Raw genomic sequence first — 57,671 nt, 5'->3', positions numbered from 1 at the left:
AGCCAAAACGTTGACTCGCATTATAATCCACAATCGCATTGGCATTCAGTTTTTGCGCAGCATTGCCTAATTTTGGATAGAGTTCTTCAACACTTCCATAGGTGCCTTTTGCAACTTTTACACGTTTAACGACCACATATTGCTGTGATGGAACACCACTAATAAGGCATACCCCGAAATGATTCTTCGCTTTTTCATTTGCTGTTACCTCATTTGCATGGGTGGTGTTGCAAAGAGCAAGTAAAGACAAAGTACAAAGAACAAGTTTTTTCATTGTTTGTTTCTCTTTGGTTGTAAAAAAATAAAATTTATCAGTATATTAAAGATTATTTGCCGATATTGCTTAGCATATTGCACATAATAAAACAGGCCATTTAAATGGCCTGTTTTATGATCCGATTAAATGATTTAGTGGTTTTTAACCGCATTTAATAACGCTTCTTGGCGTTCTTTTAATGCTTGTGGTAAACGATCACCAAGTTTGTTAAACAATTCTGTGTGACTTTCGATTTCAGTAATCCACTGATCTTTGTCTTGTGCAGTGATCAGATCAAATTCTTCTTTAGAAAAATCTGTACCTGCCCAGTTAAGATCGTCATAAGTTGGAACATAACCAATTGGTGTTTCAACTGCATTGGCACGACCTTCAACACGGTCAATCATCCACTCAAGCACACGCATGTTTTGACCAAAACCAGGCCATACAAAGTTACCTTCAGCATCACGACGGAACCAGTTGACGTTGAAGATTTTTGGTAATTTATTGCCCGCAGCTTCAGCTTTTTCACCGACTTGCTGACCCACTTCTAACCAGTGTTGGAAGTAGTCCGCCATGTTGTAACCAGTAAATGGCAACATAGCAAATGGGTCACGACGTACTACGCCTTGTTGACCAACAGCCGCCGCAGTAGTTTCAGAACCCATGGTTGCTGCTTTATAAACACCATCAACCCAGTCAAATGCTTCAGAAACTAAAGGAACCGTATCGGCACGACGACCACCGAAGATAAATGCAGAAATTGGAACACCTGCTGGATTTTCCCAGTCAGCATCAATAGAAGGGCATTGGCCTGCTGAAACAGTAAAACGCGCATTTGGATGTGCTGCTTTTTCACCATTTACATGAGGTTGACCTTTCCAGTTGGTCAAGTTTGCTGGAACTTCTTTAGATAGACCTTCCCACCATACTTCACCATTATCAGTCACAGCAACGTTAGTATAAATCACGTCTTTGTGTAGGGTTGCCATACAGTTCGGGTTGGTTTTGGTGTTTGTACCAGGCGCAACACCGAAGAAACCAGCTTCAGGGTTGATTGCATACAGACGACCATCTTCACCTGGTTTGATCCAAGCGATATCATCACCAACAGTTTCAATTTTCCAGCCTTCATAACCTACTGGTGGAATCAACATTGCAAAGTTGGTTTTACCACAAGCAGATGGGAATGCTGCTGCGATGTAGTGCTTTTCACCTTGAGGGTTAGTGACACCTAAGATCAGCATGTGTTCAGCGAGCCAGCCTTGTTCACGGCCCATTGCAGACGCGATACGAAGTGCTAAACATTTTTTACCGAGCAATGCGTTGCCGCCATAACCTGAACCGTAAGACCAGATTTCACGCGTTTCTGGGTAGTGAACAATATATTTTTCAGGATTGCATGGCCATGCAACATCTTTTTCGCCTTCAGCAAGAGGCGCGCCAACCGTGTGAACACAGGGTACAAATTCGCCATCAGTGCCAAGAACGTCATAAACCGCTTTGCCCATGCGTGCCATTTTACGCATGCTGACAGCAACGTATGGAGAATCAGTTAATTCGATACCAATCTGTGCAATGTGGCTGCCCAAAGGACCCATTGAGAATGGAACCACATACATGGTACGACCTTGCATTGCGCCATCAAACAAACCGTTGAGTTTTGCGCGCATCGCTGCTGGCGCTTCCCAGTTGTTTGTCGCACCCGCATCTTCCTGTTTTTCAGAACAGATGAACGTACGATCTTCAACACGCGCAACGTCAGAAGGGTCAGAGTTTGCAAGATAAGAACCTGGATGTTTTTCTTGGTTGAGTGTTTGCATTGTGCCGTTGGCGATCATCAAGTCAATTAGACGTTGATATTCTTCTTCGCTACCGTCACACCACTCGATTTTTGCAGGTTTGGTTAATTTTGCAATTTCTTCAACCCATGCAATAAGCTTAGGATGACGAACGAATTCTGGTGCGTTCACTTGGGTCATGGTGAGGCCTATTTAAAAAACGTACTAAAGTACAAATCTAGATGCTGAGATACAGCAAGTAGATGAAGTAAAAAAAAGTGGCGCTATTAAAGCATAAAATGACAAAAAAAATAAGACTAAAGACTAAATTAGAGTAGTAGGTCCAAAAATAGTTTAACTCTATATAAATCATTAATTTAATATAATTATGAAGCACTAAATATATGTATTAAGATATGTAATATATGTTATTTTTTAATTAAATGTTTATAAAAAACAAAGTCTTGATTCTAAAATAAATTTGAGAACAATTATCGATTAAATAAATGATCATCATTTAAATTTTACATAAAGCGTATTTTATTTGTCTAATTCTTGGACAAAAATAGGATAAATCATCAGCTTAGAACGATAAATATGCCAACACTTCGACCTTTATCCCTTATTTATAATGAAAAATCTGGATTCCATGCATCCAATAAAGAAGGCGTATATGAGCAAATCATGACGATTTTTACCCAGCATGATTTTGAGATTCAGGTCTTTGAATTGAGTGTTGAGGATAATTTCGACGATTTTATGCAGCAAGTTCTTGTGCGTCATCATGGCGATGATCATGGTGTGGTGGTTGCAGCAGGTGGGGATGGGACATTAAATGCAGTGGCTTCTAAGCTCAAATACACAGATATTCCGATGGGGATTTTGCCCTTAGGCACGTTTAACTATGTGGCGCGTGTTTTAAATATCCCTCAAGATTTGCTTCAAGCGGCTGAGGTGATTGCAACGGGAACACCTAAAAATGTTCACTTGGGAACGATCAACGACAGAATTTATTTAAATAATGCCAGCTTGGGTCTCTATCCTTTATTTATTCAAAAACGTGAGCAATATAATCAACGTTTGGGTCGACATACTTTAAATGCATATACATCTGGGCTTGATGTCTTAATTCGTGATCATAAAGAATTAAAACTTTCATTAACTGTTGATGGGCAAGTTTATCCTGTTAAAACATCGCTGGTCTTTTTTGGCAATAATAAATTGCAATTACAAGAAATGAATCTGAATATTGCTGAATGTGCTGAAGAAGGTCATGTTGCAGGCATTGTGGTCGCCAAAAGTGATAAATTGAGTTTATTTCGCATGTTATTTCAATTGATCAAAGGGGATCTCGAACATGCCAAAGATGTCTATAGTTTTGCTGCCGATCAGGTAGTGGTCGATTCAAAAAGTAAAACTTTAACGGTTGCTGTAGATGGCGAAATCGAAGAATTGAAGACGCCTTTGACACTTGCTGTGGCAAAAAATGCATTAAGTATCATGGTGCCTGTCGATGCTACTTCATCTGTCTGATTTGCATTTTGGTACGGAAAAGCCAGAATGTCTAATTGCAATCGAAAAATTTTGTCAGGAGCATCGTCCAGAACTCATTGTGGTGAGTGGGGACTTAACACAACGTGCAAAATTTATTCAGTTTTATAATTGTCGGCAGTTTTTGGATTCTCTTAAAATTCCCTATATTGTGGTGCCAGGGAATCATGATATTTCTTTGTATAATTTATGGAATCGTTTTTTTTCTCCATTTGCGCGTTATCAATTCTTTTTTGGTGAATTAGAGCCAACTTTACAAACTGAACATTTTTTTATTGTTGGGGTGAATAGTATTCGTCGGCGTTACCATACGCGGGGATATATTTCACTTGAGCAAATTCAGAGAACCAATGAAACCTTAAAACACGCGCCTGATGATAAGTTAAAACTGGTGGTATTACATCAACCTTTTTACACTTCTCCAGATGATCCACATGGAATAAAAGATTGTCCAGTGCTAGGGAGAATGGCACTTGAGAACTGGAGTCGAAGTGGTCTATTTGGGGTATTACATGGGCATTTACATAAAACTGCGGTGTATAACTTAACTCAAATTTATGATTTGAAAATTGATCATCCTGTTTATGATATTCATGCGGGTACAGCAACCTCTTATCGTTTACATAAAGGCTTGCCGAATAGTTTTAATACAATTTCAAATGATGGACTGATTCAGCACTTTTGGTTCGATGAAAGGACAAAATCCTTTGTTTTGCACAATTAATCTGAAGCTAAAAACAAGCAAAGTGTTTGAGTGTTTAAAAAAAACACAAAAAATAGCATTTTTTTTGATTTTTCCCCTTGAAGCGTTTTTTTCCATCCCCACAAAAGTGTCATCAAATTCATTTTGGTGCTTGCTAAAGCAATAATCATGGTAAGCATCATTTATCAAATCATAGACTTAGTCTGATGGAGTTATTTATGAGCAACATTCGTCCATTACATGACCGTGTAGTAATTCGTCGTGTTGAAGAAGAAACAAAAACGGCTGGCGGAATTTTATTGCCAGGTTCTGCTGCTGAAAAGCCTGCTCAAGGTGAAGTAATTGCAGTAGGTAATGGTCAAATCACTGACAACGGCGTTCGTGCATTAGACGTTAAAGTGGGTGATAAAGTGTTATTTGGTACTTATGCAGGCACTACTGTCAAAGTAAATGGTGATGAATTCTTAATCATGAAAGAATCTGACATTTTAGCTGTACTTGAAGGCTAAATTTTTACTTAACTCATTGATAAATCAGATCAAGCATATATAAAATTTGGAGTAAATAATGTCAGCTAAAGACGTTAAATTCGGTGATTCAGCGCGTTCAAAAATGATCGCAGGTGTCAATGTTCTTGCAGATGCAGTGAAAGTGACTTTAGGCCCTAAAGGTCGTAATGTCGTGATAGATCGTTCTTTTGGTGCACCGCATATCACTAAAGATGGTGTGACGGTTGCTAAAGAAATCACGCTAAAAGATAAGTTTGAAAACATGGGTGCGCAGCTTGTACGTGAAGTATCAAGCAAAACCAATGATATTGCGGGTGACGGTACAACCACTGCGACTGTACTGGCTCAAGCGATCCTTAACGAAGGGATCAAATCAGTGACTGCTGGTATGAACCCAATGGATCTTAAACGTGGTATCGATATCGCGGTGAAAGCAGTTGTAGAAAATATTCGTGCAACAGCGAAACCTGCTGATGACTTTAAAGCGATTGAACAAGTTGGTTCAATTTCTGCAAACTCTGACGAAACTGTGGGTAAATTGATCGCTCAAGCAATGGAACGCGTGGGTAAAGAAGGCGTGATTACCGTTGAAGAGGGTTCAGGCTTTGAAGATGCGCTTGATGTTGTAGAAGGTATGCAGTTTGACCGCGGTTATATCTCACCATATTTCGCAAACAAGCAAGATACTTTAACTGCTGAACTTGAAAATCCGTTCATTCTTCTTGTTGATAAAAAAATCAGCAATATCCGTGAATTGATTACAGTTTTAGAAGCGGTTGCAAAAACTGGTAAGCCACTTCTTATTATTGCTGAAGATGTTGAAGGTGAAGCGCTTGCTACACTTGTTGTGAACAACATGCGCGGTATCATCAAAGTATGTGCAGTTAAAGCACCTGGTTTTGGTGATCGTCGTAAAGCAATGCTTCAAGACATCGCGATCTTGACTGGTGCGACAGTGATTTCAGAAGAAGTGGGCATGTCGCTTGAACAAGCTTCTCTTCAAGATTTAGGTACAGCGCATAAAATCACAGTTTCTAAAGAAAATACTGTGATTGTAGATGGTGCAGGTGATGCCAATGCGATTGCTGAGCGTGTTCAACAGATCCGTGCTCAAATTGAAGAGTCAACTTCTGAATACGACAAAGAAAAACTTCAAGAGCGCGTTGCTAAATTAGCAGGCGGTGTTGCAGTCATCAAAATTGGTGCAGCAACTGAAGTTGAAATGAAAGAGAAGAAAGACCGTGTTGACGATGCGCTTCATGCAACGCGTGCTGCGGTTGAAGAAGGCGTTGTTGCTGGTGGTGGTGTTGCACTGGTTCGTGCTGTAAATGCACTTGACGGTTTAACAGGCGCCAATGATGACCAAACTGTGGGTATCAATATTTTACGCCGTGCAATCGAAGCACCACTTCGTCAAATCGTATCGAACGCAGGTGATGAACCTTCAGTCGTGATCAATGCTGTGAAAGCGGGCGAAGGTAACTATGGTTACAACGCTGCGACAGGTGTATATGGCGACATGCTTGAAATGGGTATTCTTGATCCAGCGAAAGTAACACGTTCTGCGCTTGAGCATGCAGCTTCTGTTGCAGGTTTAATGTTGACCACTGAAGCGATGATTACTGATATCCCAGAAGACAAACCAGCTATGCCAGATATGGGCGGCATGGGTGGTATGGGTGGTATGATGTAAGCTGCTCAACCGTAATTTAAACTTACTCAAATTTGAGTTTGTTAAAAAAGGTCACAAATTTTGTTTGTGACCTTTTTAATTTTATAGACCTACTAGATCTCTTAAAAACTAAAGTCATCATATTAGATAAGAATTTAACGATTGGATGAATGAAAATATTGAAAAAATACGCCTGAGAAAAATCAGGCGTTTTTGATTTAGAACAACAGCTATTTCATTCTGAGGTAAGAATGGAGTTTTCCTCATGAATAATACAGGAAAGGACATAGCTATTAAGCCAATAATTTTTACGTCCATCTTTGATTGGTCTTGCCACGCGACCAGTTTTAATTGCAAAATATCTATCAACCTGACCACTCATGCTCTTTTGATCTGACCAGCCAAAATCTTTTTAACCTGACCATTTTTACATACATAAAATAAAGGAGACATTTTCAGCCTTTCTAAAAATTAGTTTGTATTTTTACCTTGTCTTTTCCTCATAGATTCTCCCTGTAACTCTATAAGATGAGCTTTGTGTACGATTCGATCTAAAACTGCATCTCCTAGCGTGGGATCCTCAAATCGACTATGCCATACGGATGTGGGATATTGACTTGTTAAAAGTAATGATCCATTAACTGCCTGTAGGTCAATGATATCCAGAAATATAGATGCTAAATGCGAATCTATGCTTCCCAAGCCAAAGTCATCAATAATTAATAGATTAGTATTAATCAACTTACGTCTTAACTGCGGTAGCGTTCGATCTGCTACAGCAAGAGCTAGTGCTTCAAACAGAGTATTAGTATTGAAATACAAAACGATATAATGATGGCGACAAGCATGTGTTGCAAAGGCACAACCTAACCAACTTTTTCCTGTTCCAGTTGCACCAAGAATAATTAAATTTTGACGATGCTGAATCCATTTATTATCAAATAATGTTGAAACTTGGCGTCTATGAATACCTCTTTCTGCGTGATAGTCAATATTATCTATTGATACTCGCGGGTACCTCAGACTTGCATTTTTTAACAGTCGACTAATTTTTCTATTGGCACGATCTGAAATTTCAGCATCGGCAATATGAGTGAGTTGTTGCTCAAACGTTAATTCTAAGAATTTTGGGTCAACCAAATGTAAATCTAAGACTTTGACCATAGCTGATAATCTGAGTTGAACCAATTTATTGCTTAAATCAGGTGATAACATCATTTATCTCCTAATTTATTGATATAAAAATAATCGGCACCTCGGATATTGTGATGCAAAGTGAGTTTAGTAGTAGGAGTCTCTCTTGGGCTACCATATACTTATTTTTGGATAATGGATTTTATTCTGTCAAAAGTTAAAGCATTAATTTTTATTGCATATTGAAAAGCAGACTCTAAATCTTCATTTGTGTATCCTGATTGATTAGACCATTGCTTTAATCGTTGTACTGTACGGATACCGTTCGCAAAATCACGTCTCTCCGAAATTTTCTTTTGAACAAATTCAGTCGTATATGGGTCTGTTTTTCTGCCCATTCGATAAGATAAGGTAAAGTTAATTCTTTATAAGCTCGTTGTGTCTCAGTCATATGCTCGGATGAAATCGTATGGCCACCAGTTTGATCATTTAATAAATGTTGAGCAATAAATTGACGCTGATGTGTAATTTCAATCATCTGTTGTGTCACTTTAAGATCAACTAGGCAATGTACATGTTGATGAGGTACTGAATAAAAATGCTTATTCCACTCAATCAGACCAAATTCATTAACACGTACATTATACTTATGTTCACATATCTCAAATGGCAGTTCTGGTAATGGTGATAGTGCAACCTTGTCAGTGTGTAAAAGTAGCTGTGTCTTCCCCATAGGAAAGGTCTTAGTTTATTTTCATTGATTTTTTGGTTATGTATATAAAGTTCTTTATTCAATTCAGTCAATGAATAAAAACGCTGATTTCTTAGTCTAGCGAGAATCTGAGTTTGAATGATTTGAACACCTTTCTCAGCTAATGCTTTATCTTGTGGTTCTCGTGAGCGAGCAGGATAAACAATGAAATTATAATGTTCAGCGAACTCATTAAAATCCTTTTGGATAATAATTTCAGAACGAGTATGTTTTATGACAGCAGCTTTTAAGTTGTCTGGCATAATATATTGCGGAACACCTCCTAATTGCTTAAATGCTTCAATATGGCATTCAATCCAAGATTTAATCTTTTGATCTGGAACTGCATGTATAACGTTATAAGAATAGTTACACATCACACCAACGAAAATTTGTGCTTTAAATTTTTCCATATTCGTTTTGGCATCATAAATTGGAATGGTTTGTCCACAAAAGTCCACAAATAAAAATTCACCAGCATTATAAAATTGCTTCATGCTCTTTTTTTGAACTTTACACCATTGATTGAATAATTTAACAAACCACGAGTACGAATAACCATTAAAGCCGAATTCTTCTCTGTATTCTTGCCAAAGAAGTTCTAAAGTCATATTTTTACGTGATAGTTCCTGTGGTAATCCCCCCTAAAAATAATAGGAACTAAAAGTAGAATTTTCTCTTAAGATACAAGCAGGAGATTCCGCATGAAAACATCTAAATTTACTGACAGTCAGATCATGTTCATTTTGAAACAGGCGGAATCTGGTACACCTGTAACTACTCTTTGCCGTGAACATGGCATGAGCAATACTACATTCTATAAATGGCGTGCTAAATATGGCGGTAGTGCTGGAATCACAAGCGGGTTTACCGCATTTACTGTGAGTTGGCACTGAATCTGCGTATTAAACCGAGAAGAAGACTAAAACGGCATGCACCTGAACCACTGAAAGAACCAATCCGAGAAAATCAATTTTGGTCACTGGATTTTATGCACGATCAGCTTTCCGATGGTCGCAAGTTTCGATTATTGAATGTAATTGATGATTACCGCCGCGAAGGCTTAGCCATTGAAGTGGGGTTTTCATTAGCTGCAATACGAGTTATTCGAGCACTCAATCAGTTGTTAGAATATCGAGAAAAGCCTTTAGTGATTAGATGCGACAATGGACCTGAGTTTATCAGTCATGAATTCGTACGCTGGGCAACTGAACACGGTATTCGTATTGAATATATTCAACCAGGTAAACCACAGCAAAATGCATATATTGAACGTTATAATCGAACCATACGTTATAGTTGCCTGAGCAAACATTTATTTGATACTTTGGATGAAGTACAAGATTATACAACAAACTGGCTGTGGCATTACAATCATGAAAGACCGCACCAAGCCAACAAAGAAAGGCGGCTGCTTAACCTCTACTTTTAACTTCGGTTATTTATGGGAGGATTCCCATATAGCTGCGATTCGCATAAAGTTTTGCTTCTAAACCATCAACTAAATGCTCATCTATTTTTATGTCAGCCACGTGTCCATTAGATAGGGCTAAACAAACGATTTCGACAAGTTGAGTCATCGCAACATGTAATTTACAGCCATAGAACCAGCCCATTTAGCGTTTACCGCGAGACGAGATTTTAGCTAATGATTTATGGTGTCGAATCTGTTGATTTTTACAGACAGGTAAAGTGGTAGAATCGATCCATAAATATTGGCTATTTTGACCTTTCGTTGGAGCTACATATAAAGCATGTAATGCCAATTAGTGTATATTGATGAGATGGATCATTCGTTGGTAACAGGGCAAGCGTTTGAATAAATATCTTTTATCTTGCTTCAACCATGTGAAAAATGCTTTGAAATTGTTGAAATGAGAGCATTTATACCAAATGGAAATAAAAGTAATTTCTGAAATACTCAAGTGTGCTGTTGGGATTCTTGAGAAACGATGGCTTTGCTTAAGGCTTAAGGAATTGCCAATAAGTTGCTTCAAATTTAAGAAAGAAATCATCAATTATGCAAAATAATTCGGTACTATCGAACATCAGGACTAGAGTTGCGAGTTTGGTGTGGTAACACAACTGATGGCTCTAGTCCTCTTATTTTTCAAGTCAATTTCTTATCCGCGATTCGGGTTAATTAAGTTAGTTTAGTATAGCAATATTTTAAATTAATAGTAACGAGAATTTTATGCCAGCAAATGGTTGTATTTATATTCAAAGAGATGAAGTGGATTTACGAGAAGTTTTTGATCATGTAGAACGTGATAAAGACCTAGGAGAAAATGCTTCTTATTATGATGTTGTATTGGGTAAGGATACTGTACGTTTTTATGTAATGCCTTCTCAAGAAATTCCAAATCATTTACAATGTTTTCAGCGTTATATAGCTTCTCTAGATCAAGATCAAAAACGCAAGGATGATACTTCTTACGTAATTAGTCATACAAAGGTAGTATTAGGACTTGTTACTGATAAAGAATTTGATGAGAACCCTGCTATTTGGCAAAGTTTATTTGAGATAGCAGATAAATATGATGGCCTTATTTTTACATATGATAGTGTTTTACTCCCAAGTGGTACAATTCTTGTTGGTTCGCTATTAAATAATAAATAAAATAGCTATTTAAGTATCATAAAACATTTTCCATAACTAATAAAAAAAGCCTGGCATCCAGTCGAGTTTTTTTTCGTATTTCGTTACTAGGTATAACTCCTTGTCGTACCTTACATCCTGATGCTTAAACTTATTATTGTTGTTTTATGTTCTGGAATATTCTGTTCCTGTATAAGTTTATTTTAAGAAAATGACTAAGATATCTAATTCGCTAAATCCCTAAAATTTACAAGGAAAAACCCTACACATTTCATACTTCACCTTTCCGCCACCACCACTCGTCAGAAAGGTCAATAAATAATCAAAACTATCACGCTATAGTATATGAACCATTTCTAAAATCTATGGAGAGCAAAAATGGTTACTGCTGGCGAAAAACCTGGAACAGGCTTCTATTTTTGTATTCAATGCGGACATCGCGTTTATTTAGAAATTGGTACTGATCGTTTACCTCCGTGTACCAAATGCCTTGGCAAGCAATTTAACAGTAAGCTTGCTTAAGCTGCACACATCAAACAGTTATCCGCTGTTTTGAATGAAAGCCCTGTCCATCGACAGGGCTTTTTATTATTCTCGCTTATAAAAATAGGTGGGTAAAATTTAAGTCTCAATATCTCGACTAAATTTCCAACATACAACAGCGCCGAAACTCACTAAACACGTTCCAATCCAAAACGTCCCTTCTGGAACTGTTCGTAGCAATACACTGGCAAATATACTTGATAGAACAGGGGTAAAATAAGTCGCCATTAATAACAATTGAATCTGTCCAAACTGTAAACTTTGATTCCAGTTTTTATAGGCAATCCCAATTAAGGTTCCCATGACAATGATCACAAGCCACAGTTTTAAAGAAGGCATTTGCCACGACTGATGTGTCATAAAAAACAAAATCCACAGTGCGATAGCCGTAAAACAAAAAAATAAAGGAACGCCATTATGACCTTGTGCCAATTTTCGAGTCAGCACACAATATAACGACCATAAAATTGCCGCCACAAAAGCCAATAAATAGGCGACAGGATTTTTAGAAATAGTATCTAAAAATAAAGACAAATGAAAAAGTTGAGGGTTAATGACAATCCCTAACCCTACGACAGAAATAGCAATGCCTAAAAATGCAGGGAGTTGAAAAGAAAGCTGTCGATAGAGATAAGCAAACAATAAAGTCAAACTTGGCCATAAATAGTTAATCATCGCCAAGATCAAAGCTTCTTCACGTGTATGAGATAGACCAATTGAAGTTAAAAACAAAATTTCATAAAGAACAAAAAAGCTGCCGCAATAGACTAAATATTTTGGTGGTAAGGCTATTTTTAAGGCTTTGGGGTTGGATAACACAATACTGAATGCACTGACGCTATAAAGTAGTGCAATACCAAGCATAGGGGTTAATTGCTCGGTCACCAGTTTGACGCCACCCACGATACTCGCCCAAATCAAAATGGAAGAAAATCCAAGAAAATTGGCAATCATGGGTTTCATCTAACATTACCAGTGCAAACAATTTGTCCATTTTAAACAAAATAAGAATAATGAGGATATTTTAATTTCAAAGTTATGCACCGCATTAAGACAAAAAAATGAAAACGCACCAATATGGTTCATAAATTTAACAGTTAAATTGCGCTAAAATGAAAATGTTTGAATATGGTGCAATTAAAATTGCAAGCAGTATAATAGCAATGGGATAAACAGGTCTTTTTTAATATTCTGCTAAAGAATTCAATAAATTAGAATAGTCTCAAAAAGTTGGTATGGGAATTGCTTTATAATAGCCAACGACTAACACGCACTTCACAAGTGCAATAATACTTCATTGGAGCATACAGAGCATGGCGAACAAGGTCCTCGAACTCATCAAAGAAAGTGGCGCTAAATGGGTCGATTTTCGCTTTACGGATACTAAAGGTAAAGAGCAACACGTTACTTATCCAGCAGATTCAATTGATGAAGATACATTTGAAGACGGTAAAATGTTCGACGGTTCTTCAATTGCAGGTTGGAAAGGCATTGAAGCTTCTGACATGATTTTACGTCCGGATGCAGAAACTGGTTTTATCGACCCGTTCTTTGCTGAACCTACAGTGGTTGTAACTTGTGACGTTATTGAACCTTCAACTGGTCAAGGCTATGAACGTGACCCACGCTCGATCGCTCGTCGTGCAGAAGAATATTTAAAATCAACTGGTATTGGTGATACGGCATTCTTTGGTCCAGAGCCAGAATTCTTTGTATTTGACGAAGTAAAATGGGACATCGATATGTCTGGCGCTCGTCATACATTGATCGCTGAAGAAGCTGCATGGTCGACTGGTAAAGACTATGAATCTGGTAACTCTGGTCACCGTCCACGTGTTAAAGGTGGTTATTTCCCAGTTCCACCAGTGGATTCTTCACAAGATATGCGTGCAGAAATGTGTGCAAAAATTGAAGATATCATGGGTCCAGGTCGTGTAGAAGTACATCACCATGAAGTTGCATCTTGCCAGTTAGAAATTGGTGTGAGCTTCAATACACTTGTTCGTAAAGCTGATGAAGTACAACAATTCAAATATGCAGTGTGGAACGTTGCGCATCAATATGCAAAAACAGCAACCTTTATGCCTAAACCAATGGTAGGTGATAATGGTTCTGGTATGCACGTTCACATGTCGATCTCTAAAGATGGCAAGAACTTGTTTGCTGGTGATGAATATGCTGGTTTGTCAGAAATGGCACTTTACTTCATCGGTGGTGTCATCAAGCACGCTCGTGCATTGAATGCAATCACAAACCCGTCTACAAACTCTTATAAGCGTTTGGTTCCTCACTTCGAAGCACCAATTATGCTTGCTTACTCTGCACGTAACCGTTCAGCGTCTATCCGTATTCCTTACGTGTCTAGCCCGAAAGGCAAGCGTATCGAAGCTCGTTTCCCAGATCCAATGATGAACCCGTACTTGGGCTTTGCAGCATTGTTAATGGCGGGGATTGATGGGATTCAAAACAAAATCCATCCGGGCGAAGCGGCTGACAAAAACTTGTATGATCTTCCTCCTGAAGAAGAAGCAAAAATCCCAACAGTGGCTCACAGCCTAGATATGGCGCTTGAAGCACTTCAAAATGACCACGAATTCCTTCTTAAAGGTGGTGTGTTCACGAAAGAAATGTTGGATGCTTATATCGAACTTAAAACTGAAGATGTACGTCGTTTAAATACAACGACTCATCCAGTTGAATTTGATATGTACTACAGCTTGTAATCCATATCGATTTAAGAAAGCTCGCTTAATGCGGGCTTTTTTTATACTTTAAATTTTATGCTATATTGATGGAATCAAGAAAATAGAATAATAGTGAAGACTTAAATCATAAATTTCAGGCATAAAAAAACCCGCTTTAATGCTGCGGGCTTTTTTGTATTTGGCTCTCCCACCTGGGCTCGAACCAGGGACCTGCGGATTAACAGTCCGTCGCTCTACCGACTGAGCTATGGGAGAATCTGAAAGCGATTATAAGGGGATTTTAAATACGGTCAAGTCCAATCTGTCATGTTTCTTTCATTTTCCGTGTGTATGATGTTTATTTGAACAAATACTATATCTGACATAAAAATACTTGTGCTTTGAGTTGTAGATTGCTATGTTTGACAGCGTAAGAGTGTTTGAATGGACATTCAAACTGTGTGGATTTAACCCAACTTGCCAGCACTAAATGGCTAAATCGGAGGGCAGTATTATGCCAATTCTTCATATTCAAGATATCTTCTCTCAATTTAAATTTTATCAAGCTCAATATCTGGATATTGTGCGTGATCCCGTTTTGTATTATCAGCCTGTTGAAGATGCTCACATTCATTTTTCTATCGTGAGTGAAGAAAAAATCTATCTAGGTGATTTGTTACAATTATGGTTTGGGGATAAATGGACTGAGCATCAGGTAAAAGTTCTAAATGATGTCAATCATGGACTATGGACGCAATTGAGCGAATGCTGGTACAACTCTCTATTTCTTTTTGCAATTGAGCGTAAAGGTTTATTTGCCAAAACTTCTGCGCTGGCTTGGAGTACAGAAGAACAGCAGATTAAAGAAATTACCCTAGATCAAACCTTGCCTTATTATTGTCATTATTTAAGTCTGGAACGACCTAAACGTTATAGTTAATTTTAATCAATTGAACGAGTTTCCTTACTTATAAAATAAAAAAATCTATCCGAAGATAGATTTTTTTATTTGCAAAAGTGGATTAAGCTTTTTTCTCAGCTTCAATAGAGGCAATCGCAGCATCGATGCCATCAATAGATTCAGCTGCTTTTTTGATACGCGCTAAAGCATCGACTAAAACTTCATCTGCTGTCGCATAAGAAATACGCATAAAGCCACCCAGACCAAAAGCATCACCCGGTACAACAGCAACACCTGTTTCTTCAAGTAACCATTCAGAAAACTCGGTGCAAGATTTTAAACCTTTGGCACGAATGAGTGGACGAATATTGGCATAAGCGTAGAAAGCGCCATCGGCTGGTAAGCAACTAATACCATGAATTTCGTTTAAGCCATTTACAACTAAATCATGACGGCGTTTAAATGCCTCAATCATTGGCTCAAGTACATCTTGTGGGCCATTCAATGCAGCTTCAGCAGCAACTTGTGAAATCGAAGTTGGGTTTGAAGTGGATTGAGACTGAATTTTTTTCATCGCGCCGATGAGCTTTGCTGGACCTGCTGCATAACCAATACGCCAGCCTGTCATGGCATAGGCTTTAGATACACCATTTAAAACAATAGTGCGGTCATACAAATCTGGAGCAACAGTCGCGATATTGTAGAACTCATCTTCCCAACGAATCGGTTCATACATATCGTCAGAAGCGATATAAACCTGTGGGTGTTTGCGTAAAACTTCAGCCAATGCTTCAAGTTCAGCTTTGGTATAAATCATGCCTGTTGGGTTAGAAGGGCTATTTAGTACCAATAAACGAGTATTTGGTGTAATCGCTGCTTCTAATTGTGCTGGCGTAATTTTAAAACGTTGGTCTTCACCACATTTTACAATCACAGGTGTCCCTTCAGCGATAATCACCATATCTGGATAACTTACCCAGTAAGGTGCAGGGATAATGACTTCGTCACCTTTATTTAACAATGCCAATGCAAGGTTAAAAAATGATTGTTTACCGCCACACGATACCAAAATCTGGTTCGCTTGATAATCAAGATTATTGTCGCGTTTAAATTTTGCAATGATTGCTTTTTTTAGGCCTGGCGTACCATCAACCGCTGTATATTTAGTAAAACCATTATTAATGGCTTCAATAGCAGCATCTTTGATGTGTTGCGGGGTATCAAAATCTGGTTCACCTGCGCCCAAACCAATCACATTTTTACCTGCTGCTTTAAGTTCAGCAGCTTTGTTGGTAACAGCAAGAGTAGGGGACGGTTTGATGGCATTCACACGATCAGACAGACGTACGTCCACGGCAGCATTCCTTCTTATGGGATTAAAAAAATAAAAGCATACTATCTTAGCCCAAAATTGTTGAGACGTGTTTTATTATCAAAACAAATTTATAAAAAACATGACACGAGTGTAATTCAAATAAACGAATAGACATTTACTTTGTTATTTTTAGCGGCATCTTAGGTGAAAATCATTTAAAATAACCAAAGGTCACCCAAAATTTAAGTGAACATCATGAGTGAACAAAAGCCCAAAGCGAAAAAGGCTTTAGTGAAATTACCTTTTCCAATGCCTCAAGCGGCAGATTGCGATGACGAAGATGCTGTGCATAATCAGGTTCGCCCAAAACCTGAACAATATGCAGATCGTACTTGGATGCCGCCACGTGGTACGCGTAGATCAATGGGAAAACGCTAATTTTAAGCTATTTTCTTTACGCTAAATCAAAAGCCTTTCATGTAACCATGAAAGGCTTTTTTACGACTATAAACATTGTGACTTGACGCAAGATGATGTTTTAGATTAATGTTATATTATAACATATCTATTATTGGGTCTTATATATGCAAGTTCTATCATCTCTTAAAAGTGCAAAAAAGCGTTCGCCAGATTGTCAAATTGTTCGTCGTCGTGGCAAGCTGTATGTGATTTGCAAATCCAATCCACGTTTTAAGGCACGTCAAGGATAAAAACAGGACTTTGCCTGTTTTTTTAACTCGCCTCTTTATCCTGATAAAAATGCTTTTTGCGCTGATACATTTGTTGATCGGCGCGTTTAAGCATGGCTTCAATACTTTCATTTTCAAGTGTGGTCGCAGACCCAAATGACATACTAATCGGCTGGCTTGAATAGTATTGATTGTCAATATTAAACAGTTCCTGAATGGTTTGTAGCATCACCAAAACTGCGGTTTCATCTGTTCCTGGCATCAGGATGACAAATTCATCTCCCCCAATACGTGACGCTGTATAGGTTGTATTTTGAATTGCTTGAGTTAAGACACTGCCAACACGACGTAATAGACCATCGCCCACGTCATGCCCTAGTTGATCATTGACTTCTTTTAAGCCATTCATATCCAGAAAAATACAGGAAACAGGTCGCAAGATACTACGTTCCAGACGATTAAGTTCTTCCGTAAAGAACGAGCGATTATATAGTTTGGTCAGCACATCATGTTTGCCCAAATATTCCAGATAATTTTCTGCTTTTTTCCGTGCAGTGATGTCGGTTAAAGCAACTTGAACCAGCCCCCAATCCTTTTCATAGCCCGGAAAAACAGTAAACTGCAACAACACATTACGAATACTGCCATCTAGTGCATAATTCACCGCTTCGCGTTGATGATGAATATTACCTTTCCATAACTCAATCAGTTGCTCGCGGAAGGTGCCTAGCATCTCATTTGAAAAAACTTTATGGATATTTTTGAGCAGGATTTGTTTATCAGGGGCTTGAAATAAATCGAGTGTCGCCTGATTGACATCGAGGATTAAAATATCCTCAATACATTGATTAACAAACTCAGGATGTACATCTAAAAAAGTTCGAAAATCATCAATTCCAATCTGTTTTAATTGATCAATTCGAACTTTGACCCGACTGAAATCTTCAACCCAAAGAGAAGCAGGTGAATATACAAATCTTGCTTCAGCCAATCTGCGATTTTTTTCTTCTAATCTACGTGCGTTTTGATAAGAAGTCACATCTTCAGTAGTAATGAGTAACCGTTCAAAAGATTGTTCGTATCCAGGAAGGATTGACCCACGTAGTTGAATGTCCAGACGTTTTCCAGACAGAGTGTAATTGACTGCTACACTCGAAAAATGAGTTTTACCATTCCATAAATCAATTAATTCATAAATATGAGATTTGAACATATCTTCCTGAAAGATACGATCTAGATTGCTACATAAATGTTCCTGTGAATTTGCTTCAAATAAATCCAGTGTTTGTTGATTGACCGAGATGATTTTTATTTTATGAGCGCATTGGCGTACCCGATCAAGATCTTCGCTTAAAAATGCGTGTAAATCTTCGACCCCCTGAGCGCGCCATGCATCAAACTGGATTTTTATATCGCTATAATCCTCCAGCCACATTGGAATCGGTGCAAGGTCAAAAATAGATGAATCTAAAGTCTGCATTCAGGAAATTCCAATGAATTATTTATTTTTCATGGAGTATAAAACCAACAGTTACACTTGGAAATAGTAAGGTGTAAAAAATAGACAATTTATGTGAAGTAGGTGAGCAAAAGTATCCATAGTTTTGCTGTGAAAGAGTCAGCATAAGATTTCTTTCATCACGTATTCAATTTTATTTATTCTTCTTTGCAAGGCAGAGATAAAAAAAGACGGAATAAGAGAAATCTATAAAGCTCTTTTATAAAGGAATAAAAGAGCAGGGAATACAATATCTTATGATTTTATTCGATTAATGGGATGTTGAATGGTGATGTCACCACGCCAGAGTTTAATGAAGTCTTGTTCATCGATATCATAAAGTTCCATCAATGCCACAATCACCCCGACAAAAATCATCGCACCTTCGCGATTATCATGAAAATTAAAAATCTTGCCATTGAGTTTGCTTAAAATATCTTCAAGCTCACTTTCGCGGCCACGGCCATAGCGGTCGCGCGGGTAGATATCTTCATTTAAAACAATGAGTGCAATCGATTTTTCAGCATCACTCAAATCAGTTTTATCTAAGGCTTCTTCAAAAGAGTCGCTACCATGATCAAAATAAAAAATCACATCGTCGTTAATAAAGGACTGTACGGTATGCGAAGTCAAATCTGGAAATTGTGAAATGGCATTTTCATCAATATAGGGTTTAAACGACTCAGGCAAGATTACATTATTGTGAATACCTTTAAATAAAGGTGCAATCTCAGAGACTTTATAACCTGCAATGCCACAACCCAAAGCGGTGATGAAATATTTCATTTTGGGATGATGTTGGGCATAGACTTTAAAATCATCTATATAGTGTTCAATTTGCGATAATGGCATCCGCTGCAAATGTTCATTTAAAGTGGGAATGGCAAAGCTTTGACCTGCCCAACCACGACCAACATGATTCACCGCACCAAAATGCTGTGCAGCGACACGTGCTGCACCATGTGTGTGTTGTCCAGCCATATTACTGCCAAAGACAAAAACCGTATCTTCAGGAAGTTCTGTGATGATGCTTTCGTCGTGATAATGGTATGCCATGTTGTTTCAATTCTGATCCTGATATGTTCCATGTTGCAGACGAAACGCAGATGGGTCAAGTACAAAATATAGAAATTAAATTTACAGGAAAAGCCTTTAAATTGAGGGTGAATTACCCCATAAAGGGCTTAGTGAAATGAAATTTTGAAAAGAAGAGAGCAGCCGAGTGAGCGATATGCAACCCTTTGAATTAGTCACCAGTTACCAACCCGCAGGTGATCAGCCTCAAGCGATTGAAAAACTGGTGCATGGTGTTGAAAGTGGCTATCGCAATCAGTTGCTATTGGGGGTTACGGGGTCGGGTAAAACCTATACCATGGCTAATGTCATTGCTCAGACTCAACGCCCCACGATTGTCATGGCGCATAATAAAACCTTAGCAGCGCAGCTTTATGGTGAGTTTAAGGCTTTTTTCCCTAATAACGCGGTGGAATATTTCGTTAGTTACTACGATTACTATCAGCCAGAAGCCTACGTACCCTCGTCAGATACTTTTATTGAAAAAGATGCCGCGATTAATGATCATATTGATCAGATGCGTCTTTCGGCGACACGAGCTTTATTAGAACGTCGTGATGCAATTATTGTGGCCTCGGTTTCTGCTATTTATGGTTTGGGTGATCCTGAAGCCTATATGAAAATGTTGCTGCATGTGGTCGAAGGTGATCGTGTCAATCGTGATGATTTGATTCGCCGTCTGGTTGAAATGCAATATACCCGTAATGAACTGGAATTTTTACGGGGTACTTACCGTATTCGGGGTGAAATTTTAGATGTATTTCCTGCCGAATCGGATCAAAATGCGATCCGTATCGAGTTGTTTGATGACGAAGTTGAATCAATTCGCTGGTTTGATCCTTTAACAGGTAAAATGTTGCGTCAAGTGCCGCGTGTAACCATTTATCCGAAAAGCCATTATGTGACGCCAAAAGACAATTTATCGCGCGCGATTGATACTATTAAAGTTGAATTACAGGATCAGCTTAAATTTTTCCGTGAACATGACAAATTGATCGAAGCACAGCGCATCGAGCAACGGACGCGTTACGATCTGGAAATGATGCAGCAATTAGGCTACACCAATGGCATCGAAAACTATTCACGTCATTTATCAGGTCGTCCATCGGGTGAAGCACCACCGACTTTATTTGATTATATACCTGATGATGCATTACTGATTATCGATGAATCGCATGTCACTGTTCCACAAATTGGCGCAATGTATAAGGGTGACCGTTCACGCAAAGAAAATCTGGTGAATTATGGTTTTCGTTTGCCAAGTGCACTGGACAATCGCCCGATGAAATTTGAAGAATGGGAGCGTATTGTTCCGACTACAATTTATGTCAGTGCAACACCTGCCAAGTACGAATTAGAACGATCAGATCAGATTGTAGAGCAAGTGGTACGTCCGACAGGTCTAGTCGATCCTGAAATTGAAATTCGTCCAGTGTTGACACAAGTTGACGATGTATTGTCTGAAATTAATCTGCGCAAAGATCTGGATGAACGGGTTTTGGTGACGACATTAACCAAACGTATGGCAGAAGATTTGACCTCTTATTTAAAAGAATATGGGGTGAAAGTCGCCTATTTGCATTCTGATATCGATACGGTTGAACGGGTCAAAATTATTCATGAACTCCGCACAGGCGTTTATGATGTGCTAGTGGGTATTAACTTGCTCCGTGAGGGATTGGATATGCCAGAAGTGTCTTTGGTTGCGATTTTGGATGCAGACAAAGAAGGCTTTTTACGTTCCGAACGTTCATTGATTCAAACGATTGGTCGTGCTGCACGTAACCTGAAAGGTAAAGCGATTTTGTATGCAGATCGTGTAACCGATTCCATGCAGAAAGCCATCGATGAAACAGATCGTCGTCGTAATAAGCAAATTGAGTTTAATCAGGAACATGGGATTACCCCGCGTAGTGCAGTACGTCAGAAAATTAAAGAAATTAATACTGGCGAAGTCTTTAATGATGACGAGATTGATGCCAAAATTTCTGATCAGGCGAAGGCGCTTTCAGCAGACGAACGACATATTCTGGCTGATCCAAAACTCTTTACCAAGCATATTGGTAAATTAGAGAAGGAAATGATCAAGGCATCGAAAGAGTTGCAATTTGAGCAAGCAGCGCGTTTACGCGATGAAATTGTGCGTTTAAAAGCGCAGATGTTGCAATAAATCTGGACACCATTCTCTGTGTAAATTGCTACATATTTATACATTATTTGCATATAAAACAAGCTAATGTGAGTAATCTTGAATAAATCGATGCCGATTAAATCAGGCAATGAGCAGGGGAATACAAATGTCATTAAAACAGAATCTCCCAAAAGCCAGTTGGACACTGACTAAAATTGCAGTGGGCGGGATTGTATTAACAGGTTTAGCGGTTGCAACGGTTGCTTATGCGCAAAGTAAGCCCTTGCCAACGGTAGAGCGGGTTGAGTTAGACAAATACTTGGGTGTTTGGTATGAAATTGCACGTAAACCAATGTATTTTGAGAAACAATGTGCCAAGGACATTACCGCAACTTACACCTTGAATGAAAATGGCAACGTGACTGTTGATAATCGTTGTTACAGCAAAGATGGTGTGCTTAAACAATCGGTTGGTGAGGCTTTTGTCGAAAATCCTCCTTTTAATACCAAATTAAAAGTGAGCTTTTTGCCTGAAGCAATACGTTGGGTTCCTGTTGCGCGGGGAGATTATTGGATTCTTAAACTTGATGAAAATTATCAAACTGTATTGGTCGGAGAACCTTCCCGTAAATACTTATGGGTACTGTCTAGAACGCCTGAACTGTCTGAAGATGTATTGAATGAGTATTTGAGTTATGCAAAATCTTTAGGTTATGACCTGAATGATATTATTCGCCCTCAACATACTCTAAAATAATGGTTATGATGATAAGATCAAGCCATGCGAATGCATGGTTTTTTTATTTTTTAATCGGTTGATATTTTAGATATTTTTCGCGTGTTAATATAAGAGGTCAGGATGTTTAAGGGCATAATATTGTCGGTTATCGCATCGGTGACCTTTGGTGTATTGTATTTTTATACCCAGTTATTAACAGGTTTGGACAGTGAACAAACTTTTGGTTGGCGCATGTTGGCAACCTTGCCTTTTTTAACGCTGCTGATGTGGTTGTTGGGGGATTTGCCGCATATTAAAAGCATTTATCAACGCGTGCTTGCAAACCCAGCTTTCCTTTTATTAATGATTCTATCTTCGTTACTGACTTCAGTTCAGCTTTGGTTATTTTTATGGGGACCCATGAATGGACGAGGTTTACAGGTTTCACTGGGGTATTTTTTATTGCCGTTGGTTCTGGTGTTGAGCGGTAGCTTATTTTATGGCGAAAAACTGTCTAAATTTCAAATCGCTGCTGTGATTCTTGCGGTTATAGGCGTTAGTCACGAAATTTTTCGTTTAGGGTCTATTGCTTGGGAAACGGCACTGGTTGCTTTTGGTTACTCGGCTTATTTTTTATTGCGTAAAAAAATGGGGACGGATAATCTCGGTGGTTTTTGGTGGGATATTGTCATTATCTTACCTATTGCTGTGTATTTTATTCAAAGTGGGGCGGGAGGTCTGGCGATATTACAACAGCAACCTTTCATGTGGTTGGTTGTGCTTGGACTAGGTTTATTAAGCGCAGTGGGTTTGGGGAGTTATATTTTAGCAAGCCGTTTTTTACCGATGATTTTATTTGGTCTGCTTAGCTATTTAGAGCCTATTTTATTAGCATTGGCATCTTTGGCATTAGGTGAAAAAATTAGTCCTCAAGAATGGTACACTTACATTCCCATTTGGTGTGCGGTGTCATTGTTGGTGGTTGAGGGCAGTTGGCATCTTTATCAACAACATAAAAATAAACGGGCACTTGAGCGAAATGTTGCGCATTATCAAAAACGCTTAAACGAGGAAATCTGAGATAATTTTAATCAAATTTCAACACTTTAGACTTGAGTAACATTTGATATGATCAAAAAAAATACGACGAAATTTAAATTTCGACTCGCTTTTAAAAAAATAATGTAAAAATTAAAATAAAAAATTATAAGTATTTTATAAATTTATAGTGAATATCACTGAAAATATCATCGACATTCACAGCTTTTGATTCAATCTTGATGATAATTCCTTTACAATTATGGGGTTTTGAAATTCACGCCTAAAATTATTCATTAGAGGACGTATTTGTGAGCAAAGACACTATCATCGCCCTACACGCGGAACACCAAGGTCGCTGGGAAAACCGCGAAGAAATTGCGGAACATATGATCGCGTTAATCGGTCAGTTATACCGTGAAAAAAATATTGTCGTTTCTGTTTACGGTCGTTCTTTAATTAACCGCTCTGTGATTCAGATTTTAAAAACGCATCGTCGTACTCGCGTGGTTGATGTTGAGCTTTCTGTTGTTAATACTTTCCCAATTTTAGAAGCATTGGCTAAAATTGAGAATATCGGTTCTGCTGAAGTGGATATTGGTAAACTTGCTGTTGAATATAAAGAAAAAGGCGGCGATATCGATGCTTTTGTTGCTCAAGCTGTTGAGTCAATTAAAGGTAATGCAACTTCTGAACAACCTAAAGATGTCGTGTTGTACGGTTTTGGTCGTATCGGTCGTATCTTGGCGCGTTTAATCATCAGTCAATCTGGCTTGGGTCGCGGTTTAAGCCTTAAAGCAATCGTAGTACGCAAATCTTCTGATGGTGATTTGGCAAAACGTGCGTCTTTGTTACGTCGTGACTCAATTCACGGTACTTTCGCAGGAACCATTGCTGTTGATGAGGAAAACGAAGCGATCATCGCAAACGGTAACTACATCAAAGTCATCTATGCATCTAGTCCAAGTGAAGTGGATTATACCCAGTATGGTATTAACAATGCGCTTCTGATTGATAATACGGGTAAATGGCGCGATGCTGAAGGTCTAAGCCAACACTTGAAATGTGCGGGTATTGCACGTGTCGTGTTGACGGCACCAAGTAAAGGCGAAATGAAAAACGTCGTATACGGTGTAAATAACGCAGATATCTTGGATGAAGACAAGATCATTTCTGCTGCAAGCTGTACTACCAATGCAATTACACCAATCCTAAAAGTATTGGATGAGAAATATCACGTGTTAAATGGTCACGTTGAAACTGTTCATTCATTTACCAATGACCAAAACTTGATTGATAACTATCATAAAGCGGATCGTCGTGGTCGTGCGGCAACTTTGAACATGGTCATTACTGAAACTGGTGCAGCGAAAGCAGTTGCGAAAGCATTGCCACAGCTTAAAGGTAAATTAACAGGTAACTCGGTTCGTGTACCAACACCAAACGTTTCACTTGCGATCTTGAATTTGACATTAGATAAAGAAGTAGATCGTGACGAAGTGAATGAATATATTCGTCAGATTTCAATTAACTCGAATCTACAAGGTCAAATTGGTTATACCAATTCAACTGAAGTGGTTTCAAGTGACTTTATTGGTTCACGTACTGCGGGCGTATTTGATGCTCAGGCAACGATTACTTCGGGTAATCGCTTAACTGCTTATGTTTGGTATGACAATGAAGTCGGTTATAGCTGTCAGGTATTACGTATCGCTGAGCAAATGTGCGGCGTAAGCTATCCAAAAGTTCCTGCTGGAACCGATGCTTAAGCGTTTTTCTGATCAAGATTTCCAAAAGCTCAGTTTCGACTGAGCTTTTTTACATAAGATACAAAACCAAAGCTGAATATTTTACAAATTATGTGAACACTATTCACGAAGGAAAAAACAGATTAAGGATAGATCGTTGCAATTCAGACAAGCGTTGGGTGCATTGGCATTTATTGTATTGGCAGCTTTGATTGGTGTTGCTATTGCTATATGGGTATTTAAAAACTTTAATATTTATATCCCATTGAAAAATCAAGCTGTTGATATTGATTTACAAGAACCTTTACAGGCCAAAGTTAAAATTCAGGATGCTTTGGATGTGGATGTGACGGGGAGAGTCAATGCCTCTATTCCCATTCGTGAAGATCTGAATATCCCTTTAACTCAGACATTGACCCCACGTGTTTATTTCGATAACCAGGTTCCAATTAAAACTTCGATTCCAGTCAAAGAAACCTTAAAAGTGAATCAGGATTTACCCATCGACACTAAAGTTCAGGTCAAAGTCTTGGGTAAAGATATTACTTTACCTTTGAAAGGAACGATTCCAATCAAACTGGATGTACCGATTGATATACAAGTTCCGCTTGAACAAAGTGTGCATCTTAAGTTTGATGCGCCTGTACGCACAGTGTTAAAAGAAAATTTAAATATTCCACTGGATACGACGCTTAAAACCAATATTCCAATTAATGGACATTTGAATGTCCCGATTGAAACAGCTTTAGCTGCTTCGGTAGATGTGCAAAATACTTTGCCGATTAAAATCAGACAGGGCGAGTTAAAAATTCCATTATCGAGTATCCGGATTCAAAAGGCTGGCGATTTACAGCCTGCGCCACAGAACAAGGACTCTGTTGCTGTACAGCATAAGGAGCGGTAATCGATGTGGATTTTTGCTTCTGTTAAACGGAGTTTATTGATTTTTATTAGTATCGTGATGTTGGTCGCGATTTTATTCTGGTTGTATTTGAATATTCAGACCTCTGTTTCAGTTTCTTCTCATCATGCCCAGATTCATTTACCAGAATCACTTCCGACTAAAATCCATGTCGGAAATTATCTACAAACTCGATCGGTAGGTAAACTAGATACGACGATTGATATCAATCGTCAGTTAGATTTACCGTTACGTGGTAAATATTTGGCCGATTTAAGTTTTGAAGTAGAAACGCCAATCACAGTCAATATCGATTATTCTACGATGCTGAAAGTTGATGAAACGATGCCACTTGAAACCACAACAGATCTGATCTATCAAAATAAATTATTACCCAAGTTTCCTTTAAAGTTAGATATTCCGATTCAACTGGATGTACCTTTTCAGCTCAAACGCAGTTATACCTTGCCTGTTAAAATTTCATTTAGTGGACCTGTCTATTTTGAGTTTAATGAACCAGTACATTTAAATGTACAACATCAGTTCAAACCGACTTTGAATATTAATGATCCAATGACCCTGCGTAAGATTGCGACTTTTAATGCCATTATGTATAACTCCGTACAAACGACTCAGGCGAATCTGGATATGCAGATGCAGTTACCATTGAAGAATATAAGACCATAAAATTTTATTGTGAATAGAGAAGTTTTTAGTTGTTTTTAAAGTTGTATGCTGCTGATTATTCAATGTAATTAAAGTGAGGTAATAAGAATGAAATTATTTTTTTGGACTTTGTTACTCGGCATTGTTGTTGTTCCTAGTTATGCAAAAGCAGTAGTGTATGATCTCAAGCAAGTTATGCAGGATCGCTATGAAAAAGATTGTACCATTCGGGATGGTTATGATTTATATGAATTTCCAGACATTGATAAAGTGCTTAAAGCACATGTGATTAAAAATAAATTTGTAGAGGAACAAGTTTACGTAAGTAATATATTCTTTTTAAAAAATGTTGAATATGAAGGTGTTCCAATTCAGAAAATTGAGTTTTCATATGGAAATATTGCGAAGCAAATGAATCAAACACTTTACTTTGATTTATCCACGTCCAAAGCGAGGGAAAGCTTTGCCAAAATTAAATTCAATTTCAATCAACCTAAGAAATATGCTGGGCTTAATGTTGAAAAAAAAGGAAAATTAGCATTAGTACAATGCTACTGGTCCGATGTTGACTTTATAACAAATGAGTAATAAACCAAAAAAATCAGTTTGTTGATTTTTCTATTCGAGAAATCTATTAAAATATGGCAGAATAGGCGGTTTTTAGAGATTTCAGAGGATTGGCACATGCGCTTTGTTGATGAAGCAGTCATTACCGTAGAGGCTGGCGACGGTGGCAATGGCGTAGCCAGTTTTCGCCGTGAAAAATTTGTACCGTTTGGTGGGCCAGATGGCGGCGACGGTGGTCGTGGTGGTAGTGTATATATCCAAGCGGATGATGATACCAGTACACTAGTGGACTATCGTTATACGCGTAAATTCCGCGCAGAACGTGGAAAAAATGGTTCAGGTGCGAACTGCTCAGGTCGTGGCGGTGAAGATGTTATTTTAAAAGTTCCTGTGGGAACAACTATTGTTGATACTGACTCAGGCGATATTATTGGCGATTTGGTCAAAGACGGTCAGCGTGTTTTGGTTGCTCATGGTGGCGATGGTGGTTTGGGAAATACTCATTTTAAATCATCAACCAACCGTGCACCGCGCAAATTTACTTCTGGAGTCAAAGGCGAATTTCGTGAAATTCGTTTAGAGCTCAAAGTATTAGCAGATGTTGGTTTGCTCGGTATGCCAAATGCGGGTAAATCTACTTTTATTCGTGCAGTCAGTGCGGCGAAACCGAAAGTTGCAGATTATCCATTTACCACGATGGTGCCAAATCTGGGTGTGGTCGATGCCGATCGTCATCGCTCATTTGTGATGGCGGATATTCCAGGGTTGATTGAAGGTGCAGCAGAAGGTGCAGGGCTTGGGATTCGCTTCCTGAAACATTTGGCGCGGACTCGTATTTTATTACATATCGTGGATGTGCAACCGATTGATGGTTCAGATCCTGCGCATAATGCTAGAGCGATTGTGGCGGAACTGGAAAAATTCTCTCCGACCTTGGCGAAACTGCCGATTGTATTGGTTTTAAATAAACTTGATCAGTTGGATGAAGACAGCCGTGATGAATGGTGTCAACACATCATTGATGAATTGCAATGGACAGGACCAGTGTTTAAGACTTCTGGTTTGTTAGAGGAAGGCACTAAACCTGTGGTGTATTACCTCATGGATCAGATTGAACAACAACGCGAACGTGAAGTTGAAGATCCAGAATACGCAGCAGAAGTGAAAGCATTCCGTGAGCAGCTTGAAGCTGAAACGCGAGAACAAACCATCGCAGCCAAAGAAGCATATCGTGCTATGCGCCGCGCACAACGTCTGGAAGGCTTACTGGCTGGGGAAGATGATGATGACTTCGATGACGAAGATGATGATAACGATGTCGAAAGTATTTATGTACGTGACTAGAGTTCGCAATTTGGCTTTTTAAAAAACCTTTAATTCTCCCTGAGAAGCACTCGTCTCTGTTTCGCAAGGGGAAAATAATTTGAGGAAAACATGATAGAAGTGGTGGATGGGCAACGTCAGCTCAATGCGTGTAAACGAATCGTTGTTAAAATCGGATCATCGCTACTCACAGCAAACGGGCAAGGTTTAGATTTAGATGCAATCTCGCATTGGGCAATGCAAATTGCCGATCTACACACTGCTGGACACGAAATTATTTTGGTTTCGTCTGGTGCTGTAGCTGAAGGGATGGTACGCATGAAACTGACCAGCCGACCCACCGATCTACCCAGCCTGCAAGCCTGTGCGGCTATTGGTCAAATGGGCTTGATCCATACTTGGTCAAGTGTACTTGAAAAGCATCATATTCAGACTGCGCAAGTGCTTTTGACACATGATGATCTGGCGGATCGTCGTCGTTACTTGAACTCTTGTGATGCCTTGCAAAACTTGATTGACTGGCGCGTGATTCCTGTCATTAATGAAAATGATACGGTATCTACCGACGAAATTCGTTTTGGTGATAACGATACCTTGGCGGCGATGGTGGCAGGGCAAGTGCATGCAGATTTATTAATCATTCTGACCGATCAACAAGGCATGTTTGACTCAGACCCTCGTAGCAATCCAGATGCCAAACTTTTGACTGAAGTCCGTGCTTTAGATGACAGTTTGTTTGAAATGGCGGGTGGTGGTGGTGTACTTGGACGTGGTGGTATGGTCACTAAAGTCCGTGCAGCTCGTTTAGCCGCAAAATCAGGCTGTCCAACGCTAATCGCCAGTGGTGAAAGTGATCGAGTATTATCGCGATTAATGTCTGGTGAAATGCTCGGGACTTTATTTAGTACCGATAAAGACCGTATGACCGCGCATCAGCAATGGTTAGCTGCACATTTACAAACTGCAGGTCGTTTAATTATTGATGATGGTGCGGTGGAAGCGATTAAGGAGCGTCATCGAAGTTTGTTACCTGTGGGTGTGAAAGCGGTCGAAGGACATTTTGATCGCGGTGATGTGGTGGAATGTGTAGACAAATCGGGTAAACGTATTGCTGTTGGACGGGTCAACTTTAGCTCACAATCTGCTGATATTATTAAAGGATTGGCTTCGGACAAAGTCTATCAAGTGCTAGGTGAAGCGCGTTCACTGGAAATGATCCATCGTAACCACATGGCGATTTACTAAATTTTAAAAATAAAACAACTCGCTTAGGCGAGTTTTTTTATATCTGCCAGTTTGGGAAGGTGTTGATCTTCTCCGACCATATAACAACTATCTGCTAGACTAAACATCTGTAAATCTTCATAGCTATTGCCATACGCATAAACATGCGCGTAATCATTGAGATGATAAGCCTCATGAACCCGAATCTTTTTCTGCTCAGAACTACAGTCGGGTGTAGAATATTGACCTGTAATGAATCCATTATGGATTTCAACTTGTGTACAGATCAGATCGATATTGAGGAGTTCACACACTGGTTTCAGATACAAATCGATTGAAGCAGAAACCAGTACCACTTTATCGCCTTGCGCCTGATGTTGTAATAGGCGTTGAAATAGCTGAGTGTCCAGATTTTTCACTAAAGTTTGCGCGTATTCTTGACCCAGTTGCTGTAGTTGTTTTGCTGAATTTCCTTTAAACATCGTACTAAAAAGCTTGGCGCGCATAGCATCAGCGGGATAAAGTTTTAAATAATAAGCCTGAATCCATGGAAGAATTCTCAGGCCTTTACGCATGATATGTCTTTTAGACAAAGTATAAAAAATAAAGCCAGTGAAACTATCTTTCGTACAGAGTGTTCCGTCAAAATCAAACAGGGCGAGATTTATAGTCTTATTCTTTTCGCTCGTTGCATACATGTTTCATATCTTCCATTGACGCGGGAGGCAAACCAGTTGGTATTGTAATCTCGGCTTAATTTAGGCCCAGAAATAATGACTTGTGGCATGATGGCATAAATAGGTTCTTTGCCTGTCTTTGTTTTGTATAGTTTTTTCACTGCAATATAGGTTTGAGTATCTTCAAAAGATTTCTCTTTCTCTTTTTTTAGATCTGAACGAATTTGACGTGGTGTCACCAGTACATTATTTTGCGCAAAGACAGAGATAAGTTCTTTCTCAGATTGGCTAAGAACCGCACGAGGACTGCCATCTTTATTATAAAGCAATAAATCACCATCCAGATCCAGTTCTTTCGGTGTTAAATCATTGAGCATACTTTGAAAAGCCGCGTTACGACTTGAATACATGCCTGAATTATAATCAGCAAATCGATAAATCGATTTATTATAATCGGCAGGATACATCATTAAACGATGTATTCCATAATACAAGCCACCATATTGTGTATATAAATCGTCACGTAATTCATTGGTATTCATGCGTGAACGCTTATGATCCTGAGCATAAGTAATCAGCACCTGCATGGAACCCAGCGTAGTAATCGGATTCATCTTTTCGCCAATATCCTGACCCACCAGTTTGGCTGCACCTGTTAGGGCACTGACATGGTAATGACTCGCCATAAAATCAAAAATCTGGCGATAAAGTAAATCCAGATCGCGTTCTGTACGGACTTTACGCATTTGGCTCATATAATTATTATCTGGAGAGGGTTGGTTTTTGAGTACGTCCTCAAAATAACCCGCAACTTGACCACCAATCGTAGTCCCTAGCTTTTCTTCAAATTTTTCATTTAAACGTGTATTAACTTCTTTAACCGCTTTCGCACCCAAGCCAGGTACCACGGGATCAGCCACAAAATTAGATTCTTGATCGACCACGGCGACAATACTGCATACATTTTCTTTGGTTTTTGGAATGCCTAATTTTTCCATAATGTCGTCAATATCATTGGCCCAAGATTCACGACCATTTACGCGTGTCGGAATCACACGTTTAATCTGTTCTGCTTTAAATTCTGGCTCATCTTTTTGAGACCACCAATTACCATCACCGCATCCAACTAATGCAAGACTCAACGTAATTGTGCTCAATGATTTTAAATAAAAACCAGATTTAATTGGGCTATTCATGCAAGCAGGGCACCTTGATAAAAAGATGAGCAAAAAAGACAGATGCAGTATACTATGTTGATCAAAAAAAGCATGAATATTATGTATATTGGCTCCTATCAACTGTCAAATAATTTAATCGTTGCCCCAATGGCCGGAGTCACTGACCGTCCATTTCGTTCGCTATGCAAATATTTTGGAGCAGGGCATGCGGTCAGTGAAATGATGACCGCCGACAAAACACTGCGTATGACGAAAAAAAGTTTATATCGTGCTAATTTTGATGGTGAGCTTGCGCCTATTTCGGCACAAATTGCAGGTTCTGACCCTGAGCAACTGGCTGAAGCGGCACGTTATCAAGTCGAAAATGGTGCCCAAATCGTGGACATTAATATGGGTTGTCCTGCTAAAAAAGTCTGCAATAAGCTGGCAGGCTCAGCCTTGTTACAGGATGAAGATCTGGTGGCACGTATTTTAGATAGCGTGGTTGCTGCAGTGGATGTTCCTGTGACCTTAAAAACTCGACTAGGTTTTTTAAATGGTCATGAAAATATTCTACGAGTTGCGCAACGTGCCGAACAAGCAGGCATAGCAGCATTGGCCTTACATGGTCGAACTCGTGAAGATATGTATTTAAATACCGCGCGTTATGATTTGATTAAGGAAGTAAAGCAACTTCTAAATATTCCTGTAATTGCTAATGGCGATATTGATGGTCCAGAAAAGGCTAAATTTGTGCTGGATTATACGGGTGCTGATGCGATCATGATTGGGCGTGCAGCGCAGGGCCGTCCGTGGATTTTTCGGGAAATTGCCCATTATTTGAAAACAGGTGAACATTTGGCTGCACCCAGTATCGCTGAAGTGAAACAGGTGTTGCTGGGGCATCTGGATGAGCTGTATCAGTTTTATGGCGAATATTCAGGCTGTCGCATCGCACGTAAACATATTGCTTGGTACACCAAAGGCTTACGTTCAAGTAATGAGTTTCGCCAAAATATGTATCAAGTTGAAACGACCCATCAACAGGCTCAAGTCGTGGAAGCTTATTTTAATCAATTATTGGATCAAGGACATATCATGAGTGATGTCCAAGTGGAACAGGTCGATTTATTGGTGATCAATTAAGGATAAGCAGCCATGACGGATATTTATAAAATCAGTAAGGAAAGTCTACTGCTTTTAGCTGAATATAATGTCTGGGCAACGCAGCGATTATTGAATAGCTTGAAGCCATTATCTGATGATGAACTGCATTGTGATGCCGGTTTATTTTTTAGCAGCATTTTGGGAACATTGAATCATCTTTTGGTCGGTGAACATTTACTTTGGTACGCGCGGTTTGCCCAGTCTATTTCTCCCAAAATGACACTGAATGCTATTGTTGAACAGGATCCTGTGCAATTATTTATAGAATTAGAGTCAAGAGCTAAAAACTGGATCACTTTTCTTGAGCAGTTAGATCAAGAAAATTTGAACAGTCAGTTCAGTTATCAAACGGCAAGTGGTGAAGCAAAGTGTTTACCTTATGCAGCGACGTTATTACATGTGTTTAAACATGCGACCCAGCATCGAGGGCAGATTACCGCAGCCTTAACGGGATTGGGTTATGAGTGTCCTGAGCTTGATTTGGTCTATATGCTGGTAGAAAAGCATGCATCATTTTTAGATACTGAATAGATGTCTTTTATCGCTTTTCTTTCATCATTGTTTAGCTCCTCTTTATTTTTCTCCTGAAGTGAGAAGTAAAAAAATTATAAAAGAAATCTGCATCTATTCAGCTTATTCACTCATTTCTAAAATCAATTGATTGATTAAATCTCGTGCTTCCATTTCACGAATTTGTGCGACATTACTGCCTGCCCAAAACGCACCATAGCCAGAATCACCTGCCTGAGTTGCGATAGCATGTAGTTGTTTAGCCAGATCATAAGCATAAGGGTAAGCCGCTACAGTTGGGCGTTGTGGATGGTCAACCTGAGTATGCCAGTGATTAATAATGCCGCGCGCAGGTCGACCAGAAATACTGGATGTGATTTGGGTAAGGGGCTGATTTAAAAGTGCCTGACGATAAGCTGCATTGGCATTTGAAGTTTTACATTGCACAAAAGCGGTGCCGAGTTGAACGGCTTGTGCACCTAAGCTGATGATTTTTTTGGCTTGACGACCATTCATAATCCCGCCTGCCGCAATCACAGGTGTATCACAATGCTGAGTCATCAGTTGTACCAGATCCGCTGTTTTTACAGCACCATCTAGATCGGCATTGAATATTCCACGATGCCCACCCGCTTCGATACCTTGTGCAATAATGATATCAATTCCAGCTGCCTCAATCGCTTTAGCTTCAGCCAGATTAGTTGCAGAAACCAATGTGATGATTCCTGCTTGTTTTAAAGCCTGTATTTGATGAGGATGTGGAATTCCAAAATGAAAACTGACCGCTTTGGGTTGTGTTTCCAATATCAAATTTAAAAAGTCATCATGGTCCAAAAAGCTTGGGTAAATACATTGCAAGGTTCGCGGCGGTTGTACATGAAAACGTTCAAATTCTGGGGTTAAATACTCGATCCAACGTTGAGCTTCCTGCTCATTTAAAATTTGAGGTTGATGGCAAAAGAAATTCACTTGAAATGGCGCATCTGTAAGGGCTTGGGTTTTAAGTATTTGTTCTCTAGCCGAACTGACATTATTTGCTCCAAGACCCAAAGAACCTAAGCCACCACTGTTGGAGACTTCGGCTGCTAGTTCAGGTGTTGATACACCTGCCATCGGAGCTAACAGAATCGGGTGTTTAATTCCAAGCTGCTGTAATATTGACATATTCTTATGATCCAGATGTTTTACTCACCATAGCCTGAATTGTTCAAAAGAAGCAAATCATGTTCAGTATTTTTTTATTAAATGATGAGCTTGATGAATTGCTTCTGATTTTTGTGGATCTAGCCCATATTTTAATGGTGAACTTTGTCACTTTACATGCCTTAGACGTTTAAATTCCAAATATCTGGTATGAATTATGCTTGTTTCTTCTCATAAAAATGAAAAATGAGAGAAAGCTCATGTCAGAAACCAAATCCATTGCAAGTGATATTGCTTCGTCTCAAGATGAACATAAAAGCCATCATGAATATTTTGCCCAAAGGCAGCTAAAACAAGGCGCAGTTGGCTGGATACTTCTGGTTGGACTCGGTGTGGCTTATGTCATTTCTGGGGATTTTGCGGGTTGGAATTTTGGTCTCGCGCAAGGTGGCTGGGGAGGTATGTTTATTGCCACTGTGGTCGTCGCCATCATGTATTTATGTATGTGTCTTGCCATGTCGGAAATGTCAACCATGCTACCTACGGCGGGAGGCGGTTATAGTTTTGCCCGCACAGCCTTTGGGCCATTGGGAGGTTATCTGACAGGGACGGCCATTTTGATTGAATATGCGATTGCACCCGCTGCGATTGCTGTATTTATCGGTGCATATTGCCAGTCCTTATTTGGTATTGGCGGATGGATCGTTTATTTAGTTTGTTATCTGATTTTTATGGGGATTCATTTAAAAGGTGCAGGTGAAGCCCTAAAAATCATGTTTGTCATTACCGCCGTTGCTTGTGTTGCATTGTTTGTCTTTATTATTGCGATGATTCCACATTTTAATAGCGCCAATTTATTTAATATTGCGGTCACAGATCATGCGGGAGCAAGTAATTTTTTACCCATGGGCTATATCGGGATCTGGGCGGCGGTGCCATATGCTATCTGGTTCTTTTTGGCCGTTGAAGGAGTGCCTTTAGCAGCAGAAGAGGCCAAAGATCCAGCGAAATCCTTACCACGCGGTTTGATTGGTTCCATGTTGATTTTAGCTGCTTTTGCCTTGCTTATTTTATTTTTAGGGGCGGGTGCAGCAGGTGCGGATCAATTAAAAGCCTCTGGTGCGCCATTGGTGGATGCGTTGGTAGCTGTTTATGGCAAAAATACATGGTTGGCCAGTTTTGTAAATTTTGTTGGTTTAGCTGGACTCATTGCAAGTTTCTTTTCAATTATTTATGCCTATTCACGACAAATCTTCGCATTGTCTCGTGCAGGTTATTTACCTAAAAAGTTATCGCTGACCAATAAAAATAAAACTCCACATTGGGCGATTATTATTCCTGGCATTATTGGCTTTTTATTATCGTTATCTGGGGAGGGGGATTTACTTATTTTAATGGCTGTTTTTGGTGCAACGCTCTCTTATGTGTTGATGATGTTGTCTTATATCAAACTCAAAATTTCACGTCCAAATTTGCCTCGTCCTTATAAAGCTCCGGGTGGCATTGTGACTGCTTCGATTGCACTAATTTTATCGGCGATTGCAGTCGTGGCAGGCTTTTTAGTGGATCCTAAAGTCTGGTTGATGGCAGCAGCGATTTATGTGGCGTTTATTTTATATTTTATGTTTTATAGTCGGCATCATTTAGTGACAGGTACGCCTGAAGAGGAATTTGCCAATATTAAATCGGCTGAAGAAGATTTGCGCTAGGGGAATTGTCATGTCATTTGAAATCATCGTTGCCCAACAGCGATATGTGTTTAAGGACTTAAAAACATTATTGGCAAAAGCAACACCTGAACGCTCGGGAGATCAACTGGCTGGTGTGGCGGCAAAGGATGCAACGGAACGTGTCGCAGCACAAATGGCTTTAGCCGATTTACCGCTCAAACATTTTTTGAATGAAACGGTGACAGCCTATGAACAGGATGAAATCACGCGTTTAATTATTGATGAACATGATGCTTTGGCATTTTATCCAATTTCGCATTTTACCGTAGGTGATTTTCGAAATTGGTTACTTTCTGCGGATGCCACCACTGAAAAACTGACTGAATTGGCAACTGGACTCACGCCTGAAATGGTCGCTGCGGTGAGTAAGATCATGCGTAACCAAGATTTGATTTTGGTTGCGAAAAAATGTCAGGTCATTACCCAATTTCGAAATACCATCGGTCTGGAGGGACATTTATCCACTCGTTTACAACCGAATCATCCCACCGATGATCTGCTTGGAATCTCGGCCAGTATTCTGGATGGTTTAATGTATGGTAATGGCGATGCGGTGATTGGGATTAACCCTGCCACCGATAATTTACAGAATTTATCTGAGCTGTTGAAATTACTGGATCATGTGATTCAGCATTATGAAATTCCAACACAGTCTTGTGTTTTAACTCATGTCACTTCGGGGATTGAACTGGCAAATCGAGGTGTGCCGATTGATTTAATGTTTCAGTCCATTGCAGGAACGCAACAGGCCAATGATGCCTTTGGTATTTCTCTGTCTGTTTTACAGGAAGGTTATGAGGCGGCATTAAGTTTAAAACGTGGAACTTTGGGGCAAAATGTCATGTACTTTGAAACAGGTCAGGGCAGTGCTTTATCCAGTAATGCCCATTTTGGGGTCGATCAGCAGACCATTGAAGCCCGTGCTTATGCCGTTGCCCGAAAGTATAAGCCGCTACTGGTCAATACTGTAGTTGGCTTCATTGGGCCTGAATACCTTTACAATGGCAAGCAAATTATCCGAGCAGGTTTGGAAGATCATTTTTGTGGCAAATTATTGGGTGTGCCGATGGGCTGTGATATTTGCTATACCAATCATGCCGATGCTGATCAGGACGATATGGATATTTTACTGACCTTATTAGGTAATGCAGGAATTAATTTTATTATGGGAATTCCTGGTTCAGATGATGTGATGTTGAATTATCAGACCACGTCATTTCATGATGCGCTGTATGTACGTCAATTATTAGGGCTAGAGCCCGCACCTGAGTTTGCGGCATGGCTGGAGCAACAAGGCATTTTCAAACAATCGCAGCATCATATTCACTGGGCAGAACAAATGCCTGAAAAATTTTCACGTTTGCTGATGTCTTAAATGGAGGTTGTCGTGAACTTGATGAAAGATACTCAATACCCACAGTCATTACATGAAGATGTCTGGAGCAAGCTTAAAAATTTTACTGATGCACGAATAGCACTGGGACGTGTAGGTTGTAGTGTGCCAACCAAGCCATTACTTGAGTTCCAACTGGCACATGCGCAAGCCAAAGATGCTGTTTTACAGGCATTAGATATCGAATTATTTAAAAGAAAGTTATCACATTTAAATCATCAATTACTGCTGATTCAGAGTTGTGCTGTAGATAAAGAAACTTATCTTAAACGTCCAGATTTGGGGCGAAGTTTAAGTGAAAATTCACGTCAGGAATTACAACACTATCAAGCCCAAAATCCCAATAAATATGATGTTGTCATCGTCATTGGAGATGGTTTATCTGCAAGAGCCATCGATGAGAATGCGCCCATTTTGATTGAACATCTAATAGCTGAGTTTAAAGCACTGAAATGGTCAGTTGCGCCTTTGATCATCGCACAGGGCAGTCGCGTTGCATTAGGCGATGAAGTCGCCCAGATTTTGAATGCTAAAATGTTAGTGATGCTGATTGGAGAGCGTCCGGGTCTCAGTTCGCCCGATAGTCTAGGGATCTATTATACTTATAATGCCCATTTAGGTTGTCATGATGCAATGCGCAATTGCATTTCAAATGTACGTCCAGCGGGACTTCCCATATTGATTGCAACACAGCGCTTAATTGCTTTAATGAAAAAATCCCTACAACTGGATTTTTCGGGTGTCAATCTAAAAGATGAACACGAAATGACTGTTGAACATCAGCAGCATGAGACACATTTATTATTTTGATATTGAATGATTAAGACTTATCCGTTACATTTTAAGCGACATCTCATGTCGTTTAAAATGAATACAAATCCCCTGATCAGCGTTGATTTTTTATAATAAACGAATGTGAATTATAAGGTGGATGTTCATGTCTGATCGTATCCGCGAAAAACTACAGATTTTAGCCGATGCTGCCAAATATGATGTATCTTGCTCATCCAGTGGCAGCAATCGGAAAAATAAAGATAAGGGATTGGGCAATACCGGCTCAGGCATTTGTCACTCTTATACTGAAGATGGTCGCTGTGTGTCATTGCTTAAAATTTTATTTAGCAATGTCTGTATTTTTGACTGCGCTTATTGTGTTTCACGTCGTTCCAATGACATTCAACGTGCTGCATTTACCGTGCAGGAAGTGGTTGATCTGACCATTAATTTTTATCGCCGTAATTATATTGAGGGCTTATTTTTAAGTTCCGGTATTTTTAAATCCGCCGACCATACCATGGAGCGTATGTTACAGGTAGTGAAGAAGCTGCGTTTAGAAGAAAATTTTAATGGTTATATTCATCTCAAAACTATTCCAGGTGCTTCACCAGAACTGATCACTGAAGCTGGACTCTATGCTGACCGCATGAGTATTAATCTGGAAATGCCGACAGAAGCAGGATTAAAACGTTTTGCACCTGAAAAAACACATGCTGAAGTACAAAAGGATTTAGGCATTGTACGTGATCGCTTAATTCAGTTTAAGGATGAACGAAAACTGATTCGAACTGTCCCTAAATTTGTGCCAGCAGGGCAAACCACACAAATGGTGGTGGGAGCAGCCAGTGAAACTGATTATGATGTGATGATGATGGCGGATCAGCATTATAAGGAATTTAAACTGAAACGCGTTTATTATTCAGGTTACATTCCAATCAATGAACAAGAAAAAGCTTTGCCTGCAATTGGATCAGCACCACCATTGCTACGCGAAAATCGACTCTATCAGTCTGATTGGCTGATGCGTTTTTATGGCTTTGCTGCCGATGAAATTGTCAATCCGCAACATCCCAATCTAGATCTGGATATCGACCCAAAACTGAGTTGGGCGCTGCGTAATCCAGAACAATTTCCTGTTGATCTAAACCGAGCTGATTACAAAATGATTTTGCGCATTCCGGGAATTGGGGTGAAATCAGCCCAAAAAATTGTACAGGCACGTCGTTTTGGGGCTTTGCGAATTGATCAGTTGAAACGTATGGGGGTGGCGTATAGCCGTGCACAGCATTTTATTCGTTGCGTGGATACTCCACAGTTTCAACGTGATTTACAACCGCATCAAGTACGCCAGCAAATTTTACAATCAGGGCAGTCCAAATATACCAAACAGATTTCACCGCAACTCGGTTTTGGTTTTTAATACGATGGTAAATACGATAATTCTAAAATGATCATTTATCAGTTCGATGGCAGTCTGACTGGACTATTAAGCTGTATTTTCAGAGCATTTCAATTTAAGCAATTTGAAGTGCAATTGGCATTAGAGCATCAGGTGCAGGATTCACTGTTTGCTGAAAGTGTTGTAGTTGCAAGTCATGAGCAGCAAGCACAGCGTGTTTGGAAGGGTTTGACTCAGAAACTTTCTTCAGAAGGGATAAAGCGTTTTCATTATACGTTTTTATCTGAACAATTAATTGCCTTTCAGCATTTGTTTAATTTCGCCATTTATGTATTTCAAAATCCATTTTCAATTGAAAAAAATTATGGTCATGCCGATGTGCTTGGCGTATCACAATGGACCAAACAAGTGGGTCGTGAAAAGCACCGTATGGAAGCTTTTGTAAGATTTAAGAAAACACAAGAAGGCTTATTTATCAGTCTGGTACGTCCAGATTTTAATGTGCTGCCGCTGATTGAAAAACATTTTAAAGCACGTTATCAGGATCAAAAATGGCTGATTTATGATGAAAAACGCCATTTCGGTATTTATTATGATTTAGATCAGATTCATCAGGTCGAACTGGATGCCTCGACACTGGATAAAAATATTGAAAATGGCTTTAGTCAGGATTTTAGTTTAGAACTAGATGAAAACGAAGCCTTATACGACCAGCTTTGGAAAGATTATTTTAAAAGCGTCAATATTGAGGCACGCAACAATATCAAATTGCATATTCAATATGTGCCGAGACGTTATTGGCGCTATATGAATGAAAAAATCCTGTAATCTATACGATACGTTTCGACCAGTCTAAAGCATCCTGTAAACGATCATTTCCCCAAAACAGCTCACCATTCACAATAAATGACGGCGCACCAAAAATACGTAATTGTTCTGCGTGTAATCCATTGTACTTTAAAGCTTGTTTTGCAGGCTCTGTTGTAGACATTTCGATAATACTTTGACTGTCCAACTGTAATTTTTTTAAAATACTTTCAATTGTTTCAGTTTGGCTAATATTTTGTCCATATACAAAATTAGCTTGATAAACTTCGCAAATAAAGTCAAAAATCCAGTCAGCCTGCGCATATTGACAGACAATTCGAGCGGCCAATAAACCATTTTGTGGGAAAATCTCAGGGCGATTGAATCCAATTTCAAGCTTTTCACAAATACGTTGCATATCACGCCACATGTATTCGCCCTTCAATGGATAAATATTGAATGGAGAATCATTGAGTCCTTGTTTGTGAAAAATACCACCTAACAAAAATGGGTGAAGGCTAAATGGATATTGATCTTTTAACTGTCGAATTTGCATAGCCGAAAGATAGGAATATGTACTTGCAAAATCAAACCAGAATTGAATGTTCGCCATGAATGTTAGGTCTCAAAAATTTATCTTTAACATACTGGTTACATTGGATTTACATGAAATAAAGAACCAATCCAGCTTGAAAATGCCATCGCCAGAATGCCCCAAACTGTAATGCGTAAACTACCTTTCCAAAGTGAAGTCCCTGCAAAATAACTGGAAAGCGCACCTAAAATCATCAAGGAAATAATACCTGTAACCAAAACGACCTGAGCCGTATAAGCGCTGGGGCTAAATAAAATAGCCAGCATCGGACATAATGCGCCAAGTGAAAAAGAAAGGGCAGAAGACAAGGCCGCTTGCACTGGACGAGCTGCTGTTTGTTCGATGATGCCAATTTCATCACGCGCATGTGCTTCTAAGGCATCTTTTTGTGTAAGTTGAATCGCCACTTCTTTTGCGAGCTCCGGTGTTAAACCACGATGAATATAAATGGTCGTCAACTCTTCTAATTCTAAATGTGGATGTTGTTCGAGTAAAGTTGCTTCAAATTTAAGGTCGGCGTGTTCAATATCTTTTTGTGACTGCACAGAAACATATTCACCCGCAGCCATTGAAGTAGCGCCTGAAATTAAGCCAGCCAGACAAGCAATCAATAAAGTATGGGTATTTGCACCACTGGCTGCCATTCCCATCACTAAACTTGTGACGGAAATAATGCCATCATTGGCACCCAACACTGAGGCACGCAGCCAACCTGTCCGTTGGATAAAATGAGGTTGATCATGATGGGAATGAGACATAAACCGCCTGAATAAATGCTTTTATATTTTAGTGACAAGAATGCTGAATTGGTAAAAAAAAAGCAAGAAAATCATAAGAGTTGATTTTCCTGCCGTCTAGTGAGATGAATTTTTTATTATAATGATAGGTTTATCAATTATTTTTTAAATTTGGCTTTAAAATCAGCCCATTTTTGTTGACGTTTTTGCTTGTTTTCTTCTTTTCTTTGTTCCTTTAAGACTTTATTGGCTTCTTTATTGGCGTGTTCCCAAGCTTCGATTGAAGCTTCTACTTCAGCTTCTACAACTTCATAATTCCAGCGATAAACCGTCGCTCCAAGATTACGAAGCAGCGTATCAGTTGCATTTTCATCTTGTTCCTCGATATCAATAATTAATCCAGTTGAACCAATAGGAAGATATTTAGAAATTTCAGCTAAAACAGCTTCATCAGTATCAGCATCATCCAGATCTGCCAGAGAACCAATCAATGCACCCGTAGAAAACCCAAGGAGCATCCCTAAAGGACCACCTAAAATACCAATGAGAGTCCCAATAAGACTGCCGCCGACTGTATTGTCGCCAGCGGTGTAGCTATAACCGTCATTAATTGATATTTTACCGTCATCTTGCCGTTCGATGACGGCCAATTGATTAATATTGCCTGTGATTTGATTCTTAACCTGACTATAGGCTTCATAGGCTTTTGAAGATGTATCCCAAGTAACGAGTAGAATATTATGGCTCATGTTATGTTTCCTGTAGTAACGTTCGTTATTAGTAAAATAAATAATTATATTAGGGCTTGTTGTTCATCATAAAGACTTGTTGCTCTCTTAGAGTAAAGTTCTAGTATGAATAATTATGTATATAAATGATGGTGGATTGTATTTATATTTGTGGGGTGTTGTGGTTTTGTATCTTAATCGGTCTGCATTAATTTATAAATGATTAGTTTTACATTCTATTTCACATAGGAGTAAATCCAAAAACAATAAACATCTCTGAGTTGATTATGTGTGTATGTTCACATTTTAAAACTTAAAGTTTATGAAATAATGACTTAAAAAATAAAAAATATTTTAAGTATTCTTTTTTTTGTTTTGATGATGATTACGTATAATTACTTATATTTACATTAGGAATATCTTGATATAACACAAAGTAAAGAAAATAAAGTATTTTAGTTTTAGAGTAGTACTGTCTTTTATAAGTATATTTAGGAACAATTATGTCTCTTGAAAAAGTTGTTTATCGTGCACAAGCCAAAGCAACTGGCGGTCGAGATGGTCAAGTCGTTTCTTCAGACGGTGTTTTAAATGTGAAATTGGGTGTTCCCAAAGAAATGGGAGGCGCGGGCGGTGCCGTTACGAATCCTGAACAATTATTTGCTGGAGGATATTCAGCCTGTTTCTTGGGTGCAATGAAATTTGTTGCGCATAGAGATAAAATTAAGATACCAGCGGATGCTTATATCGAAGGCGAAGTGGGTATTGGGCCGATTCCAACAGGTTTTAGTATCGAAGCTAAGTTAAATATTCATTTAGAAGGTATGGATGAAGCAGAGGCGAAGAAATTGGTCGATGCTGCACATATCGTCTGCCCATATTCGAATGCGACACGCGGTAATATTGATGTAGATCTTAATATTATTGTTTAAACCTTTTGATCTAAAATAATTAATTAAGAAGCATAATTAAAAAAATATATTATTTAGTTGTTCTGATTAATACATAATGATTGATAAGTTGGACTTCTTTCATAATTGTTTAGATCCTCTTTATTTTCTGCTATTTTGGAAGAAATAAAAGAAGCTTATGAAAGAAGTCTATTATTATATAGTAATTTTAATGTTATAAATGAATACAAATTATAGAAATTGAGGCTCTCCTAACCTAGGTCGGGAGTTTCCTAAAATAAAATTAAATAACTCTTGAACTTAATAATAAAGAAAGTGAGAGGTCTAAAGAATGGAATGGCTACAAAGTATATTAAAACATAGCCCTGAAATATTACTGTTTCTATCAATTTCAATTGGTTTCTGGATTGGAAAATTTCAGGTTGGAAAATTTCAATTAGGTGGTGTCGCAGGCTCATTACTTGTAGCGGTGGTGCTGAGTCTAATCGGTGTTTCAGTTGATAATGGTGTCAAATCCATTTTATTTGCATTATTCATTTATGCAGTTGGTTTTGAAAGTGGTCCACAGTTTTTTAAATCTTTAGGGCCAAGTTCAATCAAGGAAATTCTCCTTGCTGCATTTATGGCGATTTGTGGTCTGATCACTGTCTTGGTCATGGCAAAAATCTTCCATCTGGATAAAGGTTTGGCAGCAGGTTTGGCGGCAGGTGGAATGACGCAATCTGCGATTATTGGTACGGCAGGGGACGCATTGTCACGTCTGGATTTACCATTGGAAGAAATTCAGAGATTACAAAGTAATGTCGCGATTGGGTATGCCGTAACCTACGTTTTTGGCTCACTGGGCGCGATTATTGTCTGTGTGAATCTACTACCCAAGTTTATGGGGCGTGAGATTCGTGATGATGCCATCAAAGCGCAATCAGAATTGCTTAAAGGTGCTGTTGAACTTGTACCAGGGCAAGAAATGGCGATGCCTGAGATTGTCAGTCGTATTTATCAGGTTGATCAAGCAAATGGTAAAACGGTTGAAGAAATTGAATCTAAGACTAACAGCGTGACCATTGAAAAATTAAAACGCAATGACCGCTTGGTCGATATTACACCTGAGACGATTTTACAAAAAGATGATGTTGTCTTGGTGGTGGGTCGTCGTAATGGTGTGGTTGAGATTGCAAATAGTATCGGGCATGAGTTGCAATCGTCTGAAGGTATGGAATTAATCATGGAGACTACCGATGTCATCCTGAAGAATTCAAAATATATCAACCGAACACTAGGCGATTTAAAATCAAATACTCCACCGTATTTAAAGCACGGTATTTATATCTTAGGTATTAAACGTAATGGAGAGCCTGTTGAACTTACCGATGATTTTATTTTTCATCGTGGTGATGTAGTCACTGTCTATGGTACTCAAAGTGACCTAGCTCGAGTCGTGAAAGAGGGCGGTCAGGCGATTCCAGAAAGCATTAAAACTGACTGGATTTTCCATGGTGCGGGTTTAGCCATTGGTTTAGCGATCGGTCTTATTGTTGTTCATCTTGGAGATATTCCTTTAACTTTAGGTGCAGGCGGTGGTGCACTGCTTTCAGGTTTAGTCTTCGGCTGGATACGGAGTCGTGATCAAATCCACGGCAATATGCCTTTAGCTGCTTCTCAGCTGTTAAAAGATCTAGGCTTGGCAGGCTTTGTGGCAGCAGTGGGCTTGCAGTCTGGTTTACAGGCAATTCAAACGGTGAAAGAAAGTGGATTTTCTCTATTCCTTATTGGAGTGGTGGTGACACTAGTTCCTCTTATTCTGAGTATGCTATTTGGACGTTATGTCCTTCGGTACGATAACGTTGCCGTCTTTGCAGGTGCGCTCTCAGGTGCGCGTAGCGCAAATCCAGCCTTTGGTGCGGTATTAGATAAAGCTGGAAACTCTATTCCTACGGTTCCGTTTGCAATCACTTATGCGCTTGCAAATGTATTCTTAACTTTACTCGGTCCTTTAATTGTGGGTCTGGTCTAATGACCAACCCACATCATAATTACACGATTTACTATAATTAATAATGGAGACACTTCTCATGGCCAAAGTAGATTATTCCAAGTATTCAAAACTTAGCCCATTTGAATTAAAAGACGAACTCATTGCTCTGGCGCAGAGTAAAACAGATCGCATCATGCTGAATGCAGGTCGCGGGAATCCCAATTTTTTAGCGACAATTCCACGCCGTGCTTTTTTCCAGTTAGGTCTATTTTCTGCGACAGAATCTGAGTTTTCTTTTTCTTATATGCCAGAAGGCCTAGGTGGATTTCCACGTCCTGTCGGTCTACAACAACGATTTGATCATTTTGTTCTGGAAAATCGTGATAAACCTGGTGTCGTATTTTTAGGAAAAGCAATTTCTTATGTACGTGACCAATTAGGTTTGGATGCAGATGCTTTTCTACTTGAAATGGTAGAAGGTATTTTAGGTTGTAACTATCCTGTTCCTGACCGCATGTTAAGAGTAAGTGAATCTATCGTTAAAGAGTATATCTTGCGGGAAATGGGTGTGCAGGGCATGCCGAAAGAGTCTCTGGACTTGTTCGCTGTTGAAGGTGGTACGGCTGCAATGGCGTATATTTTCAACTCTTTAAAAGAAAATAAGCTCATTGACTATGGTGATAAAATTGCAATTGGTGTTCCTGTTTTTACGCCATATCTTGAAATCCCAGAGTTAAATGATTATCAGCTTGAAGAAGTGTTGATTCATGCAGATCCAAATATGGGATGGCAATATCCAGAATCTGAATTACGCAAACTCGAAGATCCTTCGATTAAAGCCTTTTTTCTCGTTAATCCAAGTAATCCACCTTCTGTAAAAATGAGCGATGAAGGTCTGGAAATTTTGGCGGATATTGTCAAAAAACGTCCTGACTTAATGATCTTAACTGATGATGTGTACGGAACGTTTGCAGATAACTTTAAATCTTTATTTGCGATTTGCCCCGAAAATACCATTTTAGTGTATTCATTCTCCAAATATTTTGGCGCTACTGGCTGGCGTTTGGGAATTATCGCGACTGCGAAAGAAAACATTCTGGATAAAAAAATCGCAGCTTTATCGAAAAAGGACAAAGCTGAACTTGAGAAACGTTATGGTTCATTGACGACTGACCCTGCTAGCATCAAGTTTATTGATCGATTAGTCGCAGACAGTCGTAATGTCGCCCTGAATCATACTGCGGGTCTTTCGACACCTCAGCAAGTTCAAATGGTTCTGTTTTCATTGTTTAATATGATGGATTCACGTCAGGATTATAAAAAAGCGGTTAAATCTGTAGTGCGTGAACGTGATGCAACCTTGTATCGTCAATTGGGTGTTGAAGTGCCACAAGATCCAAATTCGGTTGATTACTATACTTTAATTAACCTTGAAGATACTTCACGACAACTTTATGGAGATGATTTTGCGAATTGGATCATGAAAACCATGAATCCAACAGAATTATTATTCCGTGTTGCCGATGAAACTGGTGTCGTCCTATTACCAGGTTCAGGTTTTGGCGTACAGCATCCATCAGGTCGAGCATCTTTGGCGAATTTGAATGAATATCAATATGCTGCGATTGGTAATTCTTTGCGAAGTTTTGCAGAAGAGTACTACCAAGAGTATCAAAAAACGCTGAAGAAGAAATAACTTCAGAACCCTAAATATGATCCTCGATGCAAGCTAGTGTATCGGGGATTTTTTATGGGAGGATAATAAGCATTATGATTTATTTAATATTTCACAAATCAAGCGTATTTTTAATCAACATCTGACTGTAAAGTTTTCATCTGTAGCGCAATATAGGATGATTTTTTATGTAAAAATCATGAGAATCTTTAAGTCTCAAGATAGAACAACAATATTGAAAAGGAAGTACACATGCTAGCTTATGATGCTGATCTGGAATTATTTCGCGATAATTTTAAACGTTATATGAATGAGCATATTGCCCCACATTATGAACAATGGGAACGTGAAGGGATTATGCCACGTTCAGTCTGGTCATCACTGGGTGAAAATGGTTTTTTATGTGTCGATGTACCTGAACAATATGGCGGTTATGGCGTACCTACCCATTATTCTTTAATGTTAGTTGAAGAATCTGCCCGTGCTGGCTATGGGGCGTTATCCACTGCAATTTCATGTCATTCCGAGATTGCTGCACCTTATATTTTGCATATTGCAACAGAAGAACAAAAACTACATTGGCTTCCGAAAATGGTCAGTGGTGAAGTGGTCGGCGCAATTGGTATGACAGAACCAGGTGCGGGATCAGACTTACAGGCAATGCGAACCAGTGCCATTTTGCAAGATGATCATTATGTCTTAAATGGTTCTAAAACCTTTATTTCCAATGGTCAACATGCAGACTTGGTAGTACTTGCCGTCAAGACAGATCCACAAGCCCGAGCCAAAGGCGTATCGCTTTTACTGGTAGATACACATCTGGATGGTTTTAAGAAAGGAACCAATCTCGATAAAATTGGGCTACATTCTCAGGATACCTCCGAGCTGTTCTTTGATAATGTGCAAGTGCCTAAAGATCAGCTTTTAGGACAGCCAGGTCAGGGCTTTGCCTACTTAATGCAAGAATTACCACGTGAGCGTACTGCGATTGCAGCCACAGCTTTAGGTGCGATTCGTGGTGCAATTGATGTCACTACAAAATATGTCAAAGAGCGTCAGGCTTTTGGTCAACCAATTGCAAACTTTCAAAATACGCGCTTTGTTTTAGCTCAGGCGAAAATTGATGAGTTAGCCACGGCTGCTTTTTATAATCAGAACCTTGCCTTATATCAAGAGGCAAAATTAGATGTCGAAACAGCGGCAGCACTTAAAAGTTTTAGCACAGATATGCAGATGAAAGTTGCCGATAATTTGCTTCAATTATTCGGCGGTTATGGATATATGACCGAGTATCCAATTTCACGTTTCTTTGTGGATGCGCGTATTCAGCGTATTTATGGTGGAACTAATGAAATCATGAAAGAAATTGTAGCGCGCGGCATCATTGGAAAATCATGAAGGCCATGTAAAAAGATAAAAAAACGGTAGATTATCTACCGTTTTTTATTTGTAAGACGCTTTATAAACGTAGTACTTTTAATGTTTCATCAACAAATTTTGGAAATAAATCAGGACTGCGAGAGGAGATGTATAAATTATTATCATTCACTACGTCTTGATTAAGACACACCGCGCCTGCATCCTCCAGATCATTCAAAATGGTTTGCATCGCGCAAATTCTCCGACCTTTCACTACACCTGCATGCATTAAAAGTTGTGGTGCATAACAGCAAATAAAAATCGGTTTTTGTAGATTGGCAAAACGTCTGACGAAGAATACAAATCGTTCGTCGTTTCTCAGCGCTTCGGGGGATTCCCCGCCTGGAATAAACAACGCATCAAAATGATGAACATCACTATCATCAATGCCTAAATCAATGGTCGTTGAGGTTTTGCGTTGAATGCCGTACACAATATTGCCTTCATGGTGTTCGATATTAATTACGCTATGACCCGCAGCACGATAGGCATGAACGGTTTCGCAATATTCAAGATCTTCGAAATCATGCGTCACTAAAGCTGCAATTGTTTTTGACATCTCTATACTCCCTTTTTCAGGAAGGTTTTTTATAGGAATTATTACAATACGACTTGATTAAAAAAACAACATTGACGCTTTGTAGTGAAAGCGTCATTAATTGTAATTTTGTGATCAAAGTGATTGATTTTAAAATATTTAATTTTCATCAAATAATTTTTCGCAATTCTCAGTACTGTTACATGCAGCAAATAAAATCGCTTTAGGAAGACTGGCATACATATTGGTAATGTGTTGTTCAGCAGGATGGTTAAAATGCCAATAATGAAGTCGATCTGATTTTAATGTTTTAAAATCTTCAAAGAAATTGAAACTGGACGGTTGAGCACCTCTAGGCGGACGTCCACGTCCTTCAGCAGTTCCCACCGTAGTCATCACTAAAATTGGCGTTTTAGGTTCAGTTTTTTTATCTTTGAATTGCTGTAACTCTTTGCCCAACACATTTTGATCGAACCACAAAGAGGGGCTAGCGGCAATATAACGATTAAAGCTTTGCGGGTATTCGAATAAAGTATTCAGCGTAAATAAACCACCAAATGAATGTCCAAATAAAGTTTGTTGTTGGGTATTTATCTGGATTCCTTGCTGAATTCGCGGTTTCAATTCATTTTGAATAAATTTCAGAAAATTATCTGCACCGCCATATTGGTATCGTTCATCTTTTTGCGGATCATTTTTAGGCAAGGGCGTATAGTCAAGCGCACGTTGCTGACCAGAAAACTGGGTTTCACTTGGATAGCCAATTGTTACGATGACAATGGGATCGAGTCCCATTTTATCCGAACCACCACCAAGCGACTGAGCAATGCTGCTGGCACTATTAAATACCGCGTTGCCATCTAGCATATACAAAACGGGATAGCCTGATTTCGGAGCTGGTGTATAGGGAATATACACCTGAATAAAATATTCATTAGGGGTATATTTTGATTGCATGCTGAATTGTTGAGTGGTGCCTTTGCGTTGTAAATCCAGTCGAGGTCCTTCGCTCGATTTTGTTTGGAGAGGGGCATTATTACTGTTTTGCGCACAAGTCAATGAGCTTAGTCCACTCAGTGAAATTGCACAGATGCTGTAGAGGAAAGGTTTTAGCATAATAGGTGATTAAATGAGATTAATTCTTAATAAAATGTATTAAAACATAAATAACAAAGATGTGAAGTGAAAATCAGGATTTTATCCATTTGACTGATCTCGATTGCTATAGCAAACATGGCAAGTCTTGATATACTGTCGCAAACCATTTGCAGAGGCTGCATTACAATGATCCATGATGATCAGAACTCGTCAACTTCTCTCGATTTACAACAAATTCGCGATGATATCGATTCTGTCGACCAACAGATTCAGGAACTCATTAATCGTCGTGCAAGTCTGGCTGAAGCAGTAGCTAAAGCAAAATTTGCAGCCGAGGAAAATCCGTTGTTTTATCGACCAGAACGTGAGGCACAAGTTCTGCGCAGAGTCATGGAGCGTAATAAAGGCCCATTATCTGATACCACGATGGCACGTTTATTTCGTGAAATCATGTCGGCTTGTTTGGCACTTGAAGCACCGCAAAGCATTGCATTTTTAGGTCCAGAGGGAACTTTTACCCAGTCTGCGGTACTTAAGCATTTTGGTAAAGATGCGATCGTGCGCCCATTACCGACCATTGATGAAGTATTTCGTGAAGTTGAAGCTGGAAGTGCGCATTATGGTGTGGTTCCTGTTGAGAACTCCTCTGAAGGGATTGTGAATCACACACTGGACTGCTTCAAAACCTCGCAATTAAATGTGATTGGAGAAGTCGAACTGCGCATTCATCATCAGTTTTTAGTCTCTGAAAATACCCGCAAAGACAGTATTAAACAAATCTATGCGCATCAGCAAACATTGGCGCAGTGCCGTCAATGGCTAGATGCACACTATCCAGGTGTTGAGCGTGTGGCATTAAACTCAAATGCAGAAGCAGCACGTCGTATTCGCAACGAATGGCACTCAGCTGCGATTGCTTCTGACCTTGCCGCATCACTTTATAATCTTGAAATCTTACATAGCAATATCGAAGACAACCCAGAAAATACCACACGTTTCTTAGTCATTGGTCGTGAAAAAATTCCACAAAGTGGCAATGATAAAACCTCGCTTTTGATTTCTGCGCATGATCGTGCAGGTGCTTTACTGGATATTTTAGCGCCGTTTGCAAAACATGGCATCAGTTTGACCAGTATTGAAACACGTCCAGCTTTGCCTGAAAAATGGGCTTATGTGTTCTTTATCGATTTAGAAGGGCATATTGATCAGGAAAATGTCACAGCAGCGTTGAATGATATCCGACCAACTGTTAAAGAGTTACGTGTACTTGGTTCTTATCCAGCAGCTGTATTGTAGTTCTGTCTTGATTTTTTCATGATAGAGAGATGACATTGTCCTTTTAAATATTGCTTACGGATTTAGATATACACATGACACCAGAACCTTTGTTTCATAAAGTCGCATTTATTGGACTCGGCCTGATTGGTTCGAGTCTGGCACGAGTGATACAGGCTGAACATTTAGCAAAAACAGTGGTTGCTTCGACCCGTTCGCAAAAAACACTGGATGATGCCAAAGCCTTAGGTTTAATTGATGTCGGTTATCAAAATCCGATTGATGCTGTGCAAGATGCAGACTTGGTTATATTGGCTTTACCTGTTCGCGCAACACAAAAGATTTTGCAACAAATTAAACCCTATTTAAGTGAAAATGCGATTTTAACCGATGTAGGAAGCACCAAAGGCAATGTGGTCGCTGCTGCCCAAGCCGTGTATGGGCAAGATTTGCCCACAGGTTTTGTACCAGGCCATCCGATTGCAGGAAGCGAGCATACGGGTGTGCATGCGGGGAAAGTTGATTTATTTGCCAATCATAAAGTGATTTTAACACCACTTCCAAGTAGCGCAGATTGGGCGGTTGAAAAATTAATTGAATTATGGTCTGCGGCCAAAGCCGAAGTGATTTGCATGGATGTGGAAAAGCATGATGAAGTGCTGGCACATACCAGTCATTTACCACACTTAATGGCGTTTAATCTGGTTGAGCAACTGGCCAATCGTGAAGACAATCTGGACATTTTTCGTTATGCGGCGGGTGGTTTTCGGGATTTCTCACGGATTGCAGCCAGTGACCCTCAAATGTGGCATGACATCTTTTTTGCCAATAGAACTGCGATACTTAAGGCTGTTGATGGTTTTGAACAGCAACTTGCTCAATTACGACAACTGATTGAAAGTGAAGACTCACATGCACTGATGGGGCTGCTTGGGCATGCTCAGGCTGCGCGTCAACATTTTAATCATATGTTAGCTCAGAAACCCTTCATGGAGAAAAATAAGGTGACACAGCAATTTAGTATTCTACCGGGAAAAAAATCATTTCAAGGTAAATTTACCGTTCCGGGTGACAAATCTGTGTCACATCGCTCCATCATGTTTGGTGCGATTGCGGAAGGTACCACCCATGTTACAGGATTTCTGGAAGGCGAAGATGCATTAGCCACTTTGCAGGCTTTCCGAGATATGGGTGTCAGCATTGAAGGGCCTAAAAATGGTGAAGTGACCATTCATGGTGTAGGGATGCAGGGTCTGAAAGCTCCTGCGGGCGCGTTATATATGGGTAACTCGGGCACCAGTATGCGGTTACTTTCGGGCATGCTTTCTGCACAAAAGTTTGATTCGGTGATGACAGGGGATGCATCACTCTCTAAACGTCCAATGGAACGTATTGCCAAACCGCTTCGTGAAATGGGTGCTCAAATCCAGACGACGGGCGAAAAAGGAACACCACCTGTCAGCATTACGGGCAACCAGACATTAAAAGGCATTCACTACGATTTGCCGATGGCATCTGCACAAGTCAAATCAGGTATTTTATTGGCAGGTCTATGGGCTGAGGGAAAAACTTCAGTGACTGAACCTGAACCTACCCGTGACCATACCGAGCGTATGCTTCGTGCTTTTGGCTATGAAGTGAAAACTGAAGGAAATAAAATTTCACTCATTGGCGGTGGTAAATTGACGGGGACGGATATCCAAATTCCTTCTGATATTTCCTCTGCGGCATTCTTTATGGTGGGTGCTGCGATTACGGAAGGTTCAGATGTTATCCTTGAAGCAGTTGGGATTAATCCTACCCGTACCGGTGTGATTGAGATTTTAAAACAGATGGGTGCTGACCTGACTGTGGAAAATGAACGTATCGCAGGCGGTGAACCCATTGCAGACATTTATATTAAGGGTACACGTACACTAAAAGGTATTCATATGCCTGAAGACCAAGTGCCACTTGCGATTGATGAGTTTCCAGCCTTATTCATTGCGGCAGCTTGTGCAGAAGGTCAAACGATTTTAACAGGTGCGGCTGAGCTTCGCGTTAAAGAATCTGATCGTATCCAAGTGATGGCAGACGGTTTAAAAATCATGGGCATCGATTGTACTCCTACGGATGACGGCATCATCATTCAAGGCAAAGGAAAATCAGGTGATTGGTCTGCAATTTTCACAGGTGGTGAAATTGAGTCGCATCATGATCATCGTATTGCCATGAGTTTTAGTATGGCAGGTTTACGCACTTCTGAAGAAATTAAAATTGTGGGTACTGAAACGGTCGCGACAAGTTTTCCTACTTTTACCGAGTTGGCAAATCGTGCGGGCTTAACCATTCAGGTCAGCCAATAATTTAGCAGCTAGATTGCGCTATACTGGTTAACATAATAGTGACACAGCGGTCGAGTTTCGGCTTGGCTGCTGTTTGTTTATTGCTTTATGCTAAATGACAGTGATAACTATAAATGCAGGGTGCGCAACATGAGAAAACTACAGTTTATTGCGAATTGTCCTCATCACTATGAAGGTCATGAGCTGAATGAATGCCGTATTACGCAGGAATATGTGGCTGCACTTTTATTTAAACAACTAGGTGAGTATGGCTTTGATGCCCAGCATATTGCCCATGAGCATCAAAAAGTTGAAGTGAATATTGAAAATCATCAGCTTCCTTTATCTGTAACCTGTACTCAAAAAAATGATGATGGGCAATTGATGTGTGAAATCACGGCCTATCCCAAAGAAGAACAAGACTGGTTTGAAAAAATAGAAACTCAGAGTGTGATCCGCCAGTTGGCACAGGCTGTTGAAAATAGTTTGAAATCAGATCAGACCTTTACTGCATTTGAGTGGAAAAACTAACACAACAATTATCAGTATCTCTGGAAGTTGTTGCGGTGTATATTTTTAAATATCTAAAACCGTTGTCCAGAGTTCAATTTACATGTCACAAGTCGATTTTTCCCAACTTGCTCCAAATTTGGTCTGGAAACATTTTCAGACCTTATGCACAATTCCGCGTCCCTCAAAAAAAGAACAAAAACTACGTGATCATCTGCAAGCTTGGGCTGAACAATTAGGCTTGGAAACCTATGTGGATCAAGTCGGTAATCTGATGATTCGTAAAGCTGCGAGCCAAGGCAAGGAACACGTGACATGTGTGGTTTTACAGGGTCATCTGGATATGGTGACGCAGGTCAACTCGGGCACGATTCATAATTTTGAGCAAGACCCGATACGATCTATATTGGAAGATGGTTGGTTGATTGCCAAAGACACGACATTGGGGGCTGATAATGGCATTGGCGTAGCTCTGGCGCTAGCGGTACTGGAATCCGATAATATTTCTCATGGTCCAATTGAGGTTTTACTCACTGTAGATGAAGAAGCGGGCATGAGTGGCGCGAGATTACTTGAAAGTGGTGTTCTTAAAAGTAAGTGGCTATTTAATATCGATACCGAAGAGTGGGGCGAGCTTTACTTGGGTTGTGCGGGTAGTCAGGATGTTGAGGTCTATCAAAAGTTAAGCTATATCGCGGCGCCTCGATCGGGATTAAAAACGGTTGAAATCTCAGTTACTGGATTGAAAGGTGGACATTCTGGCGTAGATATTCATTTAGGGCGTGGTAATGCCAATGTCATCCTGTCAAAATTTTTGCATCAGTATTTATTTGAGTTGGAGGCTTATTTGGTTGAATTTAGCGGCGGTAGTGCGCGTAATGCAATTCCGCGTGAAGCCACAGCTTTGATTCTGATTGATGAAAGCCGAATAGAGACGCTACAAAAATATGTCAAAAACTATGAGAATCAATGTCTACAAAAATTAAGAGGGATTGATGATCGCTTAAAAATTAATGTTGAACTTAAAGAGCAAACAGTCACACAAGCGATTCATCCTCAACAACAAACCTCGTGGCTAAGTGCCTTGGCAACTTGTCCTTATGGGGTGGCAAAAATGAGTGATGTTTTAGACAATGTGGTTGAAACCTCGAACAATATTGGCGTGGTTCAACTCAATCAACAACAAGCCAAAGCTTTGATTATGGTTCGTTCAATGGTTAATCGTGAAGCTGAACGTTTTTCTCAGGAGATTGCAGCACATTTTAATAAAGCTGGTATTGCATCCGAGTTTACACCGCTGGTTTCAGGTTGGACACCTAACCCAGATTCTGCGGCATTAAAATGTCTACAACAGGCTTATCAGACGGCTTTTAACATTGAACCGCATTTAAAAGTGATACATGCAGGTTTGGAGTGCGGCATTATTGCTGAGCATTATCCTGATTTACAAATGGTCTCATTTGGGCCTGATATTCAAGGTGCGCATGCACCGGGAGAGCGGGTGAAAGTGGATACGGTCGAAAAATGCTGGAAGTTATTGGTAACCGCATTGGAAAGTGTGAAATAAAAAGAGTGAATACGGCTCAAAATCAAGGTCATTACTTTGATCCAGAGCCGATACTTTCATCAAGTGTTTTATTTCAATCGATATTTATATAAACGATGATTGTCAACAAAATCCTAAATTCGCTTTGAGACTGAAAGTGTTATAGTCTTACTTATTATTTATTTACAGGTTTATTGAGGTTTTTATGCTTTCAGTCATTTCTCCCGCCAAGACTTTAGACTACGAAACCACATTACCAACAGATAAACATACTTTACCAAGACTACTAAATCAGTCTGAGCAATTGATTGAAGTTTGCCGTGAGCTATCAGCCTCACAAATTGCCAGTCTAATGAGTGTCAGTGACAAGATAGCAACTCTAAATGCAGATCGTTTTCGTGATTGGACCGCTGATTTGTCGCTTGCCAATGCACGACAAGCCATTTATGCCTTTAAAGGTGATGTTTATACGGGCTTGGATGCATACAGTTTAAAACAGGCAGATATCGAATTTGCTCAGACCCATTTACGCATGTTATCGGGTTTGTATGGACTACTGCGTCCATTGGACTTGATGATGCCATATCGTCTGGAAATGGGAACCAAATTACACAATCCGCGCGGACATAATTTGTATGAGTTCTGGGATGATCAAATTACCCAGTTGATCATTAAAGATTTGGAACACACCAAAACTGATATCCTAGTGAATATTGCTTCAGATGAATACTATAAATCGGTCAATGAAAAACTGATTGATGCGCAGATTATCAAACCTGTATTTCTCGATCAGAAAAATGGTAAATACAAAGTGATTAGTTTTTATGCCAAAAAAGCCAGAGGTTTAATGGCACGGTTTATCATTGAAAATAAACTGGAAAAAGCACAAGACTTAAAGGCATTTAATAGCGATGGTTATTATTTTGATAAAGATAATTCTACAGAATCTGAGCTGGTATTTAAACGCGATGAACGCAAATAGTTCTATTTATATTAGGGTCTGTTGACATTTGATGTATAAAAAATAGCGAGTAAGTAAAATTCAATCGCCAAACCAAATTTACTACTCGCTATACCTCGTACAATGCTGAATGATCAACACTGGTCAAAGTTAGAAACTATTCTGCGTAATTTTGATATTTATCTCAAACGAAATCTTCGAAATTTTATTGAAGCTATTCTTTATCGAATTAGAACAGGTTGCCCATGGCGAGATTTACCACCGGATTTTGGTAATCCAAATTCAATATTTAAAAAATATAGTCGTTGGTCTAAACATAATAAGCTGCTGAAAATATTTAAATTAATCAGTAAACATACAGATAAAGAGTGGATTTTTATTGATGGTTCTCATATTAGGGCGCATCAACACTCTGCTGGGTTAAAAGATCAAGCTATATCAAAAAGCATTGGTGGGAATAGTTCAAAAATACACTTGGCCGTTGATTCTTATGGTAATCCAATTGAAATTATGATCACGAATGGAACAACACATGATGTTAAGGTTGCACCTGAGCTAGTTGAAAAATTAGATTTGGAAAAAACTGAGGTCTTATGTGCAGATAAGGGTTATGATTCTGAACCATTACGAGAGCAAATCAGAG

The 57,671-nt window shown here is 39.4% G+C and carries 54 protein-coding genes, 1 tRNA gene and 2 pseudogenes (1 of these 57 running past the window's edge); 37 read left to right on the top strand and 20 right to left on the bottom strand.

The features are described from left to right. Both J500_RS13000 and J500_RS12995 read right to left on the bottom strand, forming a co-directional pair. Positions 1-274: the 5' portion of a hypothetical protein gene (locus tag J500_RS13000; protein ID WP_004996622.1), read on the bottom strand. Its footprint begins 101 nt before the window's first position; the window shows 274 of its 375 coding nt (coding positions 1-274); its start codon is at positions 272-274; its stop codon lies off the left edge, out of view. A 134-nt stretch (positions 275-408) separates the two neighbouring features. Then, positions 409-2,238 carry a phosphoenolpyruvate carboxykinase (GTP) gene (locus J500_RS12995; protein ID WP_004996623.1) on the bottom strand — a complete coding sequence of 610 codons (1,830 nt, stop codon included), beginning with the start codon at positions 2,236-2,238 and terminating at the stop codon, positions 409-411. 396 nt (positions 2,239-2,634) lie between these two features. Here J500_RS12995 and J500_RS12990 point away from each other — a divergent pair, with 396 nt between their 5' ends. After that, positions 2,635-3,570 carry a diacylglycerol/lipid kinase family protein gene (locus J500_RS12990; protein WP_004990181.1) on the top strand — a complete coding sequence of 312 codons (936 nt, stop codon included), beginning with the start codon at positions 2,635-2,637 and terminating at the stop codon, positions 3,568-3,570. Beyond that, a complete protein-coding gene (locus J500_RS12985; protein ID WP_004996626.1) occupies positions 3,551-4,312 on the top strand; it encodes a metallophosphoesterase family protein in 762 nt (253 codons plus the stop codon). The genes J500_RS12990 and J500_RS12985 overlap by 20 nt, the downstream gene beginning before the upstream one ends. On the opposite strand, the gene J500_RS17410 is transcribed toward J500_RS12985, so the two are convergent. After that, positions 4,309-4,461 (bottom strand): hypothetical protein, encoded by a 153-nt coding sequence (locus J500_RS17410; RefSeq protein WP_155118756.1) that lies wholly within the window; start codon positions 4,459-4,461, stop codon positions 4,309-4,311. The genes J500_RS12985 and J500_RS17410 overlap by 4 nt on opposite strands. A 48-nt stretch (positions 4,462-4,509) precedes the next feature. Between J500_RS17410 and groES the strand changes: the two genes are divergently transcribed. Beyond that, positions 4,510-4,800, top strand: coding sequence for a co-chaperone GroES (gene groES, locus J500_RS12980; protein WP_004939735.1), 291 nt, complete (start codon positions 4,510-4,512; stop codon positions 4,798-4,800). A gap of 58 nt (positions 4,801-4,858) precedes the next feature. Continuing rightward, on the top strand, positions 4,859-6,493 hold the full coding sequence (gene groL, locus J500_RS12975) for a chaperonin GroEL (protein WP_004996627.1): 1,635 nt from the start codon (positions 4,859-4,861) through the stop codon (positions 6,491-6,493). Positions 6,494-6,943: 450 nt separating this feature from the next. Here the strand turns inward: groL and istB are convergent, their stop codons facing one another. The 3 genes from istB to istA form a co-directional block, all read right to left on the bottom strand. Continuing rightward, complete coding sequence (gene istB, locus J500_RS12965) at positions 6,944-7,690, bottom strand: IS21-like element helper ATPase IstB (RefSeq protein ID WP_227613765.1); 747 nt, start codon at positions 7,688-7,690, stop codon at positions 6,944-6,946. Positions 7,691-7,904: 214 nt separating this feature from the next. Beyond that, positions 7,905-8,339, bottom strand: a complete 435-nt coding sequence (locus J500_RS17885) for a Mu transposase domain-containing protein (protein WP_373866501.1) — start codon at positions 8,337-8,339, stop codon at positions 7,905-7,907. After that, a complete protein-coding gene (gene istA, locus J500_RS17720) occupies positions 8,222-8,968 on the bottom strand; it encodes an IS21 family transposase (RefSeq protein ID WP_004996708.1) in 747 nt (248 codons plus the stop codon). Before istA ends, J500_RS17885 begins: the two co-directional genes overlap by 118 nt. 93 nt (positions 8,969-9,061) lie before the next feature. Between istA and J500_RS12950 the strand changes: the two are divergent. Beyond that, positions 9,062-9,789, top strand: a pseudogene (locus J500_RS12950) (IS3 family transposase). Between the two features lie 25 nt (positions 9,790-9,814). Here J500_RS12950 and J500_RS17160 read toward each other — a convergent pair. Further along, a pseudogene (locus J500_RS17160) lies at positions 9,815-10,406 on the bottom strand (transposase); the annotation flags it as partial. Between the two features lie 145 nt (positions 10,407-10,551). Here J500_RS17160 and J500_RS12945 point away from each other — a divergent pair. Both J500_RS12945 and J500_RS17155 read left to right on the top strand, forming a co-directional pair. Next, on the top strand, positions 10,552-10,977 hold the full coding sequence (locus tag J500_RS12945; protein WP_004996716.1) for a hypothetical protein: 426 nt from the start codon (positions 10,552-10,554) through the stop codon (positions 10,975-10,977). Positions 10,978-11,334: 357 nt separating this feature from the next. Continuing rightward, a complete protein-coding gene (locus tag J500_RS17155; RefSeq protein WP_004987005.1) occupies positions 11,335-11,478 on the top strand; it encodes a zinc ribbon-containing protein in 144 nt (47 codons plus the stop codon). A gap of 99 nt (positions 11,479-11,577) precedes the next feature. On the opposite strand, the gene yddG is transcribed toward J500_RS17155, so the two are convergent. Further along, a complete protein-coding gene (gene yddG, locus J500_RS12940) occupies positions 11,578-12,453 on the bottom strand; it encodes an aromatic amino acid DMT transporter YddG (protein WP_004996720.1) in 876 nt (291 codons plus the stop codon). Between the two features lie 359 nt (positions 12,454-12,812). Between yddG and glnA the strand changes: the two genes are divergently transcribed. Continuing rightward, complete coding sequence (glnA, locus tag J500_RS12935; RefSeq protein ID WP_004987001.1) at positions 12,813-14,222, top strand: type I glutamate--ammonia ligase; 1,410 nt, start codon at positions 12,813-12,815, stop codon at positions 14,220-14,222. Between the two features lie 161 nt (positions 14,223-14,383). Here the strand turns inward: glnA and J500_RS12930 are convergent. After that, positions 14,384-14,459 (bottom strand) — tRNA-Asn (locus J500_RS12930). Between the two features lie 238 nt (positions 14,460-14,697). Here J500_RS12930 and J500_RS12925 point away from each other — a divergent pair. Further along, on the top strand, positions 14,698-15,123 hold the full coding sequence (locus J500_RS12925) for a hypothetical protein (protein ID WP_004996721.1): 426 nt from the start codon (positions 14,698-14,700) through the stop codon (positions 15,121-15,123). An 82-nt stretch (positions 15,124-15,205) separates the two neighbouring features. Here the strand turns inward: J500_RS12925 and J500_RS12920 are convergent, their stop codons facing one another. Further along, positions 15,206-16,438 carry a pyridoxal phosphate-dependent aminotransferase gene (locus J500_RS12920; protein WP_034699926.1) on the bottom strand — a complete coding sequence of 411 codons (1,233 nt, stop codon included), beginning with the start codon at positions 16,436-16,438 and terminating at the stop codon, positions 15,206-15,208. A 216-nt stretch (positions 16,439-16,654) separates the two neighbouring features. On the opposite strand from J500_RS12920, the gene J500_RS12915 reads away from it, so the two are divergent. Together J500_RS12915 and ykgO are read left to right on the top strand one after the other, a co-directional pair. Beyond that, positions 16,655-16,837: a hypothetical protein gene (locus tag J500_RS12915; RefSeq protein ID WP_004986994.1), complete on the top strand. Its 183-nt coding sequence runs from the start codon at positions 16,655-16,657 to the stop codon at positions 16,835-16,837. Positions 16,838-16,983: 146 nt separating this feature from the next. After that, positions 16,984-17,109 (top strand): type B 50S ribosomal protein L36, encoded by a 126-nt coding sequence (gene ykgO, locus J500_RS12910; protein WP_010588981.1) that lies wholly within the window; start codon positions 16,984-16,986, stop codon positions 17,107-17,109. 22 nt (positions 17,110-17,131) lie between these two features. On the opposite strand, the gene J500_RS12905 is transcribed toward ykgO, so the two are convergent. Together J500_RS12905 and J500_RS12900 are read right to left on the bottom strand one after the other, a co-directional pair. After that, entirely contained in the window at positions 17,132-18,568 is a 1,437-nt protein-coding gene (locus J500_RS12905; RefSeq protein WP_004986989.1) for a diguanylate cyclase domain-containing protein, read from the bottom strand. 273 nt (positions 18,569-18,841) lie between these two features. Continuing rightward, positions 18,842-19,642, bottom strand: a complete 801-nt coding sequence (locus J500_RS12900; RefSeq protein ID WP_004996722.1) for a hypothetical protein — start codon at positions 19,640-19,642, stop codon at positions 18,842-18,844. Between the two features lie 166 nt (positions 19,643-19,808). Between J500_RS12900 and uvrB the strand changes: the two genes are divergently transcribed. The 9 genes from uvrB to proB all read left to right on the top strand — a co-directional run bounded on the left by uvrB (position 19,809) and on the right by proB (position 29,997). Continuing rightward, on the top strand, positions 19,809-21,830 hold the full coding sequence (gene uvrB, locus J500_RS12895; protein ID WP_034699922.1) for an excinuclease ABC subunit UvrB: 2,022 nt from the start codon (positions 19,809-19,811) through the stop codon (positions 21,828-21,830). A 127-nt stretch (positions 21,831-21,957) separates the two neighbouring features. Further along, the gene (locus tag J500_RS12890) at positions 21,958-22,548 is read left to right on the top strand and encodes a lipocalin family protein (protein ID WP_004986974.1); all 591 of its coding nucleotides are present in this window, start codon (positions 21,958-21,960) and stop codon (positions 22,546-22,548) included. Between the two features lie 102 nt (positions 22,549-22,650). Then, positions 22,651-23,589, top strand: a complete 939-nt coding sequence (gene rarD / locus J500_RS12885; RefSeq protein WP_004996724.1) for an EamA family transporter RarD — start codon at positions 22,651-22,653, stop codon at positions 23,587-23,589. A 269-nt stretch (positions 23,590-23,858) separates the two neighbouring features. Then, entirely contained in the window at positions 23,859-25,316 is a 1,458-nt protein-coding gene (locus tag J500_RS12880) for a glyceraldehyde-3-phosphate dehydrogenase (RefSeq protein ID WP_004986966.1), read from the top strand. Positions 25,317-25,452: 136 nt separating this feature from the next. After that, on the top strand, positions 25,453-26,199 hold the full coding sequence (locus J500_RS12875) for a hypothetical protein (protein WP_004996725.1): 747 nt from the start codon (positions 25,453-25,455) through the stop codon (positions 26,197-26,199). 9 nt (positions 26,200-26,208) lie between these two features. Further along, positions 26,209-26,883 carry a hypothetical protein gene (locus tag J500_RS12870; protein ID WP_201686726.1) on the top strand — a complete coding sequence of 225 codons (675 nt, stop codon included), beginning with the start codon at positions 26,209-26,211 and terminating at the stop codon, positions 26,881-26,883. Positions 26,884-26,970: 87 nt separating this feature from the next. Beyond that, on the top strand, positions 26,971-27,450 hold the full coding sequence (locus J500_RS12865) for a hypothetical protein (RefSeq protein ID WP_004996727.1): 480 nt from the start codon (positions 26,971-26,973) through the stop codon (positions 27,448-27,450). A 96-nt stretch (positions 27,451-27,546) separates the two neighbouring features. Then, the gene (gene cgtA, locus J500_RS12860) at positions 27,547-28,773 is read left to right on the top strand and encodes an Obg family GTPase CgtA (protein ID WP_004996728.1); all 1,227 of its coding nucleotides are present in this window, start codon (positions 27,547-27,549) and stop codon (positions 28,771-28,773) included. Positions 28,774-28,863: 90 nt separating this feature from the next. Next, a complete protein-coding gene (proB, locus tag J500_RS12855) occupies positions 28,864-29,997 on the top strand; it encodes a glutamate 5-kinase (RefSeq protein ID WP_004996731.1) in 1,134 nt (377 codons plus the stop codon). A 23-nt stretch (positions 29,998-30,020) separates the two neighbouring features. Here the strand turns inward: proB and J500_RS12850 are convergent, their stop codons facing one another. Further along, on the bottom strand, positions 30,021-30,674 hold the full coding sequence (locus J500_RS12850) for an HAD-IB family hydrolase (protein WP_004996732.1): 654 nt from the start codon (positions 30,672-30,674) through the stop codon (positions 30,021-30,023). Then, positions 30,641-31,849: a DUF1615 domain-containing protein gene (locus tag J500_RS12845; RefSeq protein WP_004996734.1), complete on the bottom strand. Its 1,209-nt coding sequence runs from the start codon at positions 31,847-31,849 to the stop codon at positions 30,641-30,643. The genes J500_RS12850 and J500_RS12845 overlap by 34 nt, the downstream gene beginning before the upstream one ends. Before the next feature lie 81 nt (positions 31,850-31,930). Between J500_RS12845 and dusB the strand changes: the two genes are divergently transcribed. Both dusB and J500_RS12835 read left to right on the top strand, forming a co-directional pair. Further along, positions 31,931-32,956 carry a tRNA dihydrouridine synthase DusB gene (dusB, locus tag J500_RS12840; protein ID WP_010588982.1) on the top strand — a complete coding sequence of 342 codons (1,026 nt, stop codon included), beginning with the start codon at positions 31,931-31,933 and terminating at the stop codon, positions 32,954-32,956. 12 nt (positions 32,957-32,968) lie between these two features. Beyond that, the gene (locus J500_RS12835) at positions 32,969-33,508 is read left to right on the top strand and encodes a DinB family protein (RefSeq protein ID WP_004996746.1); all 540 of its coding nucleotides are present in this window, start codon (positions 32,969-32,971) and stop codon (positions 33,506-33,508) included. Between the two features lie 102 nt (positions 33,509-33,610). Here J500_RS12835 and J500_RS12830 read toward each other — a convergent pair whose 3' ends face one another. Then, positions 33,611-34,651 carry an NAD(P)H-dependent flavin oxidoreductase gene (locus J500_RS12830; RefSeq protein WP_004986954.1) on the bottom strand — a complete coding sequence of 347 codons (1,041 nt, stop codon included), beginning with the start codon at positions 34,649-34,651 and terminating at the stop codon, positions 33,611-33,613. Positions 34,652-34,890: 239 nt separating this feature from the next. Here J500_RS12830 and eat point away from each other — a divergent pair, with 239 nt between their 5' ends. From eat to J500_RS12805, 5 genes are all read left to right on the top strand, one after another. Then, positions 34,891-36,339 carry an ethanolamine permease gene (gene eat, locus J500_RS12825; RefSeq protein WP_004986951.1) on the top strand — a complete coding sequence of 483 codons (1,449 nt, stop codon included), beginning with the start codon at positions 34,891-34,893 and terminating at the stop codon, positions 36,337-36,339. Between the two features lie 10 nt (positions 36,340-36,349). Continuing rightward, positions 36,350-37,735, top strand: coding sequence for an ethanolamine ammonia-lyase subunit EutB (locus tag J500_RS12820; protein WP_004986949.1), 1,386 nt, complete (start codon positions 36,350-36,352; stop codon positions 37,733-37,735). A gap of 12 nt (positions 37,736-37,747) precedes the next feature. Then, positions 37,748-38,563 (top strand): ethanolamine ammonia-lyase subunit EutC, encoded by an 816-nt coding sequence (gene eutC / locus J500_RS12815; RefSeq protein ID WP_004996749.1) that lies wholly within the window; start codon positions 37,748-37,750, stop codon positions 38,561-38,563. 127 nt (positions 38,564-38,690) lie between these two features. Then, positions 38,691-39,950, top strand: coding sequence for a putative DNA modification/repair radical SAM protein (locus tag J500_RS12810; protein ID WP_004986945.1), 1,260 nt, complete (start codon positions 38,691-38,693; stop codon positions 39,948-39,950). A 27-nt stretch (positions 39,951-39,977) separates the two neighbouring features. Next, entirely contained in the window at positions 39,978-40,757 is a 780-nt protein-coding gene (locus J500_RS12805) for a TIGR03915 family putative DNA repair protein (RefSeq protein ID WP_004986942.1), read from the top strand. Position 40,758: 1 nt separating this feature from the next. Here J500_RS12805 and J500_RS12800 read toward each other — a convergent pair whose 3' ends face one another. The 3 genes from J500_RS12800 to J500_RS12790 form a co-directional block, all read right to left on the bottom strand. Next, the gene (locus J500_RS12800) at positions 40,759-41,349 is read right to left on the bottom strand and encodes a 2-hydroxychromene-2-carboxylate isomerase (RefSeq protein ID WP_004986940.1); all 591 of its coding nucleotides are present in this window, start codon (positions 41,347-41,349) and stop codon (positions 40,759-40,761) included. A 38-nt stretch (positions 41,350-41,387) separates the two neighbouring features. Next, positions 41,388-42,089 (bottom strand): VIT1/CCC1 transporter family protein, encoded by a 702-nt coding sequence (locus tag J500_RS12795; protein WP_004986934.1) that lies wholly within the window; start codon positions 42,087-42,089, stop codon positions 41,388-41,390. A 137-nt stretch (positions 42,090-42,226) separates the two neighbouring features. Next, positions 42,227-42,817, bottom strand: a complete 591-nt coding sequence (locus J500_RS12790) for a DUF1269 domain-containing protein (protein WP_004986931.1) — start codon at positions 42,815-42,817, stop codon at positions 42,227-42,229. Positions 42,818-43,299: 482 nt separating this feature from the next. On the opposite strand from J500_RS12790, the gene J500_RS12785 reads away from it, so the two are divergent. From J500_RS12785 to J500_RS12770, 4 genes are all read left to right on the top strand, one after another. Continuing rightward, positions 43,300-43,728, top strand: a complete 429-nt coding sequence (locus J500_RS12785; protein WP_004986929.1) for an organic hydroperoxide resistance protein — start codon at positions 43,300-43,302, stop codon at positions 43,726-43,728. A 310-nt stretch (positions 43,729-44,038) separates the two neighbouring features. Further along, entirely contained in the window at positions 44,039-45,721 is a 1,683-nt protein-coding gene (aspT, locus tag J500_RS12780) for an aspartate-alanine antiporter (RefSeq protein ID WP_034699916.1), read from the top strand. Positions 45,722-45,779: 58 nt separating this feature from the next. After that, a complete protein-coding gene (locus J500_RS12775) occupies positions 45,780-47,378 on the top strand; it encodes a bifunctional aspartate transaminase/aspartate 4-decarboxylase (protein WP_004986919.1) in 1,599 nt (532 codons plus the stop codon). Positions 47,379-47,609: 231 nt separating this feature from the next. Then, a complete protein-coding gene (locus J500_RS12770) occupies positions 47,610-48,755 on the top strand; it encodes an acyl-CoA dehydrogenase family protein (RefSeq protein ID WP_004986917.1) in 1,146 nt (381 codons plus the stop codon). A gap of 61 nt (positions 48,756-48,816) precedes the next feature. On the opposite strand, the gene J500_RS12765 is transcribed toward J500_RS12770, so the two are convergent. Continuing rightward, the gene (locus tag J500_RS12765; protein WP_004986911.1) at positions 48,817-49,335 is read right to left on the bottom strand and encodes a DJ-1/PfpI family protein; all 519 of its coding nucleotides are present in this window, start codon (positions 49,333-49,335) and stop codon (positions 48,817-48,819) included. A 138-nt stretch (positions 49,336-49,473) separates the two neighbouring features. Next, entirely contained in the window at positions 49,474-50,430 is a 957-nt protein-coding gene (locus tag J500_RS12760) for an alpha/beta hydrolase (protein WP_034699912.1), read from the bottom strand. A gap of 168 nt (positions 50,431-50,598) precedes the next feature. Here J500_RS12760 and pheA point away from each other — a divergent pair, with 168 nt between their 5' ends. The 6 genes from pheA to J500_RS12730 all read left to right on the top strand — a co-directional run. After that, complete coding sequence (gene pheA, locus J500_RS12755) at positions 50,599-51,708, top strand: prephenate dehydratase (protein WP_004996757.1); 1,110 nt, start codon at positions 50,599-50,601, stop codon at positions 51,706-51,708. Between the two features lie 74 nt (positions 51,709-51,782). After that, complete coding sequence (locus J500_RS12750; protein WP_004996762.1) at positions 51,783-54,032, top strand: bifunctional prephenate dehydrogenase/3-phosphoshikimate 1-carboxyvinyltransferase; 2,250 nt, start codon at positions 51,783-51,785, stop codon at positions 54,030-54,032. A 129-nt stretch (positions 54,033-54,161) separates the two neighbouring features. Beyond that, positions 54,162-54,542 (top strand): hypothetical protein, encoded by a 381-nt coding sequence (locus J500_RS12745; protein WP_004986901.1) that lies wholly within the window; start codon positions 54,162-54,164, stop codon positions 54,540-54,542. 82 nt (positions 54,543-54,624) lie between these two features. Beyond that, positions 54,625-56,088, top strand: a complete 1,464-nt coding sequence (locus tag J500_RS12740; RefSeq protein ID WP_004996765.1) for an aminoacyl-histidine dipeptidase — start codon at positions 54,625-54,627, stop codon at positions 56,086-56,088. A 184-nt stretch (positions 56,089-56,272) separates the two neighbouring features. Beyond that, on the top strand, positions 56,273-57,049 hold the full coding sequence (gene yaaA, locus J500_RS12735) for a peroxide stress protein YaaA (protein ID WP_004996767.1): 777 nt from the start codon (positions 56,273-56,275) through the stop codon (positions 57,047-57,049). Between the two features lie 90 nt (positions 57,050-57,139). Continuing rightward, positions 57,140-57,671: IS5 family transposase (locus tag J500_RS12730; protein ID WP_034699940.1), on the top strand; the 532-nt coding region annotated here is incomplete at its 3' end.

The sequence above is a fragment of the Acinetobacter sp. 479375 genome (assembly GCF_000581715.1).
GTDB lineage: Bacteria > Pseudomonadota > Gammaproteobacteria > Pseudomonadales > Moraxellaceae > Acinetobacter > Acinetobacter ursingii.
This window is presented reverse-complemented; position numbering and strand designations above follow the sequence as displayed.

Excerpts from the sequence above, each read along its gene's own strand:
- J500_RS12925 (WP_004996721.1), top strand. The coding sequence starts at position 14,698 with ATGCCAATTCTTCATATTCAAGATATCTTCTCTCAATTTAAATTTTAT.
- J500_RS12770 (WP_004986917.1), top strand. The coding sequence starts at position 47,610 with ATGCTAGCTTATGATGCTGATCTGGAATTATTTCGCGATAATTTTAAA.
- J500_RS12850 (WP_004996732.1), bottom strand. The coding sequence starts at position 30,674 with ATGTATGCAACGAGCGAAAAGAATAAGACTATAAATCTCGCCCTGTTT.
- J500_RS12865 (WP_004996727.1), top strand. The coding sequence starts at position 26,971 with ATGAAATTATTTTTTTGGACTTTGTTACTCGGCATTGTTGTTGTTCCT.
- J500_RS12765 (WP_004986911.1), bottom strand. The coding sequence starts at position 49,335 with ATGTCAAAAACAATTGCAGCTTTAGTGACGCATGATTTCGAAGATCTT.
- J500_RS12805 (WP_004986942.1), top strand. The coding sequence starts at position 39,978 with ATGATCATTTATCAGTTCGATGGCAGTCTGACTGGACTATTAAGCTGT.
- J500_RS17155 (WP_004987005.1), top strand. The coding sequence starts at position 11,335 with ATGGTTACTGCTGGCGAAAAACCTGGAACAGGCTTCTATTTTTGTATT.
- J500_RS12990 (WP_004990181.1), top strand. The coding sequence starts at position 2,635 with ATGCCAACACTTCGACCTTTATCCCTTATTTATAATGAAAAATCTGGA.
- groES (WP_004939735.1), top strand. The coding sequence starts at position 4,510 with ATGAGCAACATTCGTCCATTACATGACCGTGTAGTAATTCGTCGTGTT.
- J500_RS12760 (WP_034699912.1), bottom strand. The coding sequence starts at position 50,430 with ATGCTAAAACCTTTCCTCTACAGCATCTGTGCAATTTCACTGAGTGGA.
- J500_RS12995 (WP_004996623.1), bottom strand. The coding sequence starts at position 2,238 with ATGACCCAAGTGAACGCACCAGAATTCGTTCGTCATCCTAAGCTTATT.
- dusB (WP_010588982.1), top strand. The coding sequence starts at position 31,931 with ATGTATATTGGCTCCTATCAACTGTCAAATAATTTAATCGTTGCCCCA.
- J500_RS12830 (WP_004986954.1), bottom strand. The coding sequence starts at position 34,651 with ATGTCAATATTACAGCAGCTTGGAATTAAACACCCGATTCTGTTAGCT.
- rarD (WP_004996724.1), top strand. The coding sequence starts at position 22,651 with ATGTTTAAGGGCATAATATTGTCGGTTATCGCATCGGTGACCTTTGGT.
- J500_RS17885 (WP_373866501.1), bottom strand. The coding sequence starts at position 8,339 with ATGGGGAAGACACAGCTACTTTTACACACTGACAAGGTTGCACTATCA.
- J500_RS12905 (WP_004986989.1), bottom strand. The coding sequence starts at position 18,568 with ATGCAGACTTTAGATTCATCTATTTTTGACCTTGCACCGATTCCAATG.
- J500_RS12750 (WP_004996762.1), top strand. The coding sequence starts at position 51,783 with ATGACACCAGAACCTTTGTTTCATAAAGTCGCATTTATTGGACTCGGC.
- J500_RS12785 (WP_004986929.1), top strand. The coding sequence starts at position 43,300 with ATGTCTCTTGAAAAAGTTGTTTATCGTGCACAAGCCAAAGCAACTGGC.
- cgtA (WP_004996728.1), top strand. The coding sequence starts at position 27,547 with ATGCGCTTTGTTGATGAAGCAGTCATTACCGTAGAGGCTGGCGACGGT.
- groL (WP_004996627.1), top strand. The coding sequence starts at position 4,859 with ATGTCAGCTAAAGACGTTAAATTCGGTGATTCAGCGCGTTCAAAAATG.
- J500_RS12945 (WP_004996716.1), top strand. The coding sequence starts at position 10,552 with ATGCCAGCAAATGGTTGTATTTATATTCAAAGAGATGAAGTGGATTTA.
- J500_RS12790 (WP_004986931.1), bottom strand. The coding sequence starts at position 42,817 with ATGAGCCATAATATTCTACTCGTTACTTGGGATACATCTTCAAAAGCC.
- J500_RS12900 (WP_004996722.1), bottom strand. The coding sequence starts at position 19,642 with ATGGCATACCATTATCACGACGAAAGCATCATCACAGAACTTCCTGAA.
- J500_RS12835 (WP_004996746.1), top strand. The coding sequence starts at position 32,969 with ATGACGGATATTTATAAAATCAGTAAGGAAAGTCTACTGCTTTTAGCT.
- aspT (WP_034699916.1), top strand. The coding sequence starts at position 44,039 with ATGGAATGGCTACAAAGTATATTAAAACATAGCCCTGAAATATTACTG.
- istA (WP_004996708.1), bottom strand. The coding sequence starts at position 8,968 with ATGACTTTAGAACTTCTTTGGCAAGAATACAGAGAAGAATTCGGCTTT.
- ykgO (WP_010588981.1), top strand. The coding sequence starts at position 16,984 with ATGCAAGTTCTATCATCTCTTAAAAGTGCAAAAAAGCGTTCGCCAGAT.
- J500_RS12820 (WP_004986949.1), top strand. The coding sequence starts at position 36,350 with ATGTCATTTGAAATCATCGTTGCCCAACAGCGATATGTGTTTAAGGAC.
- J500_RS17410 (WP_155118756.1), bottom strand. The coding sequence starts at position 4,461 with ATGATTATTGCTTTAGCAAGCACCAAAATGAATTTGATGACACTTTTG.
- pheA (WP_004996757.1), top strand. The coding sequence starts at position 50,599 with ATGATCCATGATGATCAGAACTCGTCAACTTCTCTCGATTTACAACAA.
- J500_RS12915 (WP_004986994.1), top strand. The coding sequence starts at position 16,655 with ATGAGTGAACAAAAGCCCAAAGCGAAAAAGGCTTTAGTGAAATTACCT.
- yaaA (WP_004996767.1), top strand. The coding sequence starts at position 56,273 with ATGCTTTCAGTCATTTCTCCCGCCAAGACTTTAGACTACGAAACCACA.
- J500_RS12740 (WP_004996765.1), top strand. The coding sequence starts at position 54,625 with ATGTCACAAGTCGATTTTTCCCAACTTGCTCCAAATTTGGTCTGGAAA.
- proB (WP_004996731.1), top strand. The coding sequence starts at position 28,864 with ATGATAGAAGTGGTGGATGGGCAACGTCAGCTCAATGCGTGTAAACGA.
- yddG (WP_004996720.1), bottom strand. The coding sequence starts at position 12,453 with ATGATTGCCAATTTTCTTGGATTTTCTTCCATTTTGATTTGGGCGAGT.
- istB (WP_227613765.1), bottom strand. The coding sequence starts at position 7,690 with ATGATGTTATCACCTGATTTAAGCAATAAATTGGTTCAACTCAGATTA.
- glnA (WP_004987001.1), top strand. The coding sequence starts at position 12,813 with ATGGCGAACAAGGTCCTCGAACTCATCAAAGAAAGTGGCGCTAAATGG.
- J500_RS12845 (WP_004996734.1), bottom strand. The coding sequence starts at position 31,849 with ATGAATAGCCCAATTAAATCTGGTTTTTATTTAAAATCATTGAGCACA.
- J500_RS12800 (WP_004986940.1), bottom strand. The coding sequence starts at position 41,349 with ATGGCGAACATTCAATTCTGGTTTGATTTTGCAAGTACATATTCCTAT.
- J500_RS12795 (WP_004986934.1), bottom strand. The coding sequence starts at position 42,089 with ATGTCTCATTCCCATCATGATCAACCTCATTTTATCCAACGGACAGGT.
- J500_RS12890 (WP_004986974.1), top strand. The coding sequence starts at position 21,958 with ATGTCATTAAAACAGAATCTCCCAAAAGCCAGTTGGACACTGACTAAA.
- J500_RS12745 (WP_004986901.1), top strand. The coding sequence starts at position 54,162 with ATGAGAAAACTACAGTTTATTGCGAATTGTCCTCATCACTATGAAGGT.
- J500_RS12775 (WP_004986919.1), top strand. The coding sequence starts at position 45,780 with ATGGCCAAAGTAGATTATTCCAAGTATTCAAAACTTAGCCCATTTGAA.
- eat (WP_004986951.1), top strand. The coding sequence starts at position 34,891 with ATGTCAGAAACCAAATCCATTGCAAGTGATATTGCTTCGTCTCAAGAT.
- J500_RS12985 (WP_004996626.1), top strand. The coding sequence starts at position 3,551 with ATGCTACTTCATCTGTCTGATTTGCATTTTGGTACGGAAAAGCCAGAA.
- J500_RS12810 (WP_004986945.1), top strand. The coding sequence starts at position 38,691 with ATGTCTGATCGTATCCGCGAAAAACTACAGATTTTAGCCGATGCTGCC.